Annotated in this window: 41 protein-coding genes; 18 read left to right on the top strand and 23 right to left on the bottom strand. The window is 64.2% G+C overall.

Annotation, left to right across the window (positions count from 1 at the left end):
- The 3 genes from dnaQ to AS93_RS0107655 form a co-directional block, all read right to left on the bottom strand.
- Window positions 1-667 (bottom strand): DNA polymerase III subunit epsilon (dnaQ, locus tag AS93_RS0107645; RefSeq protein ID WP_027590069.1); only part of this gene is annotated, 667 nt, incomplete at its 3' end.
- Between the two features lie 18 nt (window positions 668-685).
- Entirely contained in the window at window positions 686-1,126 is a 441-nt protein-coding gene (gene rnhA, locus AS93_RS0107650; protein WP_027590070.1) for a ribonuclease HI, read from the bottom strand.
- Window positions 1,119-1,889, bottom strand: coding sequence for a methyltransferase domain-containing protein (locus AS93_RS0107655; protein ID WP_027590071.1), 771 nt, complete (start codon window positions 1,887-1,889; stop codon window positions 1,119-1,121). The genes rnhA and AS93_RS0107655 overlap by 8 nt, the downstream gene beginning before the upstream one ends.
- 88 nt (window positions 1,890-1,977) lie before the next feature.
- On the opposite strand from AS93_RS0107655, the gene gloB reads away from it, so the two are divergent.
- From gloB to AS93_RS0107700, 9 genes are all read left to right on the top strand, one after another.
- Window positions 1,978-2,760 carry a hydroxyacylglutathione hydrolase gene (gene gloB / locus AS93_RS0107660; protein ID WP_027590072.1) on the top strand — a complete coding sequence of 261 codons (783 nt, stop codon included), beginning with the start codon at window positions 1,978-1,980 and terminating at the stop codon, window positions 2,758-2,760.
- 98 nt (window positions 2,761-2,858) lie between these two features.
- Window positions 2,859-4,397 carry a LysM peptidoglycan-binding domain-containing protein gene (locus AS93_RS0107665; protein WP_081798242.1) on the top strand — a complete coding sequence of 513 codons (1,539 nt, stop codon included), beginning with the start codon at window positions 2,859-2,861 and terminating at the stop codon, window positions 4,395-4,397.
- A 133-nt stretch (window positions 4,398-4,530) separates the two neighbouring features.
- Window positions 4,531-6,360 carry an extracellular solute-binding protein gene (locus tag AS93_RS0107670; protein WP_027590074.1) on the top strand — a complete coding sequence of 610 codons (1,830 nt, stop codon included), beginning with the start codon at window positions 4,531-4,533 and terminating at the stop codon, window positions 6,358-6,360.
- Window positions 6,357-8,462, top strand: a complete 2,106-nt coding sequence (locus tag AS93_RS20190) for an extracellular solute-binding protein (RefSeq protein ID WP_081798243.1) — start codon at window positions 6,357-6,359, stop codon at window positions 8,460-8,462. Before AS93_RS0107670 ends, AS93_RS20190 begins: the two co-directional genes overlap by 4 nt.
- Window positions 8,462-9,544, top strand: coding sequence for a microcin C ABC transporter permease YejB (locus AS93_RS0107680; RefSeq protein WP_027590075.1), 1,083 nt, complete (start codon window positions 8,462-8,464; stop codon window positions 9,542-9,544). The genes AS93_RS20190 and AS93_RS0107680 overlap by 1 nt, the downstream gene beginning before the upstream one ends.
- Window position 9,545: 1 nt before the next feature.
- Window positions 9,546-10,565, top strand: coding sequence for an ABC transporter permease (locus AS93_RS0107685; protein ID WP_027590076.1), 1,020 nt, complete (start codon window positions 9,546-9,548; stop codon window positions 10,563-10,565).
- A 1-nt stretch (window position 10,566) separates the two neighbouring features.
- A complete protein-coding gene (locus AS93_RS0107690) occupies window positions 10,567-12,213 on the top strand; it encodes an ABC transporter ATP-binding protein (RefSeq protein WP_027590077.1) in 1,647 nt (548 codons plus the stop codon).
- Window positions 12,194-12,988: an enoyl-ACP reductase FabI gene (gene fabI, locus AS93_RS0107695; protein WP_027590078.1), complete on the top strand. Its 795-nt coding sequence runs from the start codon at window positions 12,194-12,196 to the stop codon at window positions 12,986-12,988. Before AS93_RS0107690 ends, fabI begins: the two co-directional genes overlap by 20 nt.
- 206 nt (window positions 12,989-13,194) lie before the next feature.
- On the top strand, window positions 13,195-13,632 hold the full coding sequence (locus AS93_RS0107700; RefSeq protein ID WP_027590079.1) for an OsmC family protein: 438 nt from the start codon (window positions 13,195-13,197) through the stop codon (window positions 13,630-13,632).
- 258 nt (window positions 13,633-13,890) lie between these two features.
- Here the strand turns inward: AS93_RS0107700 and htpG are convergent, their stop codons facing one another.
- The 15 genes from htpG to sdhC form a co-directional block, all read right to left on the bottom strand.
- The gene (gene htpG / locus AS93_RS0107705) at window positions 13,891-15,795 is read right to left on the bottom strand and encodes a molecular chaperone HtpG (protein ID WP_027590080.1); all 1,905 of its coding nucleotides are present in this window, start codon (window positions 15,793-15,795) and stop codon (window positions 13,891-13,893) included.
- 73 nt (window positions 15,796-15,868) lie between these two features.
- Window positions 15,869-16,852 carry a hypothetical protein gene (locus AS93_RS18925; RefSeq protein ID WP_051587386.1) on the bottom strand — a complete coding sequence of 328 codons (984 nt, stop codon included), beginning with the start codon at window positions 16,850-16,852 and terminating at the stop codon, window positions 15,869-15,871.
- 45 nt (window positions 16,853-16,897) lie between these two features.
- Window positions 16,898-17,344 (bottom strand): PaaI family thioesterase, encoded by a 447-nt coding sequence (locus AS93_RS0107715; protein ID WP_027590081.1) that lies wholly within the window; start codon window positions 17,342-17,344, stop codon window positions 16,898-16,900.
- The gene (locus AS93_RS0107720) at window positions 17,341-17,805 is read right to left on the bottom strand and encodes a PaaI family thioesterase (protein WP_027590082.1); all 465 of its coding nucleotides are present in this window, start codon (window positions 17,803-17,805) and stop codon (window positions 17,341-17,343) included. Before AS93_RS0107720 ends, AS93_RS0107715 begins: the two co-directional genes overlap by 4 nt.
- Before the next feature lie 47 nt (window positions 17,806-17,852).
- Window positions 17,853-18,605: a DUF599 family protein gene (locus tag AS93_RS0107725; RefSeq protein WP_027590083.1), complete on the bottom strand. Its 753-nt coding sequence runs from the start codon at window positions 18,603-18,605 to the stop codon at window positions 17,853-17,855.
- A 67-nt stretch (window positions 18,606-18,672) separates the two neighbouring features.
- On the bottom strand, window positions 18,673-19,974 hold the full coding sequence (gene brnQ, locus AS93_RS0107730; RefSeq protein ID WP_027590084.1) for a branched-chain amino acid transport system II carrier protein: 1,302 nt from the start codon (window positions 19,972-19,974) through the stop codon (window positions 18,673-18,675).
- Window positions 19,975-20,190: 216 nt separating this feature from the next.
- Window positions 20,191-21,078, bottom strand: a complete 888-nt coding sequence (gene sucD, locus AS93_RS0107735) for a succinate--CoA ligase subunit alpha (protein ID WP_027590085.1) — start codon at window positions 21,076-21,078, stop codon at window positions 20,191-20,193.
- Complete coding sequence (sucC, locus tag AS93_RS0107740; RefSeq protein ID WP_027590086.1) at window positions 21,075-22,244, bottom strand: ADP-forming succinate--CoA ligase subunit beta; 1,170 nt, start codon at window positions 22,242-22,244, stop codon at window positions 21,075-21,077. The genes sucD and sucC overlap by 4 nt, the downstream gene beginning before the upstream one ends.
- Before the next feature lie 119 nt (window positions 22,245-22,363).
- Window positions 22,364-23,800: a dihydrolipoyl dehydrogenase gene (lpdA, locus tag AS93_RS0107745; protein WP_027590087.1), complete on the bottom strand. Its 1,437-nt coding sequence runs from the start codon at window positions 23,798-23,800 to the stop codon at window positions 22,364-22,366.
- An 85-nt stretch (window positions 23,801-23,885) separates the two neighbouring features.
- Window positions 23,886-25,097 carry a 2-oxoglutarate dehydrogenase complex dihydrolipoyllysine-residue succinyltransferase gene (gene odhB, locus AS93_RS0107750; RefSeq protein WP_027590088.1) on the bottom strand — a complete coding sequence of 404 codons (1,212 nt, stop codon included), beginning with the start codon at window positions 25,095-25,097 and terminating at the stop codon, window positions 23,886-23,888.
- A gap of 44 nt (window positions 25,098-25,141) precedes the next feature.
- Window positions 25,142-27,973, bottom strand: a complete 2,832-nt coding sequence (locus tag AS93_RS0107755; RefSeq protein ID WP_027590089.1) for a 2-oxoglutarate dehydrogenase E1 component — start codon at window positions 27,971-27,973, stop codon at window positions 25,142-25,144.
- Between the two features lie 243 nt (window positions 27,974-28,216).
- The gene (locus AS93_RS0107760; protein WP_037008717.1) at window positions 28,217-28,936 is read right to left on the bottom strand and encodes a succinate dehydrogenase iron-sulfur subunit; all 720 of its coding nucleotides are present in this window, start codon (window positions 28,934-28,936) and stop codon (window positions 28,217-28,219) included.
- An 11-nt stretch (window positions 28,937-28,947) separates the two neighbouring features.
- The gene (sdhA, locus tag AS93_RS0107765) at window positions 28,948-30,720 is read right to left on the bottom strand and encodes a succinate dehydrogenase flavoprotein subunit (protein WP_027590091.1); all 1,773 of its coding nucleotides are present in this window, start codon (window positions 30,718-30,720) and stop codon (window positions 28,948-28,950) included.
- Window positions 30,721-30,723: 3 nt separating this feature from the next.
- A complete protein-coding gene (gene sdhD, locus AS93_RS0107770) occupies window positions 30,724-31,092 on the bottom strand; it encodes a succinate dehydrogenase, hydrophobic membrane anchor protein (protein ID WP_027590092.1) in 369 nt (122 codons plus the stop codon).
- A complete protein-coding gene (gene sdhC, locus AS93_RS0107775; protein WP_027590093.1) occupies window positions 31,086-31,460 on the bottom strand; it encodes a succinate dehydrogenase, cytochrome b556 subunit in 375 nt (124 codons plus the stop codon). The genes sdhD and sdhC overlap by 7 nt, the downstream gene beginning before the upstream one ends.
- Window positions 31,461-31,818: 358 nt before the next feature.
- Here sdhC and gltA point away from each other — a divergent pair, with 358 nt between their 5' ends.
- Window positions 31,819-33,105 (top strand): citrate synthase, encoded by a 1,287-nt coding sequence (gene gltA, locus AS93_RS0107780; protein WP_027590094.1) that lies wholly within the window; start codon window positions 31,819-31,821, stop codon window positions 33,103-33,105.
- A 65-nt stretch (window positions 33,106-33,170) separates the two neighbouring features.
- On the opposite strand, the gene AS93_RS0107785 is transcribed toward gltA, so the two are convergent.
- Complete coding sequence (locus tag AS93_RS0107785; RefSeq protein WP_051587387.1) at window positions 33,171-33,782, bottom strand: START domain-containing protein; 612 nt, start codon at window positions 33,780-33,782, stop codon at window positions 33,171-33,173.
- Between the two features lie 28 nt (window positions 33,783-33,810).
- Complete coding sequence (locus tag AS93_RS0107790; RefSeq protein ID WP_027590096.1) at window positions 33,811-34,062, bottom strand: YkgJ family cysteine cluster protein; 252 nt, start codon at window positions 34,060-34,062, stop codon at window positions 33,811-33,813.
- Between the two features lie 158 nt (window positions 34,063-34,220).
- Between AS93_RS0107790 and AS93_RS0107795 the strand changes: the two genes are divergently transcribed.
- The 3 genes from AS93_RS0107795 to AS93_RS20935 all read left to right on the top strand — a co-directional run bounded on the left by AS93_RS0107795 (window position 34,221) and on the right by AS93_RS20935 (window position 35,399).
- Window positions 34,221-34,763: an exonuclease domain-containing protein gene (locus AS93_RS0107795; RefSeq protein WP_027590097.1), complete on the top strand. Its 543-nt coding sequence runs from the start codon at window positions 34,221-34,223 to the stop codon at window positions 34,761-34,763.
- 75 nt (window positions 34,764-34,838) lie between these two features.
- Window positions 34,839-35,120: a pyrimidine/purine nucleoside phosphorylase gene (locus AS93_RS0107800; protein WP_027590098.1), complete on the top strand. Its 282-nt coding sequence runs from the start codon at window positions 34,839-34,841 to the stop codon at window positions 35,118-35,120.
- Between the two features lie 102 nt (window positions 35,121-35,222).
- Window positions 35,223-35,399, top strand: a complete 177-nt coding sequence (locus tag AS93_RS20935) for a PA1571 family protein (protein ID WP_169745305.1) — start codon at window positions 35,223-35,225, stop codon at window positions 35,397-35,399.
- Window positions 35,400-35,402: 3 nt separating this feature from the next.
- Here the strand turns inward: AS93_RS20935 and pdxB are convergent, their stop codons facing one another.
- Complete coding sequence (gene pdxB, locus AS93_RS0107810; RefSeq protein WP_027590099.1) at window positions 35,403-36,545, bottom strand: 4-phosphoerythronate dehydrogenase PdxB; 1,143 nt, start codon at window positions 36,543-36,545, stop codon at window positions 35,403-35,405.
- A gap of 112 nt (window positions 36,546-36,657) precedes the next feature.
- On the opposite strand from pdxB, the gene AS93_RS0107815 reads away from it, so the two are divergent.
- On the top strand, window positions 36,658-38,043 hold the full coding sequence (locus tag AS93_RS0107815; protein WP_027590100.1) for an MATE family efflux transporter: 1,386 nt from the start codon (window positions 36,658-36,660) through the stop codon (window positions 38,041-38,043).
- A 14-nt stretch (window positions 38,044-38,057) separates the two neighbouring features.
- Here AS93_RS0107815 and tusA read toward each other — a convergent pair whose 3' ends face one another.
- Entirely contained in the window at window positions 38,058-38,297 is a 240-nt protein-coding gene (gene tusA / locus AS93_RS0107820; RefSeq protein WP_027590101.1) for a sulfurtransferase TusA, read from the bottom strand.
- A gap of 68 nt (window positions 38,298-38,365) precedes the next feature.
- Here tusA and AS93_RS20940 point away from each other — a divergent pair, with 68 nt between their 5' ends.
- The 3 genes from AS93_RS20940 to AS93_RS0107835 all read left to right on the top strand — a co-directional run bounded on the left by AS93_RS20940 (window position 38,366) and on the right by AS93_RS0107835 (window position 42,990).
- On the top strand, window positions 38,366-38,533 hold the full coding sequence (locus AS93_RS20940) for a hypothetical protein (RefSeq protein ID WP_169745306.1): 168 nt from the start codon (window positions 38,366-38,368) through the stop codon (window positions 38,531-38,533).
- 73 nt (window positions 38,534-38,606) lie between these two features.
- Window positions 38,607-41,285 carry an aconitate hydratase AcnA gene (gene acnA, locus AS93_RS0107830; RefSeq protein WP_027590103.1) on the top strand — a complete coding sequence of 893 codons (2,679 nt, stop codon included), beginning with the start codon at window positions 38,607-38,609 and terminating at the stop codon, window positions 41,283-41,285.
- A gap of 136 nt (window positions 41,286-41,421) precedes the next feature.
- Window positions 41,422-42,990: a PAS domain-containing methyl-accepting chemotaxis protein gene (locus AS93_RS0107835; protein WP_027590104.1), complete on the top strand. Its 1,569-nt coding sequence runs from the start codon at window positions 41,422-41,424 to the stop codon at window positions 42,988-42,990.
- On the opposite strand, the gene AS93_RS18930 is transcribed toward AS93_RS0107835, so the two are convergent.
- Complete coding sequence (locus AS93_RS18930) at window positions 42,987-43,688, bottom strand: alpha/beta family hydrolase (RefSeq protein ID WP_155956119.1); 702 nt, start codon at window positions 43,686-43,688, stop codon at window positions 42,987-42,989. The two genes, AS93_RS0107835 and AS93_RS18930, sit on opposite strands and share 4 nt — an antisense overlap.
- Window positions 43,689-43,779: 91 nt before the next feature.
- Here AS93_RS18930 and AS93_RS0107845 point away from each other — a divergent pair.
- The coding region (locus AS93_RS0107845; protein ID WP_027590105.1) for a cbb3-type cytochrome c oxidase subunit I at window positions 43,780-44,667 on the top strand (888 nt) is incomplete at its 3' end.

A 44,667-nucleotide genomic window follows, 5' to 3' on the forward strand; every position in this document is an offset into this window, starting at 1 on the left:
CCAGGCGCGCGGCATGCGCGGCCAGCTCGGCGTCCGTGGCCCGGATGACACGGCCAGGCGCGCGCGCGACAAAGCGTCTGATGGGCGACGGGGCCAGGCGTCCGCCCCCGGCTTCACTGCTCTCACCAGCCAGCGACAGGTGGGTCTGGCCACCGGTCATCGCCAGGTAGACGTCGGCAAGGATCTCGGCGTCGAGCAAGGCGCCGTGGAGCTCGCGGTTGGAGTTGTCCACGCCATAGCGCTTGCACAGCGCATCCAGGCTGTTGCGCTGGCCCGGATGGCGCTCGCGAGCCATCAGCAGGGTATCCAGCACGGAACAGTAACTGCCGATATCGGCGCGTTCGTGCTGGCTCAGCAGGTTGAATTCATTGCTGAGGAAGCCGATATCGAACGCCGCGTTGTGAATGATCAGCTGGGCGCCCTGGATGAACGCGAAGAACTCGTCGGCCACTTCCCGGAAGCGCGGCTTGTCGACCAGGAATTCGTTGGTAATGCCGTGTACTGCGATGGCGCCTTCGTCCACCTCGCGGTCTGGCTGCAGGTAAACGTGGAAATGGCGACCGGTCAGGCGACGGCCCATCAATTCGACGCAACCGATTTCAATGATGCGGTGGCCATCGCCTACCGGCATACCGGTGGTTTCGGTATCGAGTACTACGCTGCGCATGTCCTATCGTCCTGCTGTCTATTTCGTCGTCATGACGACGCCGCGGTTGGCGAGCTGGTCGGCGCGCTCGTTACCGGGATGGCCGGTATGGCCACGTACCCATTCCCAGGTCACCTGATGGCGGCTGACCTGCTCGTCCAGCTGCTGCCAGAGGTCGGCGTTCTTCACCGGCTGCTTGCTGGCGGTTTTCCAGCCGCGTTTCTTCCAGTTGGGCAGCCAGTCCTGGATGCCCTGCATCACGTATTGGGAATCGGTGATCAGCCGCACCTGGCAGGAGCGCTTCAGGGTAGCCAACGCCTGGATGGCCGCCATCAACTCCATGCGGTTGTTGGTAGTTTGCGCTTCCCCACCGAAGAGCTCCTTCTCGACGCCCTTGTAGATCAGTAGCGCGCCCCAGCCCCCCGGACCCGGATTGCCCTTGCAGGCGCCGTCCGTGTAGATCTCGACGATGTCACTCATGCTTCTTGGCGATACTCGGCACGCGGCGGCTGACCTTGGCCACCGGCAACGGCAGGAGTTTTCCCATCGCTTCACGGCGCGGCTGGCGCAAGGGTCGCAGGCCGATCATCAGCTTGCGCGCCACCAGAATGTAAAAGCCGGCCCCCGGCGACTGCCAGCGTCCGCCCCACCGTTCCAGGCGCGCCAGCCGTGCCTGCCAGGCCGGCGAGGCAAGCGGCGGACAATAGCATCCGAAGCGGCGTTTCTCCAGCGCGAAGCCCAGCAGGTTCAGCCAGTCGACCACCCGGCTGGGTGCGATGCAGCGCGCCTGGCGCAGTCCGTCGGATGCGAAGTAATGCCGCAGTCCCCAACTGCTCCAGGGATTGATGCCGAGGATCACCAGGTGCCCGCCAGGCCGCACGCTGCGGGCCGCCTCGCGCAGCAAGCCGTGAGGGGAAACGCTGAAATCCAGACCGTGTTGCAGCACTACCAGGTCGGCGCTGTGCTCGCCCAGCGGCCAGGCCTGCTCGTCGCAGGCGATTTCCACCCCTGGAAAGGGCGCCCCCAGGCTGACCGTATGGCGGATCTGCCGAGCCGCGCACGACTTGGGCGGTGGGCCGTAATGAATGCTGAAGCCGCCGAAGAAGCCGGCGAGTTCGGACTCCAGGACGGGATGTTCGGCGTTCAGCATCTGCTGCCCCAGGGGCCCGGCGAACCAGCGCCGCGCCTCGTCAGTCAGCGCCAGCCAGCGAGGATCGGCCTGGGCAAAGGGTTGCTCGGTCATGACCACCTCCGGATGAAGACGGGTAAGGCCCGCCTTGGCAATGCCGATTAAGATGCACCTTTATGTTCCGCAACGCGAGCCATCCGCCATGCTGAAGATCGATGCCCTGCCGGCGTTCAATGACAACTACATCTGGCTGCTGCAAAACCCCGCCACGCATACATGCGCGGTGGTGGATCCGGGCGACGCCGCACCGGTGCTGAACTGGCTGGCGGCGCATCCCGACTGGCGCCTTACCGATATTCTGGTCACTCACCACCATCACGACCACGTGGGTGGCATTGCGCCTCTCAAGCAGCAGACCGCAGCGCGGGTCGTCGGCCCCGAGCGGGAGGCGATCCCGGCCCGCGACCAGGCGGTTGGCGACGGCGACCTCGTGGAGGTGCTGGGCCACGCATGGCACGTCTTCCATGTTCCGGGCCATACCCTGGGGCACATCGCCTACTACAGCGATACGGCCGCCGACACACCCGTGCTGTTCAGCGGCGATACCCTGTTCGCCGCTGGTTGCGGGCGTCTATTCGAAGGCAGTCCCGCACAGATGCACGACTCACTGAGCCGGCTGGCAAGCCTGCCCGACACCACGCGCATCTACTGCGCCCATGAATACACGCTGAGCAACCTGCGTTTTGCCAGCGCCGTGGAGCCGCACAACCCCCAGGTCCGCGCGCGACTGGAAGAGGTGGAGTGCCTGCGTGCGGCCGGGCACACGACGCTGCCCTCCACACTGGCCATCGAGAAGGCCACCAACCCCTTTCTGCGCTGCAACGAAACATCCATTAATGAAATTATTTCGACGCGTCAAAAAAACGGAAATCTGACGCCAGCACTTGTGTTTGAAGCGCTGCGCGCTTGGAAAGATCATTTTTAACTTCCCGAAGCGAGGCCCGTGTCACCGGGCCTCCTTGCCCTTGCGCCGTTGCGTTCCTAGAATCGCGGCAATTTTTGGCCTCGAAACGACCACCTCCAATGCCGCCGCTTCTTTCTTTTCATCTTTATTCAGCCCCTCTGGCACGGGCCCTGCGACTCGCCTCGCTGGCCGGCCTGCTGACTCTGGCGGGCTGTCAGAGCCTGCAGCAATCCACCGATCCGACGGAGCAGGCAACCCTGGGCACCCCTGCTCTGCCCGCTTCGCAACCTTTCGCCGAGACCGTACAGGCTCCGCCAGCCGATATCTGGGGACGCATGCGGGCGGGCTTTGCCTTCTCCATTGAAGAGAACGCTCAGATCATCCGCCACCGTCAATTGTTCATCGACAATCCCCGGACGCTCGAAGCTGCCAGTGAGCGCGGCAGCCTATACATGCACTACATCGTCGAACGCCTCGAAGAGCGCCAGTTACCGCTGGAACTGGCGCTGCTGCCCGTAATCGAAAGCGCCTACAACCCCCTCGCCTATTCCCGCGCCCATGCGGCGGGCCTGTGGCAGTTCATTCCTTCCACGGGACGCCATTTCAACCTGCGCCAGACCAACTGGTATGACGGGCGCCGTGACGTCACCGCCTCCACCGACGCCGCGCTGAACTACCTGACCCGCCTGCATGCCATGTTCGACGGCGACTGGCCACTGGCCCTGGCGGCCTACAATGCCGGCGAAGGCACGGTGCGCCGGGCCATGAAGCGCAACGAGAGCAAGGGGCTGCCGACCGATTTCTGGAGCCTGCCACTGCCGCGCGAAACCCGCGAATACGTGCCCAAGCTGCTTGGCCTGGCCTCGCTGGTAAAGGCACCCGAAAAATACAATGTCGCGCTGAATCCGATCCCCAACGAGCCCTACTTCGAGGTGGTCGAGATCGACCGCCGCATGGACCTAGCCCGCGCCGCCAAGCTGGCCGAGATCGACGAGCAGCACCTGTATCTGCTCAATCCGGCCTTCAAGCGCCGGATCACCATGGACGGCCCCCGCCATCTGCTGGTGCCAAGCAGCAACGCCGAGATTCTCGCCACCAACCTCGCGCAGCTTCCGCAAGAGGACCTGGTTGACTGGCACGAGTACAAGGTCCGCCCGGGTGACAGCCTGTACACCATCGCCCGCCGGCACAACCTGACCGTGGGCATGCTGCAGGAAATCAATCGCATCCGCGGCACACACCTGCGGGTCGGCCAGTTGCTCAGCATTCCCTCGCACGCCGGCCAGCCGGCACCCGCTGCCCGCACCGTGCTGGCCAGCGCCAGCACAGGTGGCGAAGGCACTTACAACTACCGGGTCAAGAACGGCGACTCGCTGTGGACCATCGCCGCCAACCACAAGGTCAGCGTCACCGACATCAAGCGTTGGAACAAGCTGTCGAGCAACCGCCTGCGCATCGACCAGGTGCTGACCCTGCGCGGCGGCAGCGCTCAACCGACCGGTGAGCAACCGACGATCTACAAGGTGCGCAAGGGCGACTCGCTGTACGCCATCGCCAAGCGTTTCAACGTGAACGTCAGCCACCTGCAGAGCTGGAACCCCAACAGCAGCGAAGCGCTGCGGCCCGGCCAGACCCTGACGCTCTATCTCGCGGATTGAACCGCTCCCCCAGGGCGGCCTGCCAGCCTACCGCCGATCCGCAGCCCCGGGTCGGCGGGCTTTTGCCCCCCGGGGCAAGCTGGTACTGTACCGGCAGCTTCATCCGCCGCCATGGACCGGGTTTCCTCGCCTGATGTACCGCCTCGTTATCCTGTTGCTGAGCCTGCTTTGCCTGCCGGTGCACGCCGGGCTCTTCCACAGCCATGGCTACGCCCAGTTCGGCACGCTCAAGTACCCCGCTTCCTTCACCCACTTCGACTGGGTCAACCCCGACGCACCCAAAGGCGGCACCCTGCGCCTGATGGGCCTGGGTACCTTCGATACCCTCAATCCCTACCCGCTCAAGGGCACCAGCCCCACAGCGACGGCCAACTTCTGGCAGTACGGCGTCAGCGAGCTGAACGCCCCGCTGATGGTCGGCACCGGCGCCTACGATCCTTCCGGTGACGAGCCCGCTTCCAGTTATGGGCTGGTGGCCGAGTCCATCGACTACGACAGCGAACGCAGCTGGGTGGTATTCAACCTGCGCCGCGAAGCTCGCTTCCACGACGGCAAGCCGATCACCGCCGCCGACGTGGCCTTTTCCTACCGCACCCTGCTGCGCGATGGCCACCCGAGCTACCGCACCAGCCTGCAGGAGGTGGCGCGGGTCGACATCCTCAACCGCCAGCGCATCCGTTTCGTGTTCAAGCGCGCCGGCAACCCGCTGCTGATCCTGCGCCTCGGCGAGCTGCCGGTGCTGCCGCAGCACTACTGGAACAAGCGCGACATCAAGGCCACCAGCTTCGAGCCACCGCTGGGCAGCGGTCCTTACCGCATCGTCCAGGTGGAGCCCGGCCGACGCCTGGTATTCGAGCGGGTGGAGAACTGGTGGGGCGAGGACCTGGCGGTGAACCGCGGCAAGTACAACTTCGATCGGGTGGAGGTGGATTTCTACCGCGATAACCATGTGGCCTTCGAGGCCTTCAAGGCCGGCGAATTCGACATCTTCCTGGAAAATCAGGCAAAGAACTGGGCCAGCGGCTACAACTTCCCGGCAGTGGCGCGCGGCGAGGTGATCCGCGCGGAGATTCCCCATCGGATTCCCACCCAGACCCAGGCGCTGTTCATGAACAGCCGGCGAGCGATCTTCGCCGATCGGCGGGTGCGCGAAGCCATGGGCCTGATGCTGGATTTCGAATGGGCCAACCGCACCCTGTTCAATGCCGCCTACCGGCGCAGCGAGAGTTACTTCCCCAACAGCGAATTCTCCGCCACTGGCAAACCGGAAGGCGCCGAGTGGCTGCTGCTTTCACCCTGGCGCGAGCAACTGCCGCCCGGCACACTCACCCGCCCCTGGCAGATGCCGCGCACCGATGGCCGCGGCATTCCGCGCGAGACCATACGCCGCGCCCTCGGCCTGCTGGCCGAGGCGGGCTGGAAGCCATCCGGCCAGGGGCTGCGCGACGCCCGGGGTCGTCCACTGCGTTTCGAGATCCTGCTGGTCAACCCGCGCCTGGAACGCATCCTGCAGCCGTACCGGGAGAACCTGCAGCGCCTCGGCGTGCAGGTCGGCCTGCGCACCGTGGACCGCGCGCAGTACAAGCAACGGCTCGACAGCTTCGATTTCGACATGGTGCTGATGACACTGCCGCAAACCCTCAGCCCCGGCCTGGAACAATGGCAGTACTTTCATTCCTCCCAGGCGAACGTGCGTGGCAGCCGCAACTATGCGGGTATCGCCGATCCGGTGGTGGACGCCATGCTTGAACAGCTGCTGGCCGCCACCAGCCGTGAGGAGCAGATTGTCGCCACCCGCGCCCTGGACCGCGTGCTGCTCTGGCAGCACTACAGCATCCCCAACTGGTACATCGATCACCACCGCTTGGCCTATCGCAATCGCCTGGCCATGCCCGGTACGCCGCCGTACACCCTCGGATTGCGTGCCTGGTGGCAAAAGCCCACGGAGAAGAGCTCACGATGAACACCCTGTGCAAACGCCTGCTGCCGGCCACGGCCCTCACGCTCGGGCTGGCCGGCGCGGCACTGGCGCAACCCCAGCATGCCGTCACGCTGTATGACGAGGCACCGCTCTACCCGGCCGATTTCCGCCACTTCGACTTCGTCAACCCGGACGCGCCCAAGGGGGGCACCCTGCGCCTGGCCGGGCTGAATGGCTTCGACAGCTTCAACCCGTTCATACCCAAGGGCAACGAAGCCAGCATGATCGGGCTGGTCTACGACACCCTCACCTACCATTCCCCGGACGAGCCGTTCACGGAATACGGCCTGCTGGCGGAAAGGATCGAAAAGGCGCCGGACAACAGCTTCGTGCGCTTCCACCTGCGCCCCCAGGCACGCTTCCATGACGGCACCCCGTTGACCGCCGAGGATGTGGTGTTCACCTTCGATACCCTGGTCAGCAAGGGCGACCCGATGTACCGCCACTATTACGCGGACATCAAACAGGTGGTGGCCGAAGGGCTGCATCGCGTGCGCTTCGATTTCACCCATACCGGCAACCGCGAATTGCCACTGATCATCGGGCAGTTGCAGATTCTGCCCCGGCACTGGTGGCAGGAACGCGACCTGTCCCGAAGGGAGTCCGCACCGGCGCTGGAAACCATCGCCACGCTAGTGCTCGCCGAAGACGGCCGCAGCGTCACCATCACCCTGAACGAGGGCGAGAACCTCCCCAGCGCCGAGGACGTGCAGCTGTCCCGTGCCACCCAGGATCTGCCGGCACTTGCCGCGGTGAAATCCCTGCACATCGCGGATGCCCGGCGACTGCGTGCCGAATTGAACGGCCCCGCCAGCGAGGACCTACTGGCCGCCCTGCGCGCCATGAAGGTGCTGCCGGCCAAGCGCGACTTCACCCGCACCAGCCTGGAGCCGCCGCTGGGCAGCGGCCCGTACCGCATCGCCAGCTACGCCGCCGGCCGCTCCGTGCGCTACGAGCGGATCACCGACTGGTGGGCAGCCGATCTGCCGGTGACCCGCGGCCTGTACAACTTCGACGCCATTACCCTGGACTACTACCGCGACATGTCCGTGGCGCTGGAAGCCTTCAAGGCCGGGCAGTTCGACTACAACCTGGAATACTCCGCCAAGGACTGGGCCACCGGCTATGACAGCCCCGCCCTGCGCAGCGGCCGGATCATCCAGGAAGCCATTCCCAACCACAATCCGGTGGGCATGCAGGGCTTCACCTTCAATATCCGCCGGCCGATGTTCCAGGATCGCCGCGTGCGCGAGGCCATTGCCCTGCTGTTCGACTTCGAATGGACCAACAAACAGCTTTTCTTTGGCGCCTACAAGCGCACCCGCAGCTTCTTCGAGAACTCGGAACTGGCGGCCCGCGGGCTGCCTGACGAGGCGGAGCTGAAGCTCCTCGAGCCCCTGCGCGAGCACCTGCCCGAGGAGGTATTCACCCAAGGTTTCGAGCCGCCGGTGAGCGACGGCAGCGGCATCATTCGCGACCGCCAGCGCCGCGCGTATCAGTTGCTGCTCGACGCCGGCTACCGAGTGGAAAAGGACCGCATGGTGAATGCCGATGGCCAGCCGCTGAGCTTCGAGTTCATGGTGCTGCAGGCCAACATGGAGCGCGTACTGCTGCCGTTCAAGCGCAACCTGGCCGAGCTGGGCATCGAGATGCAGCTGCGTCGCGTGGACGTCTCGCAGTTCATCAACCGCCTGCGTTCCCGTGACTTCGACATGACCTCCAGCATCTGGCCGCAATCGAACTCGCCGGGTAACGAACAGATGGAGTTCTGGCATTCGCGCAGCGCGGACAGCCCCGGCAGCCGCAACTTCATCGGCCTGCGCGACCCGGCGATCGATGCGCTGGTGGAAGGCCTGATCCGCGCCGATTCGCGGCAGAGCCTGATCACCCATGCCCGCGCGCTGGACCGCGCCCTGCTCTGGGGCCACTACGTGGTGCCCAACTACTACATCGATACCTGGCGCGTGGCGCACTGGACGCATCTCAAGCGCCCGCACCGCACACCGCGCTACGACGTGGGCTTGATGAGCTGGTGGATCGAAGGCAGCGCGCCGACGCCCGCGCCGGACGAGGTAGCTGAATAATGCTGGCCTACATTGCGCGGCGCCTGCTGCTGATCATTCCGACCCTGCTCGGCATCCTGCTGATCAACTTCCTCATCATCCAGGCCGCGCCCGGCGGCCCGGTGGAGCAGACCATCGCCCGCCTGGAGGGCTTCGACGCCGCAGCCGGTGGCGCCACCGGACGCATCGCCGGCGGCGGCGCCGAAGCGGCGTCCGGCTCCAACTATCGCGGCGCCCAGGGCCTGGACCCGGAACTGGTGGCCGAGATCGAGCGCATGTACGGCTTCGACAAACCGGCCCATGAGCGCTTCTGGCTGATGCTGACCAACTACGCACAGTTCGATTTCGGCGAAAGCTTCTTCCGCGACGCCAAGGTCACCGACCTGATTCTGGAAAAGATGCCGGTGTCCATCTCGCTCGGGCTGTGGAGCACACTGATCATGTACCTGGTCTCCATCCCGCTGGGCATCGCCAAGGCCACCCGCCACGGCAGCGCCTTCGATGTCTGGACCAGCTCGGCGATCATCGTCGGCTACGCCATCCCGGCGTTCCTGTTCGCCATCCTGCTGATCGTGCTGTTCGCGGGCGGCAGCTACTTCAACTGGTTCCCGCTGCGCGGCCTCACCTCCAGCAACTTCGACGAGCTGTCGCTGCTGGGCAAGGTCGCCGATTACTTCTGGCACCTGGCGCTGCCGGTGACCGCGCTGGTGATCGGCAACTTCGCCACCCTGACCCTGCTGACCAAGAACAGCTTCCTCGACGAGATCGGCAAGCAGTACGTAGTCACCGCCAAGGCCAAGGGCCTGAGCCCCAACCGCGTGCTCTACGGTCACGTGTTCCGCAACGCCATGCTGATCATCATTGCCGGCTTCCCCGCCGCCTTCATCGGCATGTTCTTCACCGGTTCGCTGCTCATCGAGGTGATCTTCTCCCTCGACGGCCTGGGCCTGCTCAGCTTCGAGTCGGCGCTGAACCGCGACTACCCGGTGGTGTTCGGCACGCTGTTCCTGTTCACCCTGCTGGGCCTGCTGGTCAAGCTGATCGGCGATCTCACCTACACCCTGGTCGATCCGCGCATCGACTTCGAAAGCCGGGAGGGTTGAGATGAAACTGTCCCCGCTCAATCGACGTCGCTTCGAGCGCTTCAAGGCCAACAAGCGTGGCTGGTGGTCGCTGTGGCTGTTCCTTGCGCTGTTCGTGCTCAGCCTGGGCGCCGAACTGATCGCCAACCACAAGCCACTGATCGTCAGCTACGACGGACAGTGGTACTCCCCGGTGTTCAAGCGCTACCCGGAGACCACCTTTGGCGGCGAATTCCCGCTGGAGGCCAACTACAAGAGCCCTTATGTGCGCCAGCTCATTGAAGAGAAAGGCGGCTGGATGCTCTGGCCGCCGATTCCCTTCGATTACGCCAGCATCAACTACGATCTGGACGTCCCGGCCCCCGCCCCGCCCTCCATCCAGAACTGGCTAGGCACCGATGACCAGGGCCGCGACGTGCTGGCGCGGATCATCTATGGCTTCCGCGTGTCGGTGCTGTTCGCCCTGACGTTGACCCTGCTCAGCTCGCTGATCGGCGTCATCGCCGGCGCCGTGCAGGGTTTCTACGGCGGCTGGGTGGACCTGGCCGGGCAGCGCTTCCTGGAGATCTGGTCGGGGTTGCCGGTGCTCTACCTGCTGATCATCCTGGCCAGCTTCGTGCAGCCGAACTTCTGGTGGCTGCTGGGCATCATGCTGCTGTTCTCCTGGATGAGCCTGGTGGACGTGGTGCGTGCCGAGTTCCTGCGCGGCCGCAACCTGGAGTACGTGCGCGCCGCCCGGGCGCTAGGCATGCAGAACGGCGCCATCATGTTCCGTCACATCCTGCCCAACGCCATGGTCTCCACCATGACCTTCATGCCGTTCATTTTGACCGGGGCCATCGGCACCCTGACCGCCCTGGATTTCCTCGGCTTCGGCCTCCCCGCCGGCTCTCCCTCGCTGGGCGAACTGGTGGCCCAGGCCAAATCCAACCTGCAGGCGCCCTGGCTGGGCATCGCCGCGTTCAGCGTGCTGGCGATCATGCTGAGCCTGCTGGTGTTCATCGGCGAAGCCGCCCGCGATGCCTTCGACCCGAGGAAGTGAGATGAGCGACAACCTGATCGAAATCCGCGACCTGGCCGTCGAGTTCGTCACCGGCGACCAGACGCAGCGTGTGGTGGAAGGCGTCAGCTTCGACATCCGCAAGGGCGAGACCCTGGCGCTGGTGGGCGAAAGCGGCTCGGGCAAGTCCGTCACTGCGCATTCCATCCTGCGCCTGCTGCCCTACCCGCTGGCCCGCCATCCGGCCGGCAGCGTTCATTACCAGGGCCAGGACCTGCTGCAGGCGAACGAGAAGACCCTGCGCGGCATCCGCGGCAACCGCATCGCCATGGTCTTCCAGGAACCGATGACCTCGCTCAACCCCCTGCATACGGTGGAAAAGCAGATCAACGAAGTCCTGGGCCTGCACAAGGGGCTGAGCGGCAGCGCCGCCACCGCGCGCACCCTTGAACTGCTGGATCTGGTGGGCATTCCCGAGCCGGCCAAGCGCCTCAAGGCCTATCCCCATGAGCTGTCCGGCGGCCAGCGCCAGCGCGTGATGATTGCCATGGCCCTGGCCAACGAGCCAGAGCTGCTGATCGCCGACGAACCCACGACCGCGCTGGATGTCACCGTTCAGCTCAAGATCCTCGAACTTCTCCAGGACTTGCAGGCCCGTTTGGGCATGTCACTGCTGATCATCAGCCACGACCTCAACCTGGTGCGCAGAATCGCCCACCGCGTATGTGTCATGCAGCGCGGACGCATCGTCGAACAGGCGTCGTGTGAGGAATTGTTCCGCGCTCCGCAGCATCCCTATAGCCAGGAACTGCTCGGCGCAGAACCCAGCGGCGAGCCGGCGGACAACCCCGTCGGCCAGCCGATTCTGCAAGTGAACGACCTGCGTGTGTGGTTCCCCATCAGGAAGGGGCTGCTGCGGCGCACGGTCGATCATGTGAAGGCCGTGGACGGCATCGACTTCTCCCTGCTGCAAGGGCAAACCCTGGGCATCGTGGGGGAAAGCGGTTCCGGCAAGTCCACGCTGGGAATGGCCATCCTGCGCCTGATCAGCAGTCAGGGCGGCATCTGTTTCCAGGACCAGGCCCTGGAAGGCCTCAGCCAGCAGCAGGTGCGGCCCTTGCGCCGCCAGATGCAGGTGGTCTTCCAGGACCCTTACGGCAGTCTCAGCCCGCGCATGTCGGTGGGCGAGATCGTCGGCGAGGGGCTGCGCATTCACCGTCTCGGCAGCGCCGAGGAGCAGGAACAGGCCATCATCGACGCGCTCACGGAGGTAGGTCTGGACCCGGATGCCCGGCACCGCTATCCCCACGAGTTTTCCGGCGGGCAACGGCAGCGTATCGCCATTGCCCGGGCACTGGTGTTGAAGCCGGCGCTGATCCTGCTGGACGAGCCCACCTCGGCGCTCGACCGCACGGTACAGCGCCAGGTCGTCGAGCTGCTGCGCAACTTGCAGGCCCGGCACAACCTGACTTACCTGTTCATCAGCCATGATCTGGCGGTGGTCAGGGCCCTCTCTCATCACCTGCTGGTGATGAAACAGGGACAGGTCGTCGAGCAAGGCGAGGCGCGGCAGGTATTCGCCGACCCACAACACCCTTATACCCGGCAGTTGCTGGAAGCGGCCTTCATGGCCCCGGCAACGCCAACCAACCAAGCAAGAGGAATAGAACATGGGTTTTCTCGCCGGTAAGCGCGTACTGATCGTCGGTGTCGCCAGCAAGCTGTCGATTGCCTCGGGCATCGCCGAAGCCATGTACCGCGAAGGTGCAGAACTGGCTTTCACCTACCAGAACGACAAGCTCAAGGGCCGCGTGGAAGACTTCGCCGCCGGCTGGGGCTCCAGCGCCGACCTGTGCTTCCCCTGCGACGTCGCCAAGGACGAGGACATCGCCAAGGTCTTCGAAGAGCTGGCCAAGAAGTGGGACGGCCTGGACTGCATCGTCCACTCCGTCGGCTTCGCCCCCGGTGACCAGTTGGACGGCGACTTCACCGAAGTCACCACCCGCGAAGGCTTCAAGATCGCCCACGACATCAGCGCCTACAGCTTCGTCGCCCTGGCCAAGGCCGGCCGCCCGATGATGAAGGGCCGCAACGGCAGCCTGCTGACCCTCACCTACCTGGGCGCCGAGCGCACCATGCCCAACTACAACGTGATGGGCATGGCCAAGGCCAGCCTGGAAGCCGGCGTGCGCTACCTGGCCGGCAGCCTCGGCCCGGAAGGCACCCGCGTGAACGCCGTGTCCGCCGGCCCGATCCGTACCCTGGCCGCGTCCGGCATCAAGAGCTTCCGCAAGATGCTCGCCGCCAACGAGAAGCAGACCCCCCTGCGTCGCAACGTGACCATCGAGGAAGTCGGCAATGCCGCCGCCTTCCTGTGCTCGGACCTGGCGTCCGGCATCAGCGGCGAAATCATGTATGTCGACGGCGGTTTCAACACCACCGCCATGGGTGCCATCGAGGACTGATCCGGTCCGCGATACCCCCAAAGCCCGGGCCAATGCCCGGGCTTTTTCATTTCCGCGGGCGCGCCTGTTTCATCCCGAGACCAAACGTCGTAGCATGCTGGCCTTCGATTGATACCCCAAGGGGTATTGATGCGCATCAAGGACGAAGCGCCAAACCACCCCTAGCCTTCCCAGGCTTTTTTATCTTTTCATGAGGTAGTTCGCGCATGGCGCTCAAGACCATCAAAGCCAGCGGCCACATGCAGGCCGGCATGACCATCGACATCCAGTGCGGCAGCCACCACGTCATCATGGACCAGCCAAAGACCGCCGGCGGAGCAGACCTGGGCGCCAGCCCGCTGGAGGTGATGATCGCCACCGTGGCCGGCTGCTTCGGCAGTATCGGGCGCATCGTCGCCCATCAGCAGAAGCTCGCCATCAACGCCATGACATTCGAGGTGGAGGCCGACTACGACCCCAGCGGCCTGCTCGGCCGCGAGACCGACGCCCGGGTGGGCTTCCAGGAGATCCGCCTGAAGGTCGACATCGACGCGCCGGAACTGGATCAGGCGCGCAAGCAGGCCTTTCTGGAAGAAGTGGAACGCCGCTGCCCGGTGATGGAAACCCTGCTGAATGGCACCAAGGTAAGCACGGCGCTGGCGTGATGCACGTGGGGGTGGACAATGTTTTTGTCCACCATGACCACGGTGCCATGGCCCAACGGCGGCCGGAAGTGCGCCGATCACCCTACGGCTGCTAAGGTGTCGCGGGCCGGGCAAACGTAGGGTGGACAACGTTTTCCTTGTCCACCATGGCCACGGGGCCGTGGCCCAACGGCGGCCGGACATGCGCCGACCGCCCTAAGACTGCGGCATAAACACAAAGGGCCACCGAGGTGGCCCTTTGTGATTTCAGCGCAACGCTCAGGCGCTCAGCTCCAGCAGCAGCTTGTTCAGGCGCTGCACGTAGCCGGCCGGGTCCTTCAGGCTGTCGCCGGCGGCCAGGGCGGCCTGGTCGAACAGGATGTGGCTGAGGTCGGCGAAGCGGTCTTCGTCGGCTTCCGCATCCAGCTTCTCGATCAGCGGGTGCTGCGGATTGATCTCGAAGATCGGCTTGCTCTCCGGCACCTTCTGGCCGCTGGCCTCGAGGATCTGGCGCATCTGCAGGCCCAGGTCCTGCTCGCCGATGGCGAGAATCGCCGGCGATTCCGTCAGACGGTGCGACACGCGCACCTCGGCGACCTCCGCCTCCAACACCTTCTTCAAGCGCTCGACCAGCTGTTCCTTGGTCTTGGCGACTTCTTCCTGGGCCTTCTTGTCCTCCTCGGTGTCCAGCTTGCCGAGGTCCAGGTCACCGCGCGCCACGTCGACGAACTGCTTGCCGTCGAACTCGGTCAGATAGCTCATCAGCCACTCGTCGATGCGATCGGTGAGCAGCAGCACTTCCACGCCCTTCTTGCGGAACACTTCCAGGTGCGGGCTGTTCTTGACCTGGCCGTAGCTCTCGCCGGTGAGGAAATAGAGCTTGTCCTGACCTTCCTTCAGGCGACCCAGGTAGTCGGCAAGCGACACGGACTGTTCGCCGCTGGCGTCGTGGGTGGAGCTGAAACGCAGCAGGCCGGCGATCTTCTCCTTGTTGGCGAAATCCTCGGCGGGGCCTTCCTTGAGCACCTGGCCAAACTGTTTCCAGAAGGTCTTGTAGTCCTCGGGCTTGTCTTTGGCCAGCTTCTCCAGCATGTCCAGGGCGCGCTTGGTCAGCGCCGACTTCATGGAGTCGATGACCGGGCCCGACTGCAGGATTTCGCGGGAAACGTTCAGGGACAGGTCATTGGAATCCACCACGCCCTTGATGAAGCGCAGGTACAGCGGCAGGAACTGGTCGGCCTGATCCATGATGAACACGCGCTGCACATAGAGTTTCAGGCCCTTGGGTGCTTCGCGGTGGTACAGGTCGAACGGCGCGCGGCCCGGCACGTAGAGCAGCGAGGTGTATTCCAGCTTGCCCTCGACCTTGTTGTGGCTCCAGGCCAGCGGGTCTTCGAAGTCGTGACCGACGTGCTTGTAGAACTCGGTGTATTCCTCGTCCTTGATCTCGCTGCGCGGCCGGGTCCACAGGGCGCTGGCGCGGTTGACGGTCTCCCACTCGGGTTCCGCCGGCTTGTCCTTCTCTTCCCCGTAATGCTCCTTCGGCAGTTCGATGGGCAGCGCCACGTGGTCGGAGTATTTCTTGATGATGTTGCGCAGGCGCCAGCCGTCGGCGAACTCTTCCTCACCGCTCTTCAGGTGCAACACGATACGCGTGCCGCGCTCGGCCTTCTCCACGGTGGCCACTTCGAACTCGCCCTCGCCCTTCGACGACCAGTGCACGCCCTCGGCGGCCGGCAGGCCGGCGCGGCGGCTGAACACGTCCACCTTGTCGGCGACGATGAATGCGGAATAGAAGCCCACGCCGAACTGGCCGATCAGGCGGGAATCCTTCTTCTGGTCGCCGGTGAGATTCTTGAGGAACTCGGCGGTGCCGGACTTGGCGATGGTACCCAGGTGGGTAATGGCATCCTCACGGCTCAGGCCGATGCCGTTGTCTTCGACGGTGAGGGTCTTGGCGTCCTTGTCGAAGCTGACACGGATCTTAAGCTCGGCGCCGCCTTCGAGCAGCTCCGGCTTGGCCAGCGCCTCGAAACGCAGCTTGTCGGCGGCGTCGGAAGCGTTGGAGATCAGCTCGCGCAGGAAGATTTCCTTGTTGGAGTACAGGGAATGGATCATCAGGTGCAGCAGCTGCTTCACCTCGGTCTGGAAGCCCAGGGTTTCTTTTTGAGTTTCCACACTCATCGTCTTCAACTCTCCAGGTGTTGGGTACGGGCCGCTTGCGCGACGGGGTGTCCCAGCAGATGGGGGACGAGGCTCATGATTTCAAGGGCTTGGCGGCATCAGCTTCCTGATCGGGCGCGCCGCGCGGCGGATAACGGTCGCCCGGAACGCCCCAGCCCATCTGTTCGTCCTTGAGCAGTTGCAAGGGCACGATCAGCGCCCGGTTGCCGATGCGCGCCTGGACACGCAGTTCCAGCGGCCGGCTGTTCCAGTCGATGTCCGGCAGTTGCACCGCCTCCACGCGGTGCTGCGGAAAGCGGCGCTGCAGGTAGTCTTCGATGACGACCTGCAGGGTCTGCACCGAGTCGAAACGGGTATCCACCCGGCCTTCGCGGTAGCGCAACCGGTCGGTGAAGACCTCGATGGGGCCGGACACCCAGGTCCTGTGCGCACTCGGCAAACCCAGGTGGAGGTTGCCCACCAGCCGGTTGGGCGCCTGGCGTTGCAACTGCAGATGCATGCTGTAGCCGCGCTCCAGGCGCAACGCCTCGGGTAACGGATTGCCGCCCAACTGGCGCACCAGCTCGACAGTCGGGACGTCATCGTCCTGCGGCAGGATGTCCAGCGTCAGTTGCGAACCGGAAAACTCGCCCAGGTGGATCACCAACTCGCGCCAGTCGAAGCTTGCCGAACCCTGACTCAGTCGCAACCGGCCATCGATGAACTCACCTTCCACCGGCGCAAAAGGCTCGCCCCACAGGCGTCCACGCAGGCGGATGTCCGGCTGCCACGGATCGCGCACCGGCTCCAGCCACTCCAGCTTCAGCAAGGCGCGCAGGCGATTGGGGTCCTGCTCCGCCAGTCCGAGCAGACCGAAACCCAGCGGCAGGGCAGCAAGCACCGCGCACAGCAGGGGCGCGCGCGCCTCCCGGCCGTGGCGAAACAGATAAAGCAGGGTCAACGGCGGTAGCAGGCACAGCAGCCCCCAGCCGGCCCCCCGCGCGAAGGCGCGCAGGGCCAGCCAGAAGAAACTGCCGACCAGCAGGAAGCAGCCGCCGAGAATCAGCAAGGCATCCATCGGGTGTTCCTCGTCCGGCCAGAGCACCGGACGCGGAACGATCGATCAGGACTCGTCGACCTTGAAGTGCGCGCGCGCGGTGGCGATGGGCTCGGTTTGCGTGGTCTGCCAGGCGGTGATGGCCACGTTGGCCACTCGACGGCCCTGTCGCCACACCTGGCATTGAGCGAAGGTGTCACGATAGTGACCGGCCCTGAGGTAATCCACCGAGAAGTCGATGGTTTTCGGCAAATGCGCGCTGCCCATGAACATCAGCAGGTGCAGCAGTGCGGCATGTTCCATGAATCCGGCGATCACCCCGCCGTGCAGCGCCGGCAGTACCGGGTTACCGATGTTGTCGGCCTGGGCCGGCAGGCGGAACACCATGTCATCCCCCAGACGCAGGCATTCGATGCCGATCAGCCGTGCATAGGGAACCAGATCGATCAGGGCGCTGTAGTCGTTGCGGGTATGCGCCTCGCTCAAGAGTGCGTTGAACGCCTGCCGGTTCATGCCTTGCCCTCCGGGAAACCGCTCTTGATGTGCGCGCCGGACCCCAGGCGCATGAAGGTGCCCACCGCGTGGGCGATCGGTTGCGCGGGATCATCCTGATAGGCCACGCCACGGGTGAAGATCACCGTCGGCGTCACCCGATAGCATTCGGCAAAGCCATAGACGTCCTTGTGCGGATCGGCCGGGTGCATGTAGTCGATGCGCAGGTCCAGGGTCGGGCAGACCTCGAAATCGGGCAGGAAACACACGGTGGAAATTCCGCAGGTGGTGTCCATCAGGGTGGTGATGGCGCCGCCATGGATACCGCCGGTTTCCGGATTGCCGACGATCTTCTCGCTGTATGGCAGGCGTAGCGTCAGGCCCTTTTTGTCGGCCGCTTCCACCTGCATGCCCAGCACCTGGCAGTGCCGCAGGGCAGAAAGGAAGCGTTCGGCGCGCTGCACGAGTGGATTCTTGTTCATGGTTATGGCTCGCAAGGTGCAGAACGGGCGGCATCAGGCCGCCCGGGTCAATGGAAATCGGGCTCGCGGGGCTCCTGTTGGGCTGAGGGGGCGGCAATCGGAGCGGGGGTATGGGTCAGCACCTTGAGTACCCGGGAGTGGAATTCGCGATGGTACAGAACCAGCACCACACCGGCGGTCACGACCATGAACACCCACGGATGGATGAACCAGGACAGCGCCGCCAGGCCAAAATAGTACGCCCGCAGGCCCAGGTTGAACTGGTTGCCGGCGCTCGACAGCAGCTTGGCGGCGCGCTTGGCGAAGATGTTGCGCTCCTGATCGCTGACGTTGCGTTCGGCCAGCAGCGGCGCCGAGCCCAGCAGCACGGCGGCAAAGTTGTACTGGCGCATGCACCAGCTGAACGTGAAGAAGGCGTAGACGAACACCATGGCCAGCAACAACAGCTTGAGCTCGGACATGCCCCGGCCGACCGGTTCGATGAAGGGCAGCTCGGCCAGCAGCGATACCGCACGGTCGGAAGCCCCCAGCGCAGTGACGATACCGGCCAGGATGATCAGCGTGCTGGAGGCGAAGAACGAGGCATTGCGTTCCAGATTGCCGATCACGCTGGCATCGGCGATGCGGTTGTCGCGCTGCAGCATGCGCCGCATCCAGTCCTCGCGGTACAGGGCCATGACGCTGGCCAGGCACGGCGTGTCCCGGCCCTTCCAGATCGCGTAGCGCGTGTAGCCCAGCCAGCAGAAGACGAACCAGAGGGCTGCCACCAACTGGCGCAGATAATCGTCGGTCAAGGTCATAGGCACGTTCCCTTCAGAGCCGGGCGATTATACCCGGCTTGTCCTCTCCGCTAATGCCTTTACGCCACTACTGTCGAGCCGGCAGCAGGCGATCAATGACCACACTGATCAGCAGCACCACCAGCACGGGCAGTACCCAGCCCATGCTTTGCGCCGCCCAGGGCAAGGTGGTGAAGAACGGGGGCACCACATCCTTGAAGGCGCTGGCCAGCAGGCCGTCCGCCAGACCGAAGACCAGGGCGACCGCCATCACCGGGCGGAACACCCGGTGCGGCTCGCGCCACAGCCTGTCGGCCAGGCTCAGCAGTACCAGCACGATGGCCAGCGGATACAGGCCCACCAGCACCGGCACCGAGATGCGAATCAGCTGGTCGAGCCCCTGGTTGGCCACCAGCAGGCTGAACAGCGTGAAGCCCACGGCCACGTTGCGATAGGACGTGTGCAGCAGCTCGCCGAAGAATTCGCCGCAGGCGGTGAGCAGGCCCACCGCGGTGGTCAGACAGGCGAGGATGATCACCGCGGCCAGCAGCAGCAGGCCGGGAGTACCGAAGGTGTGCTGCACGTAGGCAGTGAGGATCTGCCCGCCATTGCTTGCTTCACCCGCCACGCTCTGGCTGGTGGCGCCCAGGTAGAACAGCGCCAGGTAGACCAGCGCCAGGCCAACCGCGGCGATGATCACCGCAATGATGGAATAGCGGGTCACCAGACTCGGACTGGTCACACCGCGATCGCGGATCGCGGTGGCGATCACGATGCCGAACACCAGCGCGCCCAGGGCGTCCATGGTCAGGTAGCCCTGCAGGAAGCCCTGCAACAGGGGCACATCGCGGTACTCCACGGCAGTGCCCCCCACCGGGCCGGCCGGCGCGAAGATCGCGGCGGCACCCAGCAACACCAGGGCCAGCAGCAGCACCGGGGTGATGATCTTGCCAACCCGGTCGATCAACCGTCCGGGGTTGAGCACCAGGAACAGCACCAGTCCGAAGAACACCAGGGAATAGATGAACAACGCCCAGTCACTGTTACCGGTGAAGGGCGCGACACCGATCTCGAACGACACCACCGCGGTACGCGGCGTGGCGAACAGCGGCCCGATGGACAGGTAGACGGCCACGGCCAGCACGGTACCGGCTACCTTGCCAAGTGGCCCGGTCAGGCTCGGCATACCACCACCGACCCGGGCCAGGGCCACGATGGTCAGCAGCGGCAGGCCGACGCCGGTGAGCAGGAAGCCCAGTGCCACGGGCCAGATATTGTCGCCCGAGGCCATGCCGGCGCTTGCGGGGAAGATGATGTTGCCGGCGCCGAGGAACAGCGCGAAGGTCATGAAACCAAGGGCAACCAGGTCGGAACCTTTCAGACGGGTCATGGGAAGTAACACCACTGCAAAAGAATGTTATGTCGTGGCTTCCCGGGGTAAGGGAAACTGGCTGCGGGCCAGAACGACGCTCTCTTTTGAAGAGGACGTTCAAAAAGATGCAAAGCCTAACGATTTACGGTCATTTCTGCACCTTCTGATGGACATCCGGTGCCATGCGCAAACACAAAGGCCACCTTGCGGTGGCCTTTGCTTGCACGCCGGGGCTCAGGCCCGCTTGACCTGCCAGCCGGTGACTTCCGCCAGCGCCTTGCCGATATCGGCCAGGGAGCGCACGGTTTTCACGCCGGCGTCCTGCAGCGCGGCGAACTTCTCTTCCGCCGTGCCCTTGCCACCGGAAATGATCGCACCGGCATGGCCCATGCGCTTGCCGGGCGGCGCGGTCACGCCGGCGATGTAGGACACCACCGGCTTGGTGACGTTGGCCTTGATGAAGGCCGCCGCTTCCTCCTCGGCGCTGCCGCCGATCTCGCCGATCATCACGATGGCTTCGGTCTGCGGGTCTTCCTGGAACAACTTGAGGATGTCGACGAAGCTGGAACCGGGGATCGGGTCGCCGCCGATGCCCACGCAGGTGGACTGGCCGAAGCCGGCGTCGGTGGTCTGCTTCACCGCTTCATAGGTCAGGGTGCCGGAGCGGGACACGATGCCGACCTTGCCCGGCATGTGGATATAGCCGGGTTGGATACCGATCTTGCACTCGCCGGGGGTGATCACGCCCGGGCAGTTCGGGCCGATCAGACGCACGCCCAGCTCGTCGCACTTGATCTTCACTTCCAGCATGTCCAGGGTCGGAATGCCTTCGGTGATGCAGACGATCAGCTTGATGCCGCCGAACGCCGCTTCGAGGATGGAGTCCTTGCAGAACGGCGCCGGCACGTAGATAACGGAGGCATCCGCACCGGTGGCTTGCACGGCCTCGGCAACCGAGTTGAAGACCGGCAGGCCCAGGTGCGTGGTGCCGCCCTTGCCCGGCGTCACGCCGCCCACCATTTTCGTGCCGTATTCGATGGCCTGTTCGCTGTGGAACGTACCCTGCGAGCCGGTGAAGCCCTGGCAGATGACCTTGGTGTCCTTGTTGATCAGAATGCTCATTGGTTGCTCTCCGCAGCCTTGACCACCTGCTGGGCGGCCTCGGTCAGACTGGTTGCCGGGATGATGTTCAGGCCGCTTTCGGCCAGCATCTTGGCGCCGAGCTGGGCATTGTTGCCCTCCAGGCGCACCACCACGGGTACCTTGACGCCGACTTCACGCACGGCGCCCATGATGCCCTCGGCAATCATGTCGCAGCGCACGATGCCGCCGAAGATGTTCACCAGCACGGCCTTCACGTTGCTGTCGGAGAGAATGATCTTGAACGCTTCGGTCACGCGTTCCTTGGTCGCACCGCCGCCCACGTCGAGGAAGTTGGCCGGCTTGCCACCGTGCAGATTGATGATGTCCATGGTGCCCATGGCCAGGCCCGCGCCGTTGACCATGCAACCAATGTTGCCATCGAGGGCCACGTAATTGAGCTCCCAGCGTGCCGCGTGGGCCTCGCGGGGATCATCCTGGGACGGGTCATGCATGGCGCGCAGCTTGGACTGGCGATACAGCGCGTTGCCGTCGATGTTCACCTTGGCATCCAGGCAATGCAGGTTGCCGTCCTTCTTGATGACCAGCGGATTGACTTCGAGCAGGGCCAGGTCGTAGTCCTTGAACAGGCGCGCCAGGCCCATGAAGATGTGGGTGAATTGCTTGATCTGCTCACCCTGCAGGCCCAGCTGGAACGCCAGGCTGCGGCCCTGGTAGGGCTGCGGGCCCACCAACGGGTCGATGGTGGCCTTGAGAATCTTCTCGGGGGTATCGTGGGCGACCTTCTCGATCTCCACACCACCCTCGGTGGACGCCATGAAGACGATGCGTCGACTGGAACGATCGACCACGGCGCCGAGATACAGCTCCTTGTCGATGTCGGTGCAGGCCTCGACCAGGATCTTGCTGACCGGTTGGCCATTGGCATCGGTCTGGTACGTCACCAGGCGCTTGCCCAGCCAGTGGGTTGCGAACTCCCGCGCCTCCTCCGGATTGCGAACCAGCTTTACACCGCCGGCCTTTCCTCGCCCGCCGGCATGCACCTGGGCCTTGACGACCCATGCATCGCCACCGATCTCCTTGCAGGCTTCTGCGGCCTGTTGCGGGGTGTCTACAGCATGGCCGATGGAGACGGGCAGGCCGTATTCAGCGAAGAGCTGCTTACCCTGATACTCGTGAAGATTCATGCTTCTCTACCGTTTCTAGTTTTTGCTATTGGCAATAGGCGTGTCCTCACGGACACGCCTCCTATACGGCAGGTGAGCCCTCCCCCCTCGCAAAAGTTCAAGCCACCTGCCGGGCTCCCTTAGCGCTTCTTGCGGTTGGCAACGTGGATGGCATGACCATTCACAGCCAAGGCCGCTTCATGAAGCGATTCGGACAGCGTCGGGTGCGCGAACACCATCATGCCCAGGTCCTCGGCACTGGTGCCGAATTCCATGGCGATGGCGCCCTGCTGAACCAGCTCGGCAGCGCTCGGGCCCACGACGTGGACGCCCAGCACGCGATCGGTTTTGGCATCGGCAATGACCTTGACGAAACCGGCGGTTTCGTTGGCAGCCATGGCGCGACCGCTGGCGGCGAACGGGGCAACACCCACGTTGATCTCCACGCCTTCGGCCTTCAGGGACTGCTCGGTCTTGCCGACCCATGCGATTTCCGGATGGGTGTAGATGACGCCCGGGATCAGGTCGTAGTTCATCTGGGTCTTGTGACCGGCGATGCGCTCGGCAACCATCACGCCCTCTTCAGAGGCCTTGTGGGCCAGCATGGCGCCGCGCACCACGTCGCCGATGGCGTAGACGCCCGGAACGCTGGTGGCACAGAAGTCATCGACGAAGATGAAGCCGCGCTCGTCCATGGTCACGCCGCTGTCGGCGGCCAGCAGGTTGGTGGTCACCGGACGGCGGCCGACCGCTACGATCAGCTTGTCGAAGGTCAGCTGCTGTTCGCCATTGGCATCGCTGAAGGTGACGACCACTTGCTCGCCCTTGACCTCGGTGCCGGTGACGCGCGCGCCCAGACGGATGTCCAGACCCTGCTTGGTGAGAATCTTCTGGGCTTCCTTGGCGATCTGCTCGTCGGCGGCGGCCAGGAACTTGTCCATGGCTTCCAGCACGGTGACCTGGCTGCCCAGACGGGCCCAGACCGAACCCAGCTCGAGACCGATCACGCCGGCGCCGATGACGCCCAGCTTGCCGGGAACGTTCTGGAAGTCCAGGGCGCCGGTGGAGTCGACGATGACCTTCTGATCGACCGGAGCCGGCGGAATCTCGACCGGCTTGGAACCGGAGGCCAGGATCACGTTCTCGGCGGCCAGCACTTCAACGCTGCCGTCGGTTTTGGTGACTTCCACCTGCTTGCCGGCCAGCAGCTTGCCGTGGCCTTCGAACACGGTCACGCCATTGGCCTTCATCAGCGCGGAGACACCGCCGGTGAGGTTTTTGACGATCTGGTCCTTGCGGCCGACCATGGTCGGCACGTCCATCTTCACGTCACCGGTGCTGATGCCGTGCAGCTTGAAGCTCTCGTGGGCTTCATGGAACTTGTAGGAGCTGTCCAGCAGCGCCTTGGAGGGGATGCAGCCGACGTTCAGGCAGGTGCCGCCCAGGGCCAGCTTGCCGTCCTTGCCGGTGTACTTCTCGATGATGGCGGTCTTCTTGCCCAGTTGGGCCGCGCGGATGGCAGCGACATAGCCGCCGGGGCCGGCACCGATCACCACGACGTCGAATTTCTGGCTCATAGGGTTTCCTCTTCGAAAATTGCGAAGTCCACAAACGGCAGAGCCCGGACATGCCGGGTTCTGCCTGACGCGAATCACACGTCGATCAGATGTCCAGCAGCAGGCGCGCCGGGTCTTCCAGCAGATCCTTGAGGGTGACCAGGAAGGTGACCGCTTCCTTGCCATCCAGCAGGCGGTGGTCGTAGGACAGCGCCAGGTACATCATCGGCAGAATCACCACCTGGCCGTTCACGGCCATCGGGCGCTCCTGGATCTTGTGCATGCCGAGGATGGCGGACTGCGGCGGGTTGACGATCGGGCTGGAGAGCAGCGAACCGAACACACCACCGTTGGAGATGGTGAAGGTGCCACCGGTCATTTCCTCGATGGTCAGCTTGCCTTCCTTCGCCTTGCGGCCGTAGGCAGCGATGCCGCCTTCGATTTCCGCCAGGCTCATGAACTCGGCGTTGCGCAGCACCGGTACCACCAGGCCACGGTCGCTGGACACGGCCACGCCGATGTCCTGGTAGCCGTGGTAGACGATGTCGTTACCGTCGATGGAAGCATTGACCACCGGCTGGCGCTTCAGCGCCTCGACAGCCGCCTTGACGAAGAAGGACATGAAGCCCAGACGCACGCCATTGTGCTTCTTCTCGAACAGGTCCTTGTACTTGGCGCGCAGGTCCATGATCGGCTTCATGTTGACTTCGTTGTAGGTCGTCAGCATTGCCATGGAGGACTGGGCCTCGACCAGACGCTGGGCCACCTTGGCGCGCAGACGGGTCATCGGCACGCGCTTCTCGACGCGGTCGCCGGCAGCGAAGACCGGAGCGTCGGCAGCCGGAGCGGCAGTCTTGGCAGCCGGAGCGGCGGCCGGCTTGCCGGAAGCGGCAGCAACGGCGTCTTCCTTGGTCACGCGACCACCCTTGCCGGTGCCTTCGATGCTGTTGCGGTCGACGCCGGCTTCGTCGGCGATCTTGCGGGCGGCCGGAGACAGGATCTTGTCTTCGGCAGCAGCGGCCGGAGCGGCGGCGGCTGCCGGGGCAGCAGCAGCGGCCGGAGCCGGAGCGGCGGCCACGGCGCCAGCGTTCAGGGTGCCCAGCACTTCGCCGGAGAGAACGGTCTCGCCCTCGCCCTTGATGATTTCACCGACCACGCCATCGGCTTCGGCCAGCACTTCCATAACAACCTTGTCGGTTTCGATGTCGACGATCAGTTCGTCGCGCTTTACGGCTTCGCCCGGCTTCTTGTGCCAGGTGGCAACGGTGCCGTCGGCAACCGATTCCGGGAAGGCGGGGGCTTTGATCTCAATAGCCATGTGATGAATTCCTGTCTTTCCGATACTACGTTCGAGAACGTGGGTTAGATATTGAAGGCGTCATGCAGCAGTTTTTCCTGCTGCTCGGCATGCATCGACGGGTAGCCGCAGGCCGGAGAAGCGGAGGCCTCGCGGCCGGCGTACTCCAGGAACAGGCCCTTCTGATGCGCGCTGGCGACACGACGCATGTGGTGCTGCGAGCAGTACCAGGCGCCCTGGTTCATCGGTTCTTCCTGACACCAGATCACCTTCTTGAGGTTCTTGTAGGGCGCGATGATCTCGGCCAGATCCTCTTCCGGGAACGGGTACAGCTGCTCGATGCGCACGATGATGGTGTCGTCGCGGCCTTCGTTGCGGCGCTTGGTCAGCAGGTCGTAATAGACCTTGCCCGAACACATGATCAGGCGCTCGACCTTGGCCGGATCGACGGCGTCCACTTCCGGGATCACGGTCTGGAAGGAGCCTTCGGCCAGATCTTCCAGGGTCGAGATGGCCAGCGGGTGGCGCAGCAGCGACTTGGGCGTCAGGGCAATCAGCGGCTTGCGCAGCGGGCGAACCACCTGGCGACGCAGCATGTGGTAGACCTGTGCCGGGGTGGTCGGCACGCAGACCTGGATGTTGTGCTCGGCGCACAGCTGCAGGTAACGCTCCAGACGCGCGGAGCTGTGCTCCGGACCCTGGCCTTCATAACCGTGCGGCAGCAGGACGGTCAGACCGCACAGGCGGCCCCACTTGGTCTCGCCGCTGGAAATGAACTGGTCGAACACTACCTGGGCACCGTTGGCGAAGTCGCCGAACTGGGCTTCCCAGATCACCAGCGCGTTGGGCGTGGTGGTGGCATAGCCGTATTCGAAGGCCAGGACGGCTTCCTCCGACAGGAAGGAGTCGTACAGGTCGAAACGCGGCTGACCCTCGAACAGGTTCTTCAGCGGGATGTAAGTGGTTGCGTCCTTCTGGCTGTGCAGCGCGGCATGGCGATGCGAGAAGGTGCCGCGGCCGACGTCCTGGCCGGTCATGCGCACCGGGTGGCCGTCATGCAGCAGCGTGGCGTAGGCCAGGGTTTCCGCATAGCCCCAGTTGATCGGCATGGCGCCGGCGGTCATCTTCTGGCGGTCTTCGTAGACCTTGCCAACCTGGCGCTGTACCACGAAGCCTTCCGGAATGCGGGTCAGGCCAGCGGCAATCTCGCGCAGCTTGTCCAGCGGTACACGGGTATCGTGGCGAGCGGTCCAGGCATGGCCCAGGTAGGGAGTCCAGTCCACGAACAGGTCGGGGTTCGGCTCCTTGACCAGGCTCTTCACCACGTGCTGGCCATTGTCCAGGGCGGTGCGGTACTCGTCGATCTTGGCCTGCACGTCTTCGTTGGTTTGTGCACCGGCCTTGATCAGGGCATCGGCATACAGCTCACGGGTGGTGCGCTGCTTGGCAATCTGCTGGTACATCAGCGGCTGGGTGCCGCTCGGCTCGTCGGCCTCGTTGTGGCCACGACGGCGATAGCAGACCAGGTCGAGCACCACGTCACGCTTGAACTGCATGCGGTAGTCGACGGCCAGCTGGGTGACGAACAGGACGGCTTCCGGATCATCGCCGTTCACGTGCAGGATCGGCGCCTCGATCATCTTGGCCACGTCGGTAGCGTACTCGGTGGAGCGCGCATCCTGCGGGTTGCTGGTGGTGAAGCCGACCTGGTTGTTGATGACGATGTGGATGGTCCCGCCAGTCTTGAAGCCGCGGATCTGCGACATCTGGAAGGTTTCCATCACCACGCCCTGGCCGGCGAAGGCCGCGTCACCGTGGATGGAGACCGGGAGAACCTTGTCGCCATTCGGATCGAGACGACGGTCCTGGCGGGCACGCACGGAGCCCTCGACCACCGGGGAGACGATTTCCAGGTGCGACGGGTTGAAGGCCATGGCCAGGTGCAGTTCGCCACCCGGGGTGGTGACGTTGGACGAGAAGCCCTGATGGTACTTCACGTCGCCGGAGGACAGACCCTCGACCTTCTTGCCTTCGAACTCGTCGAACAGGTCGCGCGGGTTCTTGCCGAAGGTGTTCACCAGCATGTTCAGACGGCCGCGGTGGGCCATGCCGATGACGATTTCCTTCATGCCGTAGGAGCCGGAACGCTGGATGATCTCGTCGACCATCGGGATCAGGCTTTCGCCGCCTTCCAGGCCGAAGCGCTTGGTGCCCGGGTACTTGGTGCCCAGGTACTTCTCCAGGCCTTCGGCTGCAGTCAGGCGCTCCAACAGATGAGCCTGCGCATCACGCGAGTAGGTGGGGCGACCACGCACGCTCTCCAGACGCTGGGCGAACCACTTGCGCTGCTCGGAGTCAGTGATGTGGTTGAACTCGGCGCCGATGGTGCGGCAATAGGTATCTTGCAGGGACTGGACAATCTCGCGCAGAGTTGCCGCTTCCTTGCCAATGAACAGCTCGCCCGTCTGGAAGGTGGTATCCAGATCGGCGTCGGTCAGCCCGTAGTTCTGAATGGTGAGATCGGCCGGCACCTGGCGCTGCCACAGACCCAGCGGGTCGAGCTTGGCGGCCTGATGGCCACGGGCGCGGAAGGCCTGGATCAGGCGCAATACCTGGACTTGCTTCTTCTCGTGCTCGCTGCTCACGCTGGCGGCAGAAGCTGGCTGCGCGCGGCGCTGGTTCTTGGCAAGCAGGACGAAGTGATCGCGAATGGGCGAATGCGGAACGTCAGTCGTGTTGCCGCCATCGTTGGGCAGCTTCTGGAAATAGGTGCGCCACTCTTCGGGCACAGCGTTGGGGTCGTGCAGATAGAGCTCATACAGCTCCTCGACATAGGCAGCGTTACCACCGGAAAGGTGGGCACTGTTCCACATGCGCTGCATTACGCTTTCTTGCATGCTTGGTCACCCTCGATAAGGGAACACCATCGGCGTGGAAACCGCAGCACGGCGTGCCTGAGCAACTGGTTAAGCCACTACGGGACCCCGCAGATAGACCGGGTTTTTACCGGATGCCCCTGATAGCCATCATTTACTTTTCAGGAAGGGTCCAGTGCTTTGTGAGCTCCGGACCCGCTTAAAACTACGCTGCCGGGGTTAGCCGACAGCGTAGAGGTACAGCCTGGGTACGATCCCGAGGGATCAGGTACCGCTTTGCAGCAGCATGTTACGGATGTGACCGATGGCCTTGGTCGGGTTCAGACCCTTGGGACATACGTTCACGCAGTTCATGATGCCGCGGCAACGGAAGACGCTGAACGGGTCATCCATGGCCGCCAGACGCTGTTCGGTCATCGTGTCACGGCTATCGGCCAGGAAACGATAGGCCTGCAGCAGCGCGGCCGGGCCCAGGAACTTGTCCGGGTTCCACCAGAAGGACGGGCAGCTGGTCGAGCAGCACGCGCACAGAATGCATTCGTACAAGCCATCCAGCTTCTCGCGGTCTTCCGGGCTCTGCAGACGTTCGATGGCCGGAGCCGGCGTGTTGTTCTGCAGGTACGGCTGCACCTTCTCGTATTGCTTGTAGAAGATGCTCATATCGACGGCCAGGTCACGGATGACCGGCAGACCCGGCAGCGGGCGGATCACCAGCTTGCCGTTCTTCACCACGCTGGACAGCGGGGTGATACAGGCCAGGCCGTTCTTGCCGCTGATGTTCATGCCGTCGGAACCGCAAACGCCTTCACGGCAGGAGCGACGGTAGGAAAAACCTTCGTCCTGTTCCTTGATCAGCGCCAGCACGTCCAGGACCATCAGATCCTTGCCGTCGATCTCGACGTTGAAGTCCTGCATGTAGGGAGACGCATCGCGCTCCGGGTTGTAGCGGTAAACGCTTACTTGCAAAGTCTTGGGCAGAGACATTCACATCACCCTTAGTAAGTACGTACTTTCGGCTCGAACGCCGGCACAGTCTTCGGTGCGAAGTTGACGGCGCGCTTGGCGACGCGTTTTTCGCCCGGGAAGTACAGGGTATGGCACAGCCAGTTCTGGTCGTCGCGCTCTTCGTAGTCTTCGCGGGCGTGGGCACCACGGGACTCGGTACGGGTATCGGCAGCGATGGCGGTTGCTTCAGCCACTTCGAGCAGGTTCTGCAGCTCGAGCGCTTCGATGCGCGCGGTGTTGAAGGCCTGGCTCTTGTCGTTGATCTTGACGGTGGCGATGCGCTCGCGCAGCTCGGCCAGCTGGGCGATGCCCTTCTTCATGTATTCGCCGGTACGGAATACACCGAAGTAGTTCTGCATGCAGCTCTGCAGCTCGCGCTTGAGCGGGGCCACTTCCTCACCGGAGGTACGCTCATTGACGCCGGCCAGACGCTTCAGGGAAGCCTCGATGTCGGTCTCGCTGGCGCTGCGCGCCTCGACACCTTCCTTCAGCGCCTTCTCCAGGTGCAGACCAGCGGCACGACCGAACACCACCAGGTCGAGCAGCGAGTTGCCGCCCAGTCGGTTGGCACCGTGTACGGATACGCACGCCACTTCACCCACAGCGAACAGGCCTTCGACGATCTTGTCGTTGCCGTTGGCGTCCTGGGTGATGGCCTGGCCATGAATGTTGGTGGCAATGCCGCCCATCATGTAGTGGCAGGTCGGGATAACCGGAATCGGCGCAACAACCGGGTCGACATGCGCGAAGGTCTTGGACAGTTCGCAGATACCCGGCAGGCGGCTGTGCAGCACGTCCTCGCCCAGGTGGTCCAGCTTCAGCAGCACGTGATCCTTGTTCGGACCAACACCGTTGCCGGCGATGACTTCCTTGACCATGGAACGGGCGACCACGTCGCGACCTGCCAGGTCCTTGGCGTTCGGAGCATAACGCTCCATGAAGCGCTCGCCGTGGGCGTTGATCAGGTAGCCACCCTCGCCACGGCAACCTTCGGTCACCAGCACGCCGGCACCGGCGATACCGGTCGGGTGGAACTGCCACATTTCGATGTCCTGGACCGGCACACCAGCACGCAGGGCCATGCCCACGCCGTCGCCGGTGTTGATCAGGGCGTTGGTGGTGGACGCATAGATGCGGCCGGCGCCACCAGTAGCCAGGACCACGGCCTTGGAGCGGATGTAGACGGTTTCGCCAGTCTCGATGCAGATGGCGATGATGCCGACGATGGCGCCGTCCTGGTTCTTCACCAGGTCCACGGCGTACCACTCGTTCAGGAACGAGGTACCGTTCTTCAGGTTGGCCTGGTACAGGGTGTGCAGCAGGGCGTGACCGGTACGGTCAGCCGCGGCACAGGTACGAGCTGCCTGACCACCCTTGCCGAAGTCCTTGGACTGGCCGCCGAACGGGCGCTGGTAGATGCGCCCCTGCTCGGTGCGGGAGAACGGCAGACCCATGTGCTCGAGCTCGAACACGGCCTCCGGCCCCACGGAACACATGTACTCGATCGCGTCCTGGTCACCGATGTAGTCGGAGCCCTTGACGGTGTCGTACATGTGCCAGCGCCAATCGTCGTTCGGGTCGGCCGAAGCGATGGCGCAGGTGATGCCGCCCTGGGCGGACACGGTGTGCGAACGGGTCGGGAAGACCTTGGTCACCACGGCAGTCTTGTGACCACCCTGGGCCAGTTGCAGCGCGGCGCGCATGCCGGCGCCACCGCCACCGACGATGATGGCGTCGAAGGAAAGAGTGCGAATGCTAGACATGGATCAGATACCCCACAGAATCTGCACGCCCCAGACGAACAGCACAAACTGCAGCACGCCGCAGGCCGCCTGGAAGAAGAAGCGCAACACGGTTGCCCAACGACCGAAAGCCATCGGCGTCAGGTAGTCAGTCGAGATGGTCCACATGCCGACCCAGGCATGCACCACCGTCGCCAGCAGCGCCAGCAGACTGAAGATGCGCATCGCATTGTGGGAGAACAGACCATGCCAGTCGGCGTAGGTCAGGCCTGGATTGAGCAGCACGAAGCCGAGCAGAAAAATGAAATACGCAGCCAGCACGACCGCGGAGACGCGCTGAGCCATCCAGTCATAGAGGCCGGAGCGCGAAAAGTTAGTGACGTTGGTTACCATACCCACACCCCAGCCAGGACAATCAATACTACGGCAACGGCAATGACGATCTTCGAGCCGAGCTTGCCGCCCTCCAGCGTCTCACCGACGCCGGCATCCATGAACAGGTGGCGAATCCCGGCCACCAGGTGGTACAGCAGAGCGGACAGCAGACCCCAGATCACCAGCTTTGCCAGCGGACTGGCCAGGCACGCCTTCAGCTCTTCGAAGCTCTCCTCGGACGCCAGGGACATATCGAGCCCGTAAAGGAGCACGACGAGCCCGAGGAACAGGATCACGCCGGAGATGCGGTGAAGGATGGACGTGTAAGCGGTGACAGGGAGCTTGATAGTCCTAAGGTCTAGGTTTACTGGTCGTTGGCTATTCACGGCTTCTTTTCACACTTTGAGCCCCAGGAAGCAGGGCGTTGTTGTTGGGAAGTGCACTGGTCAGGTACCCACCCACATGGAGTGCAACCGCCAAAACACAGGCGCTATGCCCATGACGGCCGGCTACGGAGTATAGACAGTTAGCCCACTAATGACAACGCGACGCGCCGCCACTAAAGGCGAATGGCTAGCCCCAAAAGAATGCCGTAAAAAGTCCACCCTGCCCCCATGAAAGACGCCGGAACCCCTTCATTTTTCAGGGGTTACGCAAATTGACATTCAAGTTTATCGCTCTATAGTGATGCCGGCCCTGCATGGGGGGCTGCTGATGATTCCAAGCATAACCAGGAGGCCACTCATGGCTGACAAAAAAGCGCAGTTGATCATCGAGGGCGCCGCCCCCGTAGAACTGCCCGTCCTAAGCGGTACCATCGGGCCCGACGTCATCGACGTCCGCAGCCTGACAGCCACGGGCAAATTCACTTTCGATCCCGGTTTCATGTCCACCGCTTCCTGCGAGTCGAAGATCACCTATATCGACGGCGACAAGGGCGTCCTGCTGCACCGCGGCTATCCGATCGAACAACTGGCGGAAAAGTCCGATTACCTGGAAACCGCCTACCTGCTGCTCAACGGCGAGCTGCCGAATGCCGAGCAGAAGGCCAAATTCGTCAACACCATCAAGAACCACACCATCGTTCACGAGCAGCTGAAGTCCTTCCTGAACGGCTTCCGTCGCGACGCTCACCCGATGGCCGTGATGTGCGGCATCGTAGGCGCCCTGTCGGCGTTCTACCACGACTCGCTGGACATCAACAATCCGCAGCACCGCGAGATTTCCGCACACCGCCTGATCGCCAAGATGCCGACCATCGCGGCCATGGCGTACAAGTATTCGATCGGCCAGCCGATCATGTATCCGCGTAACGACCTGAACTACGCGGAAAACTTCCTGCACATGATGTTCAACACCCCGGCCGAGATCAAACCGATCAGCCCGGTGCTGGCCAAGGCCATGGACCGCATCTTCATCCTGCATGCGGACCACGAGCAGAACGCCTCGACTTCCACCGTTCGTCTGGCTGGCTCCACGGGCGCCAACCCGTTCGCCTGTATCGCTGCCGGCATCGCTGCCCTGTGGGGACCGGCCCACGGCGGCGCCAACGAAGCCGTGCTGACCATGCTGGACGAGATTGGCGACGTTTCGAACATCGACAAGTTCCTGGCCAAGGCCAAGGACAAGAACGATCCGTTCAAGCTGATGGGCTTCGGCCACCGCGTGTACAAGAACTTCGACCCGCGCGCCAAGGTCATGAAGCAGACCTGCGACGAGGTTCTGGGCGAGCTGGGTATCAATGACCCGCAGCTGGAACTGGCGATGAAGCTGGAAGAGATTGCGCTGAAGGACCCCTACTTCGCCGAGCGCAACCTGTACCCGAACGTGGACTTCTACTCCGGCATCATCCTGAAGGCCATCGGCATTCCGACCAGCATGTTCACAGTGATCTTCGCCATGTCCCGTACCGTGGGCTGGATCTCGCACTGGAAGGAAATGATCGAAAGCGGCCAGAAGATCGGTCGCCCGCGCCAGCTCTACACTGGCCACGAGCGTCGCGACTTCGCTCCGCTGAACCAGCGCGGCTGATCGCTCGGACGCCAAAAGAAAAGGCTGCCCATGGGCAGCCTTTTCTGTTTTCGGCACCCCACCCTTTAACGAGCGCTTTCCGCCAGACTGCGCAACCCGTTGAGCGTGTTGAACGGGGCATCGATCACGAAACTATTGGCAAGCCAGGAGGGCACGCTGCCACCCGGCTCGCTATACAGCTGATACGTCACCTTCACCAGCCCACCGTCCAACGGCTCCAAACGCCAGTAACCCTCGACACGGGTCACACGCACATAGCCCTTTTCTTCCGGGAGCATGTCTGGCACGCCTTTTAGATGGCGCACCAGAGTACCGCCCTCCTCCTCGGTGGTCACCTCGATCACGGAATCACGCGGGGTAACCGGCCAGGGCGTGCTGAAATAGGTGTGCGTCCAGGCTTTGCTGCCTTCCCGCCGGATCATTTGCTGCGCCTTGCATTGATGGATCCACGCACAGGAACCCTGAACGTCTTCCTGCAGTGCACGAATCCGGGCCATGCTTGCCCGAATGACCGTCTCGCCTCGATAGGCCTTGTAGGCAGAACCAGGCACCGCAGCCAGGTAGACCCTGATCCCCTGCTCGTCCTTCACCAGCTCCCAATCCTGAGCGCTCACCGCGCCACCGAACAACACCAGGGACAACCCCAGCATCAGGGGCCTGCACGTAGACACGAGCATGATTTCTCTCCTTTTCGTTGTGGGGGGCTCAGGCAGTGGACTGCTCCAGCCAGCCCAGAAGCTGAATCGCCTGCTCGGCGGTTTCCCCGCAGAATGCCTCGTCAGCCTCGAAGGCCGAACACACGCGTGGCCGCTCCGGCTTTCCGAACAGCGCGCAGAGGCCTGCCTCGCTCAGGTGAATACATCGCTCACCGGCCTTCTTGCCACGCGGCATGCCGGGAATGAACGAGCTGATGGAGGGGGCTATGCAGCAAGCGCCGCAACCTGCACGGCATTTCATGACGATGACTACTCGACACTCGAACAGAGGGGGCCGCGATTTTACTGCCAGCCCATCCGTTGTCACAGGCATTGCATCCAGCCGATCAGCCCCACCCTTGGTCGATTTGCCGACCGGGACCGACACCGCCATACTCCGGCCAGCCCGATGGAGGACGTATGCGACATTGGCTGGTTATCGACCTGGAAGCCACCACGGATGAAGGTGGCTGGCCACTGCGAGACATGGAGATCATCGAGATCGGCGCCACCCTCGCCACCAGCGAGGGCCACGAAGTCGCCCATTTCCAGCGCCATGTCCGACCGCTGCGGCGCCCCTGCCTGACGAGCTTCTGCAAGGACCTCACGCATATCGACCAGCAGCAGATCGACAGCGCCCGGACCCTCGCGCAACTCTGGCCGGCCTTCGAAAGCTGGCTGCTGGCCCAAGGCTCCCGCCTGGCTGGCTGGGCCAGTTGGGGCGACTACGACCGCCGCCAGCTCGAGCAGGAATGGCAGGCGCAAGGCCTGCAAAGCCGCCTTCAGCAGTTTCCCCACCTGAACCTCAAGCAGTCCTTCGCCAGCAGTCGACAGCTGACCCGCCCGGTCGGTCTGAACATGGCCCTGATGCTGGCCGGCATGCATTTCCAGGGCCGCCAGCACCGCGCCCTGGAAGACGCACGCAACGCCGCACGCCTGCTACCCCTGGCCCTGCCGCATTAAACACGGGAACCCGGTGACGCCGATCGGACGCTTCGGCATACTGGCGCGCCCTTTTTTCCGTATAGGAAACGCCCCATGTTCAAGGTCAACGAATACTTCGACGGCAAGGTCAAATCCATCGCCTTCGAACAGGCCGAATGCCCTGCCACCGTCGGCGTGATGGCACCCGGCGAGTACGAGTTTGGCACCAGCCAGAAGGAAATCATGAAGGTCGTGGCCGGCGCCCTCACTGTGCGCCTACCAGGCAGTGAAGCCTGGGAAACCTTCGAGGCCGGCAGCCAGTTCAGCGTACCGGCCAACAGCAAGTTCCAGCTAAAGGTCGCCGTGGATACCGCCTACCTCTGCGAGTACTACTAAAGTCTCGTGGGCGGGCGGTATCCCGTCCGCCCGCCCTGGTCGTCATCTGGATTTCATCTAGATTGAACAAGCTATGGAATCCAGCGACCAGGAGATGGACACATGAACCTGAACAACAACGCCACCCAGCCTGTACCCACCCACCTCCCCGCCGACTGCTTTGCGTGTGCAGTGATCGATGAGCAGGGACGCGAAGTACCCATCACCGAAGCCATGATCCAGCAGGCCTGCCGCGCCCTCGATCAGGAGCCCGATGAGGATGAGCCCACCCAGGGGTGAGGCTCAGACCAGCCTGGCCCCCAGCGCACGAACCAGCGCAGCCAGTTGCGGGGCCTGGCCCAGCAACTCGACCCTGAGGCCATCGATTTCCCGGCGTGGCGGATAATGCTTGCGCAGCGCGTCGAAGCCGGCGCGACGCATGTCCTCGTCGCCTCTCAAGCTGCGCCGAAAATCGGCGGAGTCGCGCCGCGGATCGTAGACGGCCCGACACAGGGCAGACAGCGCCCAGTCGGGGTCCGCACCGGCGTGCAGGGTCAATTGCGATAGCCAGGGCTCGGGCAATAGCGCCTCCAGCTCCAGCGGCGCCAGCATGCCCAGGTGTGCGCAGAGCGCGCGGTAGATCTGTGCAGTGCCGCGCGCCTTGCCTTCCAGGCTGTAGCCCGCGATGTGGGGGGTGGCGATCCGGCATCGCTCGGCCAGTGCCACATCCACGAGCGGCTCACCCTCCCAGACATCCAGCACCGCCTCGACATCGGGCCGCTGCAGGAGCAGCGCATGCAGGGCCTGGTTGTCCACCACCGCGCCGCGGCTGGCATTGATCAGCCAACTGCCGGGACGCAGCCGGGCCAACCGCTCGGCATTCAGCAGATGGCGCGTCGGCCACCGGCCTGCCGAGGTGAGCGGTGTATGCAGACTGATTACATCGCACTGCGCCAGCACCTCGTCCAGATCGACATAATCGCCACCCTCGCGCTCCGCGCGCGGCGGGTCGCAGACCAGCACCCGACAACCCAGCCCGCGCAACACCTCCACCAGCCGCGCACCCACCTGACCGGCGCCCACCACTCCGTAGCAGCGCTCCCGCAGTGGCGAGCCCGCCACCTCGGCCAGCGCCAGCAGGCTGCCCAGCACGTAATCCACCACTCCACGGGCATTGCAGCCCGGCGCGCTGGCCCACGCAATGTTGGCGGCGGCCAGATGATCGAGGTCGAGGTGGTCGGTGCCTATGGTGCAGGTGCCGACGAAGCGCACCGGGCTACCCTGCAGCAAGGCGGCATCCACCCGGGTCACCGAGCGCACCAGCAGCACATCGGCTTCGGCCAGGGCATCAGCGCTGAACGCGCGCCCCGGCTGACGGCGGATCTCGCCGAATTCGGCGAAGAAGGCTTCGACCAGGGGTATGTTTTCGTCGGCAAGAATGCGCATGCTCGGACTCCTCGGAGGGGGCGCCAGTTTAGTCCTTTGCCCTTGCGACCCCTACCCTTTCTTCGCCTGGGTGCGCGGCGTAGAATCCCCGCCTTTTCCCTGTCGCCGTCCCATGAGCCATATGAACCGCGTTTCCCGCGTCGGGCACGAACTGAGCGCACTGCTCGCCCTCGCTACTCCCATCATCATCGCCCAGGTGGCGCATACCGCCATGGGCGCCGTCGATGCCGTGATGGCTGGCCGGGTCAGCGCCGCCGACCTGGCGGCCGTGGCCTTGGGCAACTCCGTCTGGATTCCCCTCTACCTGCTGATGACCGGCATCCTGATGGCAACCACCCCGAAGGTGGCCCATCGCTTCGGCGCCGGCAAGCTGGCAGAAATCGGGCCGCTGGTGCGCCAGGCGCTCTGGCTGGGATTGGCGATTGGCCTGCTGTTCGCATTTCTACTGACCCAGGCCAGGCCCGTGCTGAATGCCATGCAGCTCGACCCCGGATTGATCGAGCCCACCCTCGGCTATCTGCAGGGGGTAGCGTTCGGCTTTCCCGCCGCCGCCGTCTACCAGGTGCTGCGCTGCTACAGCGACGCCCTGAGCCACACATTGCCGAGCATGATCATCGGCCTGCTGGGCCTGCTGGTTAACATCCCGCTCAACTATGTGCTCATCCACGGCAAGCTGGGCTTGCCCGCCCTGGGCGGCGTGGGCTGCGGCTGGGCTACCGGGCTGGTGATGATCGCCATGCTGGCGGCCATGCTCACCTGGGTCAACCGCTCGCCCATCTACCGCTTCAGCGAACTGTTCAAGCATTTCGAGCGCCCACGCTGGCCACTGATCCGAGCACTGCTGGCGGTGGGCGTGCCGATCGGAATCGCCATCTTTGCCGAGTCGAGCATCTTCTCGGTCATCGCCCTGCTGATCGGCAGCCTCGGTGACACCGTGGTGGCCGGCCATCAGATCGCCCTCAGCATCTCGTCGCTGGTGTTCATGGTGCCCCTGTCCCTGGGCATGGCGGTCACCGTGCGCGTGGGCCAGGCCCTGGGCCGCAACGCGCCACGCGACGCACGCTTCGCCGCGGCCCTGGGGATCGGCGTGGCACTGGGCTACGCCTGCTTCTCGGCCATGCTGATGATGGTATTTCGCGAGCAGATTGCCGGGTTCTACTCGCCGGACCCGGCGGTGGTCGCCCTGGCCAGCACCCTGCTGATCTATGCCGCGCTCTTCCAGTTTTCCGACGGCATACAGGTTTCCGCCGCTGGCGCCTTGCGTGGTTATCAGGACACTCGGGCGGTGATGCTGATCACCCTGCCCAGCTACTGGGGCATCGGTCTGACGGTGGGCTACCTGCTGGGGCTCACCGACCTGCTCGGCGCCCCCAGCGGCCCGGCAGGCCTATGGCAGGGCCTGATCGTCGGCCTGAGCTGCGCGGCGCTGGTGCTCGGCTGGCGACTGCATGTGCGCGCAGGCCGCGCGATCCACCGGATGGCACCGACACAGGAATAGCCCGTGTCGGCAGCTCAATCGGCCTTCTTGCGAATCCAGTAGAGGAACTGGCCGGCATCCTCGCGCTGCTCGACCAGCTCATGGCCAAGAAACACGCAGAACTTGGGGATGTCACGACGGGTCGAGGGATCGGTGGCAATGACCTGCAGCAGGCCGCCGGCCTGCAGGTCGCGCACCTTGTTGTGCAGCATCATCACCGGTTCGGGGCAGTTCAGCCCGCTGGCGTCGAGAATCGCGTCGGGTTGCAGGGACATCGTGATACTCCGGAAACAGGCGGCTATTGTGGCGCAAAGCGGGCATTACGCCCAGCCGGAGGAACGTCATGCGCGACTGGTGCGTCAAGCGTCTGGATGACAACGGCAACGAATGCCTGGTGCGCGAACGCCTGACCCGGGCCGAGGCCGAACACCTGGCCCGCGACTACCAGGCCCGCGGCCACAAGCAGACCTACTGGGCAGCACCCATGCCGCCCACACCGCCGCGCTCGTGAGCCGCGCGGGAACCCTTGGCCCGCCCGGTCGGTCCAGAGCAGAACCCGTGGCACGACTTCCAAGGATCACACCATGCCAGCCCTGGACAGCCTGAATTGTTGCCGCACCCTGCAGGTCGGCAAGCACACGTATCACTACTACAGCCTGCCGGAGGCCGGGAACAGCCTGGGTGATATCGCACGCCTGCCGCTCTCGCTCAAGGTGCTGCTGGAGAATCTGCTGCGCTGGGAGGATGGCCGGACGGTACGCCGGGAGGACTGCCAGGCCATCGCCGACTGGCTTCGCGAGCGCCGCTCGGAGCACGAGATCCAGTACCGGCCGGCACGGGTGCTGATGCAGGACTTCACCGGCGTGCCGGCGGTGGTCGACCTGGCCGCCATGCGCGACGCCACGGCCAGGGCGGGCGGCGATCCCCGGCAGATCAACCCGCAGATCCCCGTGGACCTGGTCATCGACCACTCGGTGATGGTCGACCGTTTCGCCGATCCGAGCGCGTTTGCCGACAACGTGGCCATCGAGATGCAGCGCAACGCCGAACGCTATGCCTTCCTGCGCTGGGGTCAGCAGGCATTCGCCAACTTCCGCGTGGTGCCGCCGGGCACCGGCATCTGCCACCAGGTCAACCTCGAGTACCTGGCCGATGTCGTGCGCAGCGAGACCGATGACGGTCGTATGCTGGCCTTCCCCGACAGCCTGGTGGGCACCGATTCGCACACCACCATGATCAACGGCCTCGGCGTGCTCGGCTGGGGCGTGGGCGGCATCGAAGCCGAGGCGGCGATGCTCGGCCAACCGGTGTCCATGCTGATTCCGGAGGTGGTGGGCGTGAGGCTCACCGGTCGGTTGCGCGAAGGGGTGACCGCCACCGACCTGGTGCTCACCGTCACCCAGATGCTGCGCAAGCATGGCGTGGTCGGCAAGTTCGTGGAGTTCTACGGTCCCGGGCTGGACGCCCTGCCGCTGGCCGACCGCGCGACCATCAGCAACATGGCGCCGGAATATGGCGCCACCTGCGGCTTCTTCCCGGTGGACAGGATCACCCTCGACTACCTGCGCCTGACCGGTCGCGATGCGTCGCGCATCGCCCTGGTGGAGGCCTACTGTCGGGCCCAGGGCCTGTGGCGCGACAGTGCCAGCCCCGAGCCCGAGTTCAGCGAAGCCCTGCACCTCGATCTGGACAGCGTGCAGCCCTCGCTGGCCGGCCCGAAACGGCCGCAGGATCGCGTCAACCTTCCGGACATGCGCGCCAGCTTCGATCTGCTGCTGGAAACCAGCGGCCGGAGCGCGCAGATGCAGAGCGAATTTCCGGTGCCGGGAGAGTCTTTCGGCTTGCGTCACGGGGCGGTGGTCATTGCCGCCATCACGTCTTGCACCAACACCTCCAATCCCAGCGTGCTGATGGCCGCCGGACTGCTGGCCAAGAAGGCGGTGGAGCGTGGCCTGCAGCGCAAGCCCTGGGTGAAGTCCTCGCTGGCGCCCGGCTCCAAGGTGGTGACCGACTACTTGGAAAAGGCCGGCTTCACGCCCTATCTGGAGCGACTGGGGTTCTACCTGGTCGGATATGGCTGCACCACCTGCATCGGCAACTCGGGCCCACTGCCGGACCCCATTGCCCAGTGCATCACCGACCAGGACCTGATCGTCTGCTCGGTGCTTTCCGGCAACCGCAACTTCGAAGGCCGCGTACATCCCCAGGTCAAGGCCAACTGGCTGGCTTCGCCGCCGCTGGTGGTGGCCTTCGCTCTGGCCGGAACCACGCGCATCGACCTGCTGAGCGAACCACTGGGCCACGACCCGCAGGGCCAGCCGGTGTACCTGCGCGACCTGTGGCCCAGCAACGCAGAAGTGGCCGCCGCCGTGGGCGCCGTCGAAGGCGAGATGTTCCGCCGCGAATATGCCGACGTGTTCAGCGGCGACGAGGCCTGGCGCAGCATGCCGCTGGCCAGCGGCGACACCTATGCCTGGGACCCGCACTCCAGCTACGTGCAGCACCCGCCCTATTTCAAGCGCATCGACCAGCCTCTGGAGCCACCGGCGGACATCCTCGGCGCGCGCATCCTGGCGCTGTTTGGCGACTCGATCACCACCGACCACATCTCCCCCGCCGGGAACATCAAGGCCACCTCGCCGGCCGGCCTCTACCTGCAATCGCTGGGCATCGCGCCCCGGGACTTCAACTCCTACGGCTCGCGGCGCGGCAATCACGAAGTGATGATGCGCGGCACCTTTGCCAACATCCGCATCCGCAACGAGATGCTGGCGGGCGAGGAAGGCGGCTACACCCTGCATCATCCGGGCGGCGAGAAGCTCTCCATCTACGACGCGGCCATGCGCTACCAGCGCGAAGGCGTGCCACTGGTGGTGATTGCCGGGCAAGAGTACGGCACCGGCTCCTCCCGCGACTGGGCGGCCAAGGGCACCAACCTGCTGGGCATCAAGGCGGTGATCGCGGAAAGCTTCGAGCGCATTCATCGTTCCAACCTGATCGGCATGGGCGTGCTGGCCCTGCAGTTCATGGCCGGCCAGAATCGCCACAGCCTGGGCCTGACCGGTGATGAAGTGCTGAACATCCGGGGTCTGTCCGCCTCGCTGGCGCCCCGCCAACAACTGACGGTGGACGTCACCCGCCGCGACGGCTCGCAGGACAGCTTCCCCGTCCTTTGTCGCATCGACACCCAGAACGAAGTGGATTACTTCATGCACGGCGGCATTCTGCACTTCGTTCTTCGCGAACGCCTCGGAAGTCCATGACCAGGATCAATTCCGAATGAATGAAGTGTCAGGAACTCTGGCGCACACTTATTCATTTATGTTTTTTTGGCGTCAGCCGATTTACTCATGTCATGACTTTCCCCGGTGGACACTACGTCACCGCATGGATCCCAGAATGCGCAAGAATTTGCCTGTCACTCAGCGCGAACGCACCTTCCCGGCCGAGCAGCGACTGATTTCCACCACTGACCTGAAAGGTCAGATCACCTACTGCAACGATGCCTTTGTGCAGATCAGCGGCTTCAACCGCGAGGAGCTGCAGCGCGCGCCGCACAACCTGGTACGCCACCCGGATGTGCCGCCGGCGGTGTTTGCGCACATGTGGCAAACCCTCAAGTCGGGGCGCCCGTGGATGGGCATCGTCAAAAACCGCTGCAAGACCGGCGACCACTACTGGGTGAACGCCTACGTGGTGCCGATCCTGGAAAACGGCAAGGTGGTCGGCTACGAGTCCGTGCGCAGCAAGCCGAGTGGCGAGCAGATTCGCCGCGCCGAAGCCCTGTACCGACGCATCAACGGCGGCAAGCCGGCAGTACCTCGCCGGGCCCGCTGGCTACCGGTGCTGCTCAACTGGCTGCCGTTCATCCTGGTCAGCCAGATCGGCTTCGCCGTCGGCGCCTGGCTGAACAGCGGCTGGGGCTTTGCCCTGGCCGCCCTGCTGAGCATTCCCCTGGGGCTGGCCGGTCTCTACTGGCAGACCCGCGGCCCGCGCCGCCTGCTGGGTGTGGCCAAGAGCCAGGGCATCGCCGATCCGCTGATCGCCCGCATGTACACCGATGGCCTGGGTATCAGCTCGCAGCTGGAAATGGCCATGATCAGCCAGCATCTGCATTTGCAGACCTGCCTGACCCGCCTGCAGGACACGGCAGAGCAGCTGACCCGCCAGGCCAGCCAGGCCGACCAGTTGGCGCAGAACAGCTCCAGCGGCCTGCAGAACCAACTGAGGGAAACCGAGCGTGTCGCCGAATCGATCCGCCTGCTCAGCAGCGCCACCCACGAGGTGGCCAGCCACATCGGGCAGACCGCCGAGGCCACCCGCAACGCCAAGGCGCTGGCCGACCAGGGACGCCTGATCGCCGAGCAGGCCAGCCGCGCCATCGAACAGCTGTCGCAGGCCGCCGGCCATTCCAGCGCCACCGTGGCGCGCCTGGCCCAGGACAGCAGCGAAATCGGCGGCGTGGTGGATGTCATCAAGGGCATCACCGACCAGACCAACCTGCTGGCCTTGAACGCCGCCATCGAAGCGGCGCGCGCCGGCGAAATGGGCCGCGGCTTCGCGGTGGTGGCCGACGAGGTACGCCTGCTGGCCAGGCGCACCGCGGATTCCACAGAACAGATCCACCAGCTGATCGCCACGCTGCAGCGCACCGCCGAAGAGGCCGTGCAGGCCATGGAAGACAGTCGCCGCCAGGCCGACGACAGCGTCGCCCAGGTACTGAATGCGGATCGCGCCCTGGCCGGCATCGGCGAAGCCGTGCACCGCATCGCCGACATGGCTGGGCAGATCGCCACCGCCGCGGAGCAACAGAGCACCACCGCCGGTGAAATCAACCGCAACATCGACACCATCGCCCTGCTGGCGGAGCGCACCGCCGGCGAAGCGGCCGGCACCGCGCAACTGAGCAAGGAGCTGACCGCCACGGCGCGCGGCCAGCATGCCCTGGTGGAGCGCTTCAACCGCTAGCGGGAGTTGCCCGACAGTAAAGCCGCGATCACCTCGGCGCAGTGCTGCAGATGCTGCGCCTGGGTGAAGCCTGAGCTTTTGAGCGGTTTCAGATCATGGTCGGCGGCGGCCAGCCAGTCCAGGCGGATGCTCGCCGACAATCGATAGGTTTCAACCTCCGGCCGTGATCCCAACGCATCCCGCTCGCCTTGCAGGATGAGGGTCGGCGTGCGCAGTTCCGCCAGGTGCTCGACGCGGGTCTTCTCCGGCTTGCCTGCGGGATGGAACGGATAGCCCAGGCACACCAGCGCGTCGACCCGCAACTCATCAGCCAGCAGACTGGCCATGCGCCCACCCATGGACTTGCCACCGATGGCCAATGGCCCCGTGACCTGTTGCCGCACCTGGGCGTGCACCGCGCGCCAAGCGTCCAGCAAACGCGCCTGGGGATCCGGCGGGCGACGCATGCCACCGAGGCGCCGCGCAGCCATGTAGGGGAACTCGAAACGCACCACGGCAATCCCGCACGCCCCTAGCCTCTGGGCGATCTCCTCCATGAACGGGCTGTCCATAGGCGCCCCCGCGCCATGGGCCAGGATCAGCGTCGCACCTGGACTCCCGGCCGGTCTCGTCCATAACCATGCCGCTTCGTCCGCCGCCCGGGCGGGTCCGAGAGGACATTGATCCGGGTCAATATGCTGGCAATAGCGTTTCACCATCCTTCACTCCGCTGCAAAACCCGTCGATTCCTGGCCTCCAGGAGATGGCAGACGCAGCACTCTGCCCAAAACCGTGGATGGAAGCCCATACATGAACACAGCAACCAGTACCGCCTATAACTACAAGGTGGTCCGCCAATTTGCCATCATGACGGTGGTGTGGGGCATCGTCGGGATGCTTGTCGGCGTCCTGATCGCCGCCCAATTGGCTTGGCCCGCCCTGAACCTCGACCTCCCCTGGACAAGTTTCGGCCGCCTGCGCCCACTGCACACCAACGCAGTGATCTTCGCATTCGGTGGCTGCGCCCTGTTCGCCACCTCCTACTACACCGTGCAACGCACCTGCCAGACCACCCTGTTCGCACCCAAGCTGGCCGCGTTCACCTTCTGGGGCTGGCAGCTGGTGATCCTGCTCGCCGCGATCTCCCTGCCCCTGGGCTGGACCGGCGGCAAGGAATACGCCGAACTGGAATGGCCGATCGACATCCTGATCGCCGTGGTCTGGGTCGTTTACGGCATCGTGTTCTTCGGCACCCTGCTGAAGCGCAACGTCAAACACCTGTACGTCGGTAACTGGTTCTTCGGCGCGTTCATCATCGTTGTGGCGATGCTGCACATCGTCAACAACCTGGAGATGCCGGTCACCTGGACCAAGTCCTACTCCCTGTACTCCGGCGCCACCGACGCCATGGTGCAGTGGTGGTATGGCCACAACGCCGTGGGCTTCTTCCTGACCACCGCCTTCCTCGGCATGATGTACTACTTCGTACCGAAGCAGGCTGGCCGTCCGGTCTACTCCTATCGCCTGTCCATCGTGCACTTCTGGGCGCTGATCACCCTGTACATCTGGGCCGGCCCGCACCACCTGCACTACACCGCACTGCCGGACTGGGCCCAGTCCCTCGGCATGGTGATGTCCCTGATTCTGCTGGCTCCGAGCTGGGGCGGCATGATCAACGGCATGATGACCCTCTCCGGC

This window comes from Pseudomonas sp. RL, assembly GCF_000647775.1.
Classification (GTDB): Bacteria; Pseudomonadota; Gammaproteobacteria; order Pseudomonadales; family Pseudomonadaceae; genus Serpens; species Serpens flexibilis.

Coding starts and splice junctions, on each gene's coding strand:
- AS93_RS0107690 (WP_027590077.1), top strand. CDS start 10,567: ATGAGCGACAACCTGATCGAAATCCGCGACCTGGCCGTCGAGTTCGTC.
- AS93_RS0107700 (WP_027590079.1), top strand. CDS start 13,195: ATGGCGCTCAAGACCATCAAAGCCAGCGGCCACATGCAGGCCGGCATG.
- htpG (WP_027590080.1), bottom strand. CDS start 15,795: ATGAGTGTGGAAACTCAAAAAGAAACCCTGGGCTTCCAGACCGAGGTG.
- AS93_RS0107725 (WP_027590083.1), bottom strand. CDS start 18,605: ATGACCTTGACCGACGATTATCTGCGCCAGTTGGTGGCAGCCCTCTGG.
- AS93_RS0107655 (WP_027590071.1), bottom strand. CDS start 1,889: ATGACCGAGCAACCCTTTGCCCAGGCCGATCCTCGCTGGCTGGCGCTG.
- AS93_RS0107760 (WP_037008717.1), bottom strand. CDS start 28,936: ATGTCTCTGCCCAAGACTTTGCAAGTAAGCGTTTACCGCTACAACCCG.
- AS93_RS0107815 (WP_027590100.1), top strand. CDS start 36,658: ATGAGCCATATGAACCGCGTTTCCCGCGTCGGGCACGAACTGAGCGCA.
- AS93_RS0107680 (WP_027590075.1), top strand. CDS start 8,462: ATGCTGGCCTACATTGCGCGGCGCCTGCTGCTGATCATTCCGACCCTG.
- AS93_RS0107720 (WP_027590082.1), bottom strand. CDS start 17,805: ATGAACAAGAATCCACTCGTGCAGCGCGCCGAACGCTTCCTTTCTGCC.
- AS93_RS0107785 (WP_051587387.1), bottom strand. CDS start 33,782: ATGCTCGTGTCTACGTGCAGGCCCCTGATGCTGGGGTTGTCCCTGGTG.
- tusA (WP_027590101.1), bottom strand. CDS start 38,297: ATGTCCCTGCAACCCGACGCGATTCTCGACGCCAGCGGGCTGAACTGC.
- brnQ (WP_027590084.1), bottom strand. CDS start 19,974: ATGACCCGTCTGAAAGGTTCCGACCTGGTTGCCCTTGGTTTCATGACC.
- AS93_RS0107835 (WP_027590104.1), top strand. CDS start 41,422: ATGCGCAAGAATTTGCCTGTCACTCAGCGCGAACGCACCTTCCCGGCC.
- AS93_RS0107715 (WP_027590081.1), bottom strand. CDS start 17,344: ATGAACCGGCAGGCGTTCAACGCACTCTTGAGCGAGGCGCATACCCGC.
- sucD (WP_027590085.1), bottom strand. CDS start 21,078: ATGAGCATTCTGATCAACAAGGACACCAAGGTCATCTGCCAGGGCTTC.
- gloB (WP_027590072.1), top strand. CDS start 1,978: ATGCTGAAGATCGATGCCCTGCCGGCGTTCAATGACAACTACATCTGG.
- AS93_RS20940 (WP_169745306.1), top strand. CDS start 38,366: ATGCGCGACTGGTGCGTCAAGCGTCTGGATGACAACGGCAACGAATGC.
- odhB (WP_027590088.1), bottom strand. CDS start 25,097: ATGGCTATTGAGATCAAAGCCCCCGCCTTCCCGGAATCGGTTGCCGAC.
- AS93_RS18930 (WP_155956119.1), bottom strand. CDS start 43,688: ATGGTGAAACGCTATTGCCAGCATATTGACCCGGATCAATGTCCTCTC.
- AS93_RS20935 (WP_169745305.1), top strand. CDS start 35,223: ATGAACCTGAACAACAACGCCACCCAGCCTGTACCCACCCACCTCCCC.
- AS93_RS0107800 (WP_027590098.1), top strand. CDS start 34,839: ATGTTCAAGGTCAACGAATACTTCGACGGCAAGGTCAAATCCATCGCC.
- AS93_RS0107790 (WP_027590096.1), bottom strand. CDS start 34,062: ATGAAATGCCGTGCAGGTTGCGGCGCTTGCTGCATAGCCCCCTCCATC.
- AS93_RS18925 (WP_051587386.1), bottom strand. CDS start 16,852: ATGGATGCCTTGCTGATTCTCGGCGGCTGCTTCCTGCTGGTCGGCAGT.
- AS93_RS0107755 (WP_027590089.1), bottom strand. CDS start 27,973: ATGCAAGAAAGCGTAATGCAGCGCATGTGGAACAGTGCCCACCTTTCC.
- AS93_RS0107795 (WP_027590097.1), top strand. CDS start 34,221: ATGCGACATTGGCTGGTTATCGACCTGGAAGCCACCACGGATGAAGGT.
- AS93_RS0107665 (WP_081798242.1), top strand. CDS start 2,859: ATGCCGCCGCTTCTTTCTTTTCATCTTTATTCAGCCCCTCTGGCACGG.
- AS93_RS20190 (WP_081798243.1), top strand. CDS start 6,357: ATGAACACCCTGTGCAAACGCCTGCTGCCGGCCACGGCCCTCACGCTC.
- fabI (WP_027590078.1), top strand. CDS start 12,194: ATGGGTTTTCTCGCCGGTAAGCGCGTACTGATCGTCGGTGTCGCCAGC.
- AS93_RS0107670 (WP_027590074.1), top strand. CDS start 4,531: ATGTACCGCCTCGTTATCCTGTTGCTGAGCCTGCTTTGCCTGCCGGTG.
- gltA (WP_027590094.1), top strand. CDS start 31,819: ATGGCTGACAAAAAAGCGCAGTTGATCATCGAGGGCGCCGCCCCCGTA.
- sucC (WP_027590086.1), bottom strand. CDS start 22,244: ATGAATCTTCACGAGTATCAGGGTAAGCAGCTCTTCGCTGAATACGGC.
- sdhA (WP_027590091.1), bottom strand. CDS start 30,720: ATGTCTAGCATTCGCACTCTTTCCTTCGACGCCATCATCGTCGGTGGC.
- AS93_RS0107685 (WP_027590076.1), top strand. CDS start 9,546: ATGAAACTGTCCCCGCTCAATCGACGTCGCTTCGAGCGCTTCAAGGCC.
- lpdA (WP_027590087.1), bottom strand. CDS start 23,800: ATGAGCCAGAAATTCGACGTCGTGGTGATCGGTGCCGGCCCCGGCGGC.
- sdhD (WP_027590092.1), bottom strand. CDS start 31,092: ATGGTAACCAACGTCACTAACTTTTCGCGCTCCGGCCTCTATGACTGG.
- rnhA (WP_027590070.1), bottom strand. CDS start 1,126: ATGAGTGACATCGTCGAGATCTACACGGACGGCGCCTGCAAGGGCAAT.
- acnA (WP_027590103.1), top strand. CDS start 38,607: ATGCCAGCCCTGGACAGCCTGAATTGTTGCCGCACCCTGCAGGTCGGC.
- pdxB (WP_027590099.1), bottom strand. CDS start 36,545: ATGCGCATTCTTGCCGACGAAAACATACCCCTGGTCGAAGCCTTCTTC.